Source organism: Nocardia sp. NPDC051911 (genome assembly GCF_040681035.1).
Taxonomy (GTDB): domain Bacteria; phylum Actinomycetota; class Actinomycetes; order Mycobacteriales; family Mycobacteriaceae; genus Nocardia; species Nocardia sichangensis.
The window spans coordinates 1-56,890 of the sequence record NZ_JBFAXY010000039.1 but is presented as its reverse complement, the minus strand read 5'-3'; the positions used below and the strand labels follow the sequence as shown (position 1 = coordinate 56,890).

53 protein-coding genes (1 of these 53 cut by a window edge) are annotated in these 56,890 nt (G+C 68.9%); 18 read left to right on the top strand and 35 right to left on the bottom strand.

Going from position 1 to position 56,890, the window contains the following annotated elements; all coding sequences use genetic code 11:
* The 9 genes from nirD to AB0L97_RS33465 form a co-directional block, all read left to right on the top strand.
* Window positions 1–359, top strand: partial view of a nitrite reductase small subunit NirD gene (gene nirD, locus AB0L97_RS33505; protein ID WP_355079807.1) — the 3' portion only. It extends 43 nt beyond the left edge of the window; 359 of the gene's 402 nt are visible here — the last part of the coding sequence; its start codon lies off the left edge, out of view; its stop codon occupies window positions 357–359.
* Between the two features lie 5 nt (window positions 360–364).
* The gene (locus tag AB0L97_RS33500; protein WP_355079805.1) at window positions 365–1,606 is read left to right on the top strand and encodes a uroporphyrinogen-III synthase; all 1,242 of its coding nucleotides are present in this window, start codon (window positions 365–367) and stop codon (window positions 1,604–1,606) included.
* Entirely contained in the window at window positions 1,603–2,352 is a 750-nt protein-coding gene (locus AB0L97_RS33495) for a sirohydrochlorin chelatase (protein WP_364437637.1), read from the top strand. The genes AB0L97_RS33500 and AB0L97_RS33495 overlap by 4 nt, the downstream gene beginning before the upstream one ends.
* A gap of 589 nt (window positions 2,353–2,941) precedes the next feature.
* Window positions 2,942–3,439: a pyridoxamine 5'-phosphate oxidase family protein gene (locus AB0L97_RS33490; RefSeq protein WP_355079802.1), complete on the top strand. Its 498-nt coding sequence runs from the start codon at window positions 2,942–2,944 to the stop codon at window positions 3,437–3,439.
* 45 nt (window positions 3,440–3,484) lie between these two features.
* The gene (locus tag AB0L97_RS33485; protein ID WP_364437633.1) at window positions 3,485–3,892 is read left to right on the top strand and encodes a YciI family protein; all 408 of its coding nucleotides are present in this window, start codon (window positions 3,485–3,487) and stop codon (window positions 3,890–3,892) included.
* Window positions 3,889–5,034, top strand: a complete 1,146-nt coding sequence (locus AB0L97_RS33480) for a DUF6596 domain-containing protein (RefSeq protein WP_364437630.1) — start codon at window positions 3,889–3,891, stop codon at window positions 5,032–5,034. The genes AB0L97_RS33485 and AB0L97_RS33480 overlap by 4 nt, the downstream gene beginning before the upstream one ends.
* A gap of 267 nt (window positions 5,035–5,301) precedes the next feature.
* Window positions 5,302–7,425: an MMPL family transporter gene (locus AB0L97_RS33475; protein WP_364437708.1), complete on the top strand. Its 2,124-nt coding sequence runs from the start codon at window positions 5,302–5,304 to the stop codon at window positions 7,423–7,425.
* Between the two features lie 16 nt (window positions 7,426–7,441).
* The gene (locus tag AB0L97_RS33470) at window positions 7,442–7,711 is read left to right on the top strand and encodes a metal-sensitive transcriptional regulator (RefSeq protein WP_355079796.1); all 270 of its coding nucleotides are present in this window, start codon (window positions 7,442–7,444) and stop codon (window positions 7,709–7,711) included.
* 42 nt (window positions 7,712–7,753) lie between these two features.
* A complete protein-coding gene (locus AB0L97_RS33465; RefSeq protein ID WP_364437626.1) occupies window positions 7,754–7,990 on the top strand; it encodes a DUF2892 domain-containing protein in 237 nt (78 codons plus the stop codon).
* Window positions 7,991–8,161: 171 nt separating this feature from the next.
* On the opposite strand, the gene AB0L97_RS33460 is transcribed toward AB0L97_RS33465, so the two are convergent.
* A complete protein-coding gene (locus AB0L97_RS33460) occupies window positions 8,162–8,938 on the bottom strand; it encodes an SDR family oxidoreductase (RefSeq protein ID WP_364437623.1) in 777 nt (258 codons plus the stop codon).
* Window positions 8,939–9,235: 297 nt separating this feature from the next.
* Between AB0L97_RS33460 and AB0L97_RS33455 the strand changes: the two genes are divergently transcribed.
* Window positions 9,236–12,115, top strand: a complete 2,880-nt coding sequence (locus tag AB0L97_RS33455; protein WP_364437620.1) for a hypothetical protein — start codon at window positions 9,236–9,238, stop codon at window positions 12,113–12,115.
* Between the two features lie 50 nt (window positions 12,116–12,165).
* Here AB0L97_RS33455 and AB0L97_RS33450 read toward each other — a convergent pair whose 3' ends face one another.
* Entirely contained in the window at window positions 12,166–13,167 is a 1,002-nt protein-coding gene (locus AB0L97_RS33450; protein WP_364437617.1) for a helix-turn-helix domain-containing protein, read from the bottom strand.
* 141 nt (window positions 13,168–13,308) lie between these two features.
* Between AB0L97_RS33450 and AB0L97_RS33445 the strand changes: the two genes are divergently transcribed.
* Window positions 13,309–14,226: an NAD-dependent epimerase/dehydratase family protein gene (locus AB0L97_RS33445; protein WP_364437614.1), complete on the top strand. Its 918-nt coding sequence runs from the start codon at window positions 13,309–13,311 to the stop codon at window positions 14,224–14,226.
* Between the two features lie 88 nt (window positions 14,227–14,314).
* On the opposite strand, the gene AB0L97_RS33440 is transcribed toward AB0L97_RS33445, so the two are convergent.
* On the bottom strand, window positions 14,315–14,932 hold the full coding sequence (locus AB0L97_RS33440; protein WP_364437611.1) for a chloramphenicol phosphotransferase: 618 nt from the start codon (window positions 14,930–14,932) through the stop codon (window positions 14,315–14,317).
* 37 nt (window positions 14,933–14,969) lie between these two features.
* Window positions 14,970–17,195 carry a hypothetical protein gene (locus AB0L97_RS33435; RefSeq protein ID WP_364437608.1) on the bottom strand — a complete coding sequence of 742 codons (2,226 nt, stop codon included), beginning with the start codon at window positions 17,193–17,195 and terminating at the stop codon, window positions 14,970–14,972.
* Between the two features lie 456 nt (window positions 17,196–17,651).
* Here AB0L97_RS33435 and AB0L97_RS33430 point away from each other — a divergent pair, with 456 nt between their 5' ends.
* The gene (locus AB0L97_RS33430; protein WP_364437605.1) at window positions 17,652–17,984 is read left to right on the top strand and encodes a TfoX/Sxy family protein; all 333 of its coding nucleotides are present in this window, start codon (window positions 17,652–17,654) and stop codon (window positions 17,982–17,984) included.
* 6 nt (window positions 17,985–17,990) lie between these two features.
* Here the strand turns inward: AB0L97_RS33430 and AB0L97_RS33425 are convergent, their stop codons facing one another.
* Together AB0L97_RS33425 and AB0L97_RS33420 are read right to left on the bottom strand one after the other, a co-directional pair.
* Window positions 17,991–19,694, bottom strand: a complete 1,704-nt coding sequence (locus AB0L97_RS33425) for a metallophosphoesterase (RefSeq protein ID WP_355079781.1) — start codon at window positions 19,692–19,694, stop codon at window positions 17,991–17,993.
* A 226-nt stretch (window positions 19,695–19,920) separates the two neighbouring features.
* The gene (locus AB0L97_RS33420) at window positions 19,921–20,616 is read right to left on the bottom strand and encodes a TetR family transcriptional regulator (RefSeq protein WP_355079780.1); all 696 of its coding nucleotides are present in this window, start codon (window positions 20,614–20,616) and stop codon (window positions 19,921–19,923) included.
* A gap of 100 nt (window positions 20,617–20,716) precedes the next feature.
* On the opposite strand from AB0L97_RS33420, the gene AB0L97_RS33415 reads away from it, so the two are divergent.
* Window positions 20,717–21,163: a cupin domain-containing protein gene (locus AB0L97_RS33415; protein ID WP_355079778.1), complete on the top strand. Its 447-nt coding sequence runs from the start codon at window positions 20,717–20,719 to the stop codon at window positions 21,161–21,163.
* A 139-nt stretch (window positions 21,164–21,302) separates the two neighbouring features.
* Here AB0L97_RS33415 and AB0L97_RS33410 read toward each other — a convergent pair whose 3' ends face one another.
* From AB0L97_RS33410 to AB0L97_RS33390, 5 genes are all read right to left on the bottom strand, one after another.
* A complete protein-coding gene (locus AB0L97_RS33410; protein ID WP_364437600.1) occupies window positions 21,303–21,701 on the bottom strand; it encodes a hypothetical protein in 399 nt (132 codons plus the stop codon).
* A gap of 68 nt (window positions 21,702–21,769) precedes the next feature.
* Complete coding sequence (locus tag AB0L97_RS33405) at window positions 21,770–22,387, bottom strand: DUF1109 domain-containing protein (protein WP_364437597.1); 618 nt, start codon at window positions 22,385–22,387, stop codon at window positions 21,770–21,772.
* A 607-nt stretch (window positions 22,388–22,994) separates the two neighbouring features.
* Window positions 22,995–23,717 (bottom strand): TVP38/TMEM64 family protein, encoded by a 723-nt coding sequence (locus tag AB0L97_RS33400; RefSeq protein WP_364437594.1) that lies wholly within the window; start codon window positions 23,715–23,717, stop codon window positions 22,995–22,997.
* A gap of 271 nt (window positions 23,718–23,988) precedes the next feature.
* Window positions 23,989–24,198 carry a hypothetical protein gene (locus tag AB0L97_RS33395; RefSeq protein ID WP_364437591.1) on the bottom strand — a complete coding sequence of 70 codons (210 nt, stop codon included), beginning with the start codon at window positions 24,196–24,198 and terminating at the stop codon, window positions 23,989–23,991.
* A complete protein-coding gene (locus tag AB0L97_RS33390; RefSeq protein ID WP_364437589.1) occupies window positions 24,195–24,437 on the bottom strand; it encodes a hypothetical protein in 243 nt (80 codons plus the stop codon). The genes AB0L97_RS33395 and AB0L97_RS33390 overlap by 4 nt, the downstream gene beginning before the upstream one ends.
* Window positions 24,438–25,037: 600 nt before the next feature.
* Here AB0L97_RS33390 and AB0L97_RS33385 point away from each other — a divergent pair.
* Window positions 25,038–26,048 carry a helix-turn-helix transcriptional regulator gene (locus AB0L97_RS33385; protein WP_364437586.1) on the top strand — a complete coding sequence of 337 codons (1,011 nt, stop codon included), beginning with the start codon at window positions 25,038–25,040 and terminating at the stop codon, window positions 26,046–26,048.
* Window positions 26,038–26,244, top strand: a complete 207-nt coding sequence (locus AB0L97_RS33380) for a DUF397 domain-containing protein (protein WP_364437583.1) — start codon at window positions 26,038–26,040, stop codon at window positions 26,242–26,244. The genes AB0L97_RS33385 and AB0L97_RS33380 overlap by 11 nt, the downstream gene beginning before the upstream one ends.
* A 110-nt stretch (window positions 26,245–26,354) precedes the next feature.
* Here AB0L97_RS33380 and AB0L97_RS33375 read toward each other — a convergent pair whose 3' ends face one another.
* Genes AB0L97_RS33375 through AB0L97_RS33330 form a run of 10 tightly spaced genes read right to left on the bottom strand, consistent with a single transcriptional unit; the run spans window position 26,355 to window position 31,736 of the window.
* Window positions 26,355–26,654 carry a gas vesicle protein K gene (locus AB0L97_RS33375; protein ID WP_364437580.1) on the bottom strand — a complete coding sequence of 100 codons (300 nt, stop codon included), beginning with the start codon at window positions 26,652–26,654 and terminating at the stop codon, window positions 26,355–26,357.
* Window positions 26,647–26,862, bottom strand: coding sequence for a gas vesicle protein (locus AB0L97_RS33370; RefSeq protein ID WP_355079760.1), 216 nt, complete (start codon window positions 26,860–26,862; stop codon window positions 26,647–26,649). Before AB0L97_RS33370 ends, AB0L97_RS33375 begins: the two co-directional genes overlap by 8 nt.
* Window positions 26,859–27,644, bottom strand: coding sequence for a GvpL/GvpF family gas vesicle protein (locus tag AB0L97_RS33365; RefSeq protein WP_355079758.1), 786 nt, complete (start codon window positions 27,642–27,644; stop codon window positions 26,859–26,861). The genes AB0L97_RS33370 and AB0L97_RS33365 overlap by 4 nt, the downstream gene beginning before the upstream one ends.
* Complete coding sequence (locus AB0L97_RS33360; RefSeq protein WP_356960757.1) at window positions 27,641–28,024, bottom strand: gas vesicle protein; 384 nt, start codon at window positions 28,022–28,024, stop codon at window positions 27,641–27,643. The genes AB0L97_RS33365 and AB0L97_RS33360 overlap by 4 nt, the downstream gene beginning before the upstream one ends.
* Window positions 28,021–28,344: a gas vesicle protein GvpO gene (gvpO, locus tag AB0L97_RS33355; RefSeq protein WP_356960759.1), complete on the bottom strand. Its 324-nt coding sequence runs from the start codon at window positions 28,342–28,344 to the stop codon at window positions 28,021–28,023. Before gvpO ends, AB0L97_RS33360 begins: the two co-directional genes overlap by 4 nt.
* A gap of 19 nt (window positions 28,345–28,363) precedes the next feature.
* Window positions 28,364–28,597, bottom strand: a complete 234-nt coding sequence (locus tag AB0L97_RS33350) for a gas vesicle protein GvpG (protein WP_364437573.1) — start codon at window positions 28,595–28,597, stop codon at window positions 28,364–28,366.
* A 3-nt stretch (window positions 28,598–28,600) separates the two neighbouring features.
* Window positions 28,601–29,359 (bottom strand): GvpL/GvpF family gas vesicle protein, encoded by a 759-nt coding sequence (locus tag AB0L97_RS33345; RefSeq protein ID WP_364437570.1) that lies wholly within the window; start codon window positions 29,357–29,359, stop codon window positions 28,601–28,603.
* A complete protein-coding gene (gene gvpJ / locus AB0L97_RS33340) occupies window positions 29,359–29,769 on the bottom strand; it encodes a gas vesicle protein GvpJ (RefSeq protein WP_364437567.1) in 411 nt (136 codons plus the stop codon). The genes AB0L97_RS33345 and gvpJ overlap by 1 nt, the downstream gene beginning before the upstream one ends.
* Entirely contained in the window at window positions 29,766–30,962 is a 1,197-nt protein-coding gene (locus tag AB0L97_RS33335; RefSeq protein ID WP_364437564.1) for an SRPBCC family protein, read from the bottom strand. Before AB0L97_RS33335 ends, gvpJ begins: the two co-directional genes overlap by 4 nt.
* 6 nt (window positions 30,963–30,968) lie before the next feature.
* Window positions 30,969–31,736 carry a hypothetical protein gene (locus AB0L97_RS33330; protein WP_364437561.1) on the bottom strand — a complete coding sequence of 256 codons (768 nt, stop codon included), beginning with the start codon at window positions 31,734–31,736 and terminating at the stop codon, window positions 30,969–30,971.
* A 310-nt stretch (window positions 31,737–32,046) separates the two neighbouring features.
* On the opposite strand from AB0L97_RS33330, the gene AB0L97_RS33325 reads away from it, so the two are divergent.
* Window positions 32,047–32,502, top strand: coding sequence for a VOC family protein (locus AB0L97_RS33325; RefSeq protein WP_364437558.1), 456 nt, complete (start codon window positions 32,047–32,049; stop codon window positions 32,500–32,502).
* 71 nt (window positions 32,503–32,573) lie between these two features.
* Here AB0L97_RS33325 and narI read toward each other — a convergent pair whose 3' ends face one another.
* From narI to AB0L97_RS33260, 13 genes are all read right to left on the bottom strand, one after another.
* Window positions 32,574–33,332: a respiratory nitrate reductase subunit gamma gene (gene narI / locus AB0L97_RS33320; protein ID WP_355079740.1), complete on the bottom strand. Its 759-nt coding sequence runs from the start codon at window positions 33,330–33,332 to the stop codon at window positions 32,574–32,576.
* On the bottom strand, window positions 33,329–34,009 hold the full coding sequence (gene narJ / locus AB0L97_RS33315; RefSeq protein ID WP_355079738.1) for a nitrate reductase molybdenum cofactor assembly chaperone: 681 nt from the start codon (window positions 34,007–34,009) through the stop codon (window positions 33,329–33,331). The genes narI and narJ overlap by 4 nt, the downstream gene beginning before the upstream one ends.
* The gene (narH, locus tag AB0L97_RS33310) at window positions 34,006–35,766 is read right to left on the bottom strand and encodes a nitrate reductase subunit beta (protein WP_356962401.1); all 1,761 of its coding nucleotides are present in this window, start codon (window positions 35,764–35,766) and stop codon (window positions 34,006–34,008) included. The genes narJ and narH overlap by 4 nt, the downstream gene beginning before the upstream one ends.
* A gap of 65 nt (window positions 35,767–35,831) precedes the next feature.
* Entirely contained in the window at window positions 35,832–39,542 is a 3,711-nt protein-coding gene (locus AB0L97_RS33305) for a nitrate reductase subunit alpha (protein WP_355079736.1), read from the bottom strand.
* 690 nt (window positions 39,543–40,232) lie between these two features.
* Entirely contained in the window at window positions 40,233–40,925 is a 693-nt protein-coding gene (gene mtnC / locus AB0L97_RS33300; RefSeq protein WP_364437551.1) for an acireductone synthase, read from the bottom strand.
* A complete protein-coding gene (locus AB0L97_RS33295) occupies window positions 40,922–41,497 on the bottom strand; it encodes a cupin (RefSeq protein WP_364437548.1) in 576 nt (191 codons plus the stop codon). Before AB0L97_RS33295 ends, mtnC begins: the two co-directional genes overlap by 4 nt.
* Entirely contained in the window at window positions 41,494–43,140 is a 1,647-nt protein-coding gene (mtnA, locus tag AB0L97_RS33290; protein ID WP_364437545.1) for an S-methyl-5-thioribose-1-phosphate isomerase, read from the bottom strand. The genes AB0L97_RS33295 and mtnA overlap by 4 nt, the downstream gene beginning before the upstream one ends.
* A 76-nt stretch (window positions 43,141–43,216) precedes the next feature.
* Window positions 43,217–43,558 (bottom strand): DUF1330 domain-containing protein, encoded by a 342-nt coding sequence (locus AB0L97_RS33285; RefSeq protein ID WP_356960774.1) that lies wholly within the window; start codon window positions 43,556–43,558, stop codon window positions 43,217–43,219.
* A gap of 169 nt (window positions 43,559–43,727) precedes the next feature.
* Complete coding sequence (locus tag AB0L97_RS33280; RefSeq protein WP_356960775.1) at window positions 43,728–43,898, bottom strand: hypothetical protein; 171 nt, start codon at window positions 43,896–43,898, stop codon at window positions 43,728–43,730.
* A gap of 472 nt (window positions 43,899–44,370) precedes the next feature.
* Window positions 44,371–46,110: an NTP transferase domain-containing protein gene (locus AB0L97_RS33275; protein WP_364437540.1), complete on the bottom strand. Its 1,740-nt coding sequence runs from the start codon at window positions 46,108–46,110 to the stop codon at window positions 44,371–44,373.
* Between the two features lie 82 nt (window positions 46,111–46,192).
* Complete coding sequence (locus AB0L97_RS33270) at window positions 46,193–46,948, bottom strand: VOC family protein (RefSeq protein WP_356960778.1); 756 nt, start codon at window positions 46,946–46,948, stop codon at window positions 46,193–46,195.
* Window positions 46,949–47,002: 54 nt separating this feature from the next.
* Window positions 47,003–47,314 carry an MGMT family protein gene (locus AB0L97_RS33265; protein WP_364437536.1) on the bottom strand — a complete coding sequence of 104 codons (312 nt, stop codon included), beginning with the start codon at window positions 47,312–47,314 and terminating at the stop codon, window positions 47,003–47,005.
* A 4-nt stretch (window positions 47,315–47,318) separates the two neighbouring features.
* Window positions 47,319–48,095, bottom strand: coding sequence for an alpha/beta fold hydrolase (locus AB0L97_RS33260; protein ID WP_355079718.1), 777 nt, complete (start codon window positions 48,093–48,095; stop codon window positions 47,319–47,321).
* Here AB0L97_RS33260 and AB0L97_RS33255 point away from each other — a divergent pair.
* A complete protein-coding gene (locus AB0L97_RS33255) occupies window positions 47,985–51,599 on the top strand; it encodes an ATP-dependent DNA helicase (RefSeq protein ID WP_364437531.1) in 3,615 nt (1,204 codons plus the stop codon). The two genes, AB0L97_RS33260 and AB0L97_RS33255, sit on opposite strands and share 111 nt — an antisense overlap.
* Window positions 51,600–51,642: 43 nt before the next feature.
* Entirely contained in the window at window positions 51,643–55,923 is a 4,281-nt protein-coding gene (locus tag AB0L97_RS33250; RefSeq protein WP_364437528.1) for an ATP-dependent DNA helicase, read from the top strand.
* On the opposite strand, the gene AB0L97_RS33245 is transcribed toward AB0L97_RS33250, so the two are convergent.
* Window positions 55,880–56,293: a hypothetical protein gene (locus AB0L97_RS33245; protein WP_355079710.1), complete on the bottom strand. Its 414-nt coding sequence runs from the start codon at window positions 56,291–56,293 to the stop codon at window positions 55,880–55,882. The genes AB0L97_RS33250 and AB0L97_RS33245 overlap by 44 nt on opposite strands.
* Window positions 56,294–56,890: the final 597 nt, after the last annotated feature.

Genomic DNA, 56,890 nt, shown 5'->3' with positions numbered 1-56,890 from the left:
CTGGGTGGACGCAGGCCTGCCGACTCGACTACCTGATTCCCGGCCGCGGCGTTGCGGTGTTGCTCAAAGGTGGCCGACAGGCCGCCCTTTTCCTGCTGGAGAACGGCATGCTGTATGCCGTCGGCAATATCGATCCGATCGGCCGGGCGGCGGTCATGTCGCGCGGGATCGTCGGCGACCGCGGCGGGGCGCCCGTCGTGGCCTCGCCGCTGCTGAAGCAGGCCTTCTCCCTGGTCGACGGGCGTTGCCTGGACGACGAATCGGCGATGCTGCCGGTGTACGCGGTGCGCGTGGACGACGGCATCGTCTCGATTTCCAACGAGCCGGTGGCCACCGCGCTCGCGTCCTCGGATGGATGAACCCAATGACAACAGTTGACGCGGGCGCGAGCCTGGCCGGATTCACGGTGGGCATCACGGCGGCCCGTCGGGCGGAGGAATTCGCCACACTGCTGGAACGCCGGGGCGCGAACATCGTTTCCGCACCGGCAATCCGCATCATCCCGCTCGCCGACGACAACGAGCTGGAGCGGGTGACCCGGCAGTTGGTCGCCGATCCACCGCAGATCACCGTGGCCACCACGGGAATCGGCTTCCGTGGGTGGATGGAGGCCGCCGAGGGTTGGGGTCTCGCCGAGGACCTGCGCGCGACGCTGGGGACCACTCGGATGCTCGCCCGCGGCCCGAAGGCCAAGGGCGCTATCCGCGCCGCGGAACTGCGCGAAGAGTGGTCGCCGGCCTCCGAGTCGTCCGCCGAAGTGCTCGATCACCTGCTCGCCGAGGGCGTGGAAGGTGTTCGGATCGCCGTGCAGTTGCACGGGGCCACCACCGAGTGGGAGCCGGTGCCCGACTTCTGCGAGGTATTGCGTTGCGCGGGAGCGGATGTCGTTCCGGTGCCAGTGTACCGCTGGGTGCCGCCGGACGATCAGGGGCCGATGGACCACCTGATCGAGGCCATCGTCACTTCGGGCATGGACTGCGTCACCTTCACCAGCGCCCCCGCCGTGGCGTCGATGTTGATGCGCGCCAAGGAGACCGGGCTGCTGGAAGGGCTGCTGTACGCGCTGCGCGGCCGGGTGCTGCCCGCCTGCGTCGGCCCCATCACGGCCGCGCCGCTGGAGGAACTCGGGGTGCCCACCTCGATGCCGGGCCGAGCCAGGCTGGGGGCGCTGGCCCGCCACGTCGCCGAGGAACTGCCCAGGCGGGCCAACCGGATTCACGCCGCAGGCCACATCATCAGCGTGCGCGGCGCGTGCGTAGTGGTCGACGGTGAGGTGCGTCAGCTGGCGCCCGCGCCGATGGCACTGATGCGCTCGCTGGCCCGCCAGCCCGGCCGGGTCGTCTCGCGCGAGGACCTGTTGGCCGCGCTGCCCGGCGGCGGGGACGACACGCACGCGGTGGAGACCGCTATCGCCCGGCTGCGCGCCGGACTCGGCACGCCGAAAGCGATCCAGACCGTGGTCAAACGTGGGTATCGGCTCGCGCTGGACCCGGCGGAATGTATCGACAACAACCCACGGCCCACCGCGACAGGAGGACCACAGGTGCCCGGTGTCGGAATTCCGACCCGGGCACCTCGGTACATCCAGACTGCGGGGAGCTGGTGACCGCGCCCGCCCTGGTGCTCGTGGCCCACGGGACCCGCAGCACCAAGGGCGTGCAGATGATCGCGGCGCTCGCCGAGGCCGTGACGAAGGAGCTCGGTGCCGGGATTTCGGGGCCCGGCACCGAGACGCCCTGGGTGCGTACGGCATTCGTGGACGTCCTCGGTCCTTCGCCTTCGGAAGTGCTGCGCGATCTGGTGACCCCGGCCGGGGAATCCGTGCCCGCCGTGGTGGTTCCGGCGTTCCTGGCCTCGGGTTATCACGTCTACCAGGACGTGCCGCGCGAGGTCGCCGAGAGCGACCATCCCGCGGTGACGGTCACGCCCGCCATGGGACCGGATCCGGCGCTCGCGCGGATCATGGCGATGCGTCTGCGTGCCGCGGGTTGGCGTGAGGGTGACGCGGTGGTCTTCGCCGCCGCGGGCTCCTCGGACGCCCGGGCCCGCCAGGATGTCCGGCGCGCGGCCGCGCTGCTGGCCGAACACCTCGGCGTTCCGGTCCGTATCGGCTACGTCGCGACCGGTGCGCCGCGGGTGCCGGAGGTCGTCGCGGAACTGCGCGCGGCGGGGACGGACCGGGTGTTCGTCGCCTCCTATCTGCTCGCGCACGGCCTGTTCCAGCAGCGTCTGCACGAGGCGGGCGCGGACGGCGTCGCGGAACCCATCGGCGTGCACCCGGCGGTGGTCCGCTTGATCGCCGAGCGCTATCGGGTCGCAGCCGGCGAGTTGGTGCGGGCGCGGGTTCGCTGAGCATCGGCCGTCCACCGCGGAATCGGTGGCGCGAGGACGCGAGCTGGCGCGATCGATGCCGTTCGATCGATTCGCGTACCGGTAGTTGCCGCGCCGAAAAAGCAATGTTCGGCCTATCTCCTGGTAGCGGGCGATTCGTTGGGTCGGGCCAGCTGGAGTTCGCGGAACTGGACGTTTCCTGCTGGCGCGGGCGGTTCGCCGACGTTTCTGTTCCGGCTGGCGTGTGAGTATCCGAGCGTGGCGCGGGCGATCCGGCCGAGACCGGAGACGGTGGTGCGCCAGGTCGCACACCCATGCCCAGCAGGAACCCGTGACCGTCGGCGCACAAGGTCACGCCGAAGCAATGCGGCGAGCTGAACGCGCTGCCAACCGCTCTTCGCCACGATGGGCCGCCGCGTGAACCGGCAGTTGCCGCTACTCTCCTCCACCGATCCGCAGATCCGGGGCGAGTGGATCGGCAGCCTGTTCCGCGGCGAGCGCATAGGGTGGGCGCGGCTCCGGATGTCGAGAACGTCCGGTCGGCTCCGTCCCAGGGATACGAGCGGCTACGGACATGTCGCTCGACCACCCCGACGTAGGAGCGATCACCATGCGAGCGACCGAGATCACCGAGATCCTGAACCGTCCGATCAGCCAGGAGCTGCTGGCCCGCGACCTGACCCGGCTGGCCTATGTCGCCACGGATGGCACACCGCGCAGCATCCCGATCGGCTTCACCTGGAACGGCTCGGAGATCGTGCTGTGCACCACGAAGAACGCCCCCAAGTTGTTCGCACTGCGCAAGAACCCGATGGTTGCCCTGACCATCGACACCGAGGTCCACCCGCCCAAGCTGCTGCTCATCCGCGGGCGCGCTGAGCTTGACGTCGTCGACGGCATCCCGGACGAGTATCTCCAGATGAACGGCAGCTACGAGATGACACCCGAGCAGCGCGTCGAGTGGGAGGCCGAGGTCCGCTCGCTCTACGACGGCATGGTCCGGATCGTCGTCACCCCGACTTGGGCGAAACTCATCGACTTCGAGACAACACTGCCCAGCCCGGTAGAGGAGTTGATTCGGCAACGGGCCGAACGTCAGCATGCCTGAGAGCGACGCGGCAAGAATGGGCCCTACCGATCCAAGGAGAAGATGATGGCCAGGTATCTGCTGCTCAAGCACTACCGAGGCGCACCGGCATCGGTCAACGACGTGCGGATGGACCAGTGGACCCCGGAAGAACTCGCGGCCCACGTCCAGTACATGCAGGACTTCGCCGCGCGGCTCGAGGCCACCGGCGAGTTCGTCGACAGTCAAGCGCTCTCCCCGCAGGGCACGTTCGTCCGCTCGGACGGCGAGGGCCGCCCGCCGGTCACCGATGGACCGTTCGCCGAGACGAAGGACCTGATCGCCGGCTGGATGGTGATCGACGTCGAGACCTACGAGCGCGCCATCGAGCTGGCCGCGGAGCTGTCCGCCGCACCCGGTGCGGGCGGGAAGCCGGTCCAGGAGTGGCTCGAGGTGCGGCCGTTCCTCACCGCGCTGCCCACGGTCACCGAGTGAACGAGTCGCAGCTGCGGGAACTCGTGCCCGCGGTGATCGGTGTCCTCGTCCGGCGCGGAGCCGACTTCGCGTCGGCCGAGGACGCCGTGCAGGAGGCGCTGATCCGCGCGCTGCGAAGCTGGCCCGACGATCCACCGCGCGATGCGAAAGCCTGGCTCGTCGCGGCCGCCTGGCACAAGTTCCTCGATGTCGCCCGGACCGAAACGTCGCGGCGCGGGCGGGAACTCGCCGTGGAGGTCGAGCCGCCGACCGGCCCGGTGCCGGGCACGGACGACTCACTGTGGCTCTACTTCCTGTGCGCGCACCCGTCGCTGTCGCCCGGCTCGGCCGTCGCGTTGACGCTGCGCGCGGTCGGCGGCCTGACGACGCGGCAGATCGCGACGGCCTACCTGGTGCCCGAAGCGACCATGGCACAACGGATCAGCCGGGCCAAGCGGCGTCTCGCTGGGCTGCCGCTCGATCGACCCGGCGACCTGGCGACGGTGCTGCGCGTCCTCTACCTCGTCTTCAACGAGGGTTACGGCGGGGACGTCGATCTGGCAGCCGAAGCGATCCGCCTCACCCGTCAGCTGGCGGGCTCCACCGACGAGCCCGAGGTCGCGGGCCTGTTGGCGCTCATGCTGCTGCACCATGCCCGCCGCGCGTCTCGCCTCGGCCCTGGCGGTCGCCTGGTGCCGCTCGGTGCACAGGACCGATCACGTTGGGACACCGGCCTGATCGCCGAAGGAGTGACGATTCTGCAAGCCGCGCTGGCTCGCGACCGCTTGGGCGAATACCAAGCGCAGGCCGCGATCGCCGCCCTGCACGCGGATGCGCCGAGCGCCGCCGAGACGGACTGGGTGCAGATCGTGGAGTGGTACGACGAACTACTGCACCTCACGGGTAGCCCGGTGGTGCGACTCAACCGCGCGGTCGCCGTCGGCGAGGCCGACGGACCGCAAGCCGGCTTGGCAGAGCTGAGCGAGGTGGATTCCGATCTGCCCCGGTACACCGCCGTTCGCGCCTATCTCCTCGAACGCGCCGGCGACCTCGAGCAGGCCGCCGAGCTGTACGCCGAGGCATCCCGAGCAGCCACCAGCGCGCCGGAACGCGACCACCTCACCCGTGAGGCGGCGCGGGTGAGGCAGTCACTGCGTTCGTGAGCACGGGTTGCTCACCCACACGGAGTCTGCTCCCCTCGCTGCTGTCATCGGGAGTCTCCGAACCTGTGGGGTATGCCACTACAACTCATATACCCCCATGGGTATAGTCGGTTATGCCCCCAGGGGTATGCCAGAGCAGGTTGAGTGCTGCGATTCGTACAGCAGGGAAAGGGAGCGCCGATGCGGCCGACGACATTCATGGGGCAGGACCGGCTCGACGCCGGCAAGTCGGTGCGGCCCGGCGGCCTGCTGGCGCGATGGGGCGCGATGATGGCAGGGCGGGCCCGGATCGTGTTCGCGGTGTGGCTGTTGTCGCTGGTGGCGCTCGGGGCGGCGGCGCCCGGCGTGTTCACCTCGTTGGCCGGAGCCGGATGGCAGGCCGATGGTTCGGAGTCGGTGCGGGTCCGTGAGCTGGCCCAGCAACACTTCGGCGGGAATTCGTCGGCGGCGGTGCAGGTAGTGGTGCATTCCGACACCGAGACCGTCGCCGATCCGACGATGCGGCAGACATTGGGCCGGATCTCGGCGATCTTCGCGGACGATTCCCGCTTCGGCGCCGTCGTCCCGCCGCAGCCGGGCATGACGATCAGCCCGGACGGCCACACCGGCATCCTGATCGCGGGTGCGAACGCCTCCACCGACGACATGGTCAAGGCCGTCGACGAGCACAAGGCGGCGCTGACCGCGCTGTCCGGGGACGGAGTCGAGGTCTATCCCACCGGTGCGTCGGCGTTGTGGAGCGATTTCAACAAGGCCAACCACGAGGCGATGCTCGAGGCCGAGCTGTTCTCCTGGCCGGTCACGCTGGCGATCATGGTGCTGGCCTTCGGCTCGCTGGTCGCTGCCGGGCTTCCGCTGCTGCTGACGGTGGCCGGGCTGGTCGCCTCGGCCGGTGGTCTGGTGCTGCTCAACCACCTCACGCCGATCTCGGTGTGGGCGATGAACTTCGCCATGATGTTCGCTCTCGCGTTGGGCATCGACTACGCGCTGTTCTTGGTCGCCCGCTTCCGTGACGCGCTCACCAAGTCCGCCGATTCCCGTTCGGCGGTGGCCGAGACCATGGCCACCGCGGGCAAGGCTGTCGTGCTCTCCGGGTTGACCGTGCTGGTCAGCCTGTCGGCGGTGCTGCTGGTTCCGGCGCCCGCGGTGCGCACCATGGCCGTGGGAATCATGCTCGCGGTGGTGTTCGTGCTCGCCGCCACGCTGACGTTGCTGCCGGCGGCGCTGGGCGCGCTGGGTGGCCGGATCAACGCCGCGGCACTGCCGTACGCGACCCGTCAGCAGCATCGCTCGCCGCGGTTCGCCCGCTGGGGGCAGCTACTGCACGATCATCCGTGGCCGTTCGCGCTCGCAGGGCTCGGTGTGCTGGCGGCGCTGGCGTTGCCTGCCACTGGATTGCAGGTCGCGATGCCCTCGATCCAGGTCGTGCCCGCCGACGCGCCCGTGCGCCAGGGCTACGAACTGGTCCAGCGTCAACTCGGCGAGGGCGCGCCAGGCGCATTGCAGATCGTCGTCCCCGAGGCCGAAGCCGCCCGCACCGCCGAGTCGGCAGCCACGACCGACGGCATCGCTACAGTCACGCCGCCCGCGCCCGCCGCGGATGATTCCGGCCTGGTCATGATGCAGGCGCTGCCCGCCGTCGATCCTTCCGACGACCGGCTGGGCGGCATCCTCGACAACCTGCGTGAGCGACTGCCTGCCGATGCCCTCGTCGGCGGCGCACCGGCGGAAAACCTCGACTTGCAACAGGCGCTCGACGACTATCTGCCGATCGTCGTCGGGGTGATCCTCGTCCTGGGCTTCGTCCTGCTGTTGGTGGCGTTGCAAGCGCCGCTCATCGCCGCGCTGGGCACCTTGGTCAGCCTTTTGTCGACCGCGGCCGCGTTCGGTGTGGCGAAGCTGATCTTCCAGGACGGTCACGGCGCGGGCCTGCTCGGCTTCGGTCCGCAGGGATTCCTCGACGGTTGGGGACCGGTGTTCTTCTTCGCGATGATCTTCGCCATCGCCATGGACTACACCGTGTTCCTGTTGGCCACGGCCAAGGAGCACTACGAGCGCTCGCGAGATCCCCGGACGGCGGGCATCGACGGGCTGGCCCACTCCGGCCGGGTCATCTTCGCCGCAGCGGCGGTCATGGTCGCGGTGTTCTTCACCTTCGCGCTGGCCGATCCGCTTCCGCCGAAAGAGATGGGCATCATCCTCGGCGTCGCGGTGCTGCTGGACGCGGTGGTGGTGCGCTTGGTGTTGCTGCCGGTCGCGCTGCGCTTGACCGGTAGGGCCGCGTGGTGGTCCCCGGCTTGGCTGCGCCGGATTCTGCCCACCGTCAGTTTCGCCCACGAGCGGACAGAGTCGGCGGATGATACCCCAAGGGGTATTGTGAAGACTAAGTGAGAGAAGGAGAAACATCATGGTCGGCGACGAAGACGCCATCGCCTCGGTACTCAATCGGCTGCGCCGCGCGCACGGCCAGCTCGCCGGAGTGATCGCGATGATCGAGCAGGGCCGGGACTGCAAAGACGTGGTCACCCAGCTCGCCGCGGTCTCCAAGGCACTGGACCGAGCGGGTTTCAAGATCGTCGCCACCGGGCTGCGGGAATGCCTCGCGAACCCCGACGCCGAGACCGCCGATCCGATGACGGTGGATCAACTGGAGAAACTGTTCCTTGCCCTCGCGTGACGCACGCGTTCCGCGAGGGCGTGATCTGGAGAAGGATGACCGATGATCGAATCCAGCTGGCCAGGTGAATGGACCATCGCACGCCTGGTTCCGCTGCTGGCCGGAACGTTCGTGCTGCTCGGCACCGTACTCGCCGCGACGATCTCGGCGTGGTGGCTGCTGCTTCCCGCCCTGATCGGGGCCAATCTGCTGCTCTACAGCGCCGTGGGCTGGTGCCCGGCCACCCTGCTCATGCGCCGCGCCGGCATTCCCGCGGGCGCCAGCCCGAATTCGCGCTGACCGACATCGACGCGCTCGGCGGCCGTCGAATCGGCGGCGGCCGACAGAGCCTGAGCGGCGCTGAACCGGCCGCGGTTCGCGGGCGGGCCGGGCGTCGGATCGCGTGCGCCCGGACGATTGGGCCCGCCCCGTTCGCGTCGGCAATGAGTCGGTGCGGTCGAAGTCTCGCGGTCAGGAAGGCTTCTTCCGACCGGTGTAGGGATTCGCCGGATTCGACGCGACGAACTGTGACCAGGTCTGCGTGCCGTCGGGATGATCCGGGCATGTGTTCAGCCCGGCCCGGAACGTGCTCCCGACTCGTCCCGGAACGGGGAGCGGGACGATACGCCGGGGCCGATGCCGGACACCCTGCCAAACCCGCGCCAACTGTGCCATCGTCAGCACCTCCGGACCGCCGAAGTCGGGTGCCCGGCCGAGCGGCTCGCCCATGGCCAACTCGGCCACCCGCCGCGCCACGTCGGCGGCGGCGACAGGCTGGAAACGAAAGGTCGTGGGCAACGGCGCCACCGGCCATTTCTCGACGGTCCGCAACAGCGCAGCGATCAGCTCGTGAAACTGCGTCGCCCGCAGGATCGTGTGCGGGACGCCGCTGTCGACGACGGCTTGCTCGCAGGCCAGCTTGTTGCGGTAGTACCGGAACGGGATCCGGTCGATTCCGACGATCGACACGTAGAGCAGGTGCCGAACCTCCCGTGCATGCCGCAGCAGGTTCTCGGTTTGCTCGAGGTCCGCGCCACCCGCGCGACGAAAATCCGAAGCCGCGTGCACGATCACTTCGGTTCCCGCCACCGCCTCCGCTACGCCGACACCGGTTCGCAGGTCGCCGACGTGCGTGCCCGCGCCAGGGCGACGGGACAGTACCCGTACGTCATGGCCCGCTTCACGCAACCGATCGACCACTTGTCTGCCCAGCGCGCCGGTTCCGCCCGTGACGAGAATCTTGGTCATGGACCACTTCTACCGCCGAAGTCCGCGGGAACGTGCGAGGCCGTCGTCACACGGTGCGTCGCCCAGGACATTCGCGGCATGACGTGGTGACCGAACGCCGAATCGCCTGTCCTCGTCTCATATCGGCGAAAATGATTGCAGGACTGATCTTCTGGTATCGAGCTCCGAACGCTGACGCGGTGGTTGAATCGATGTCGAGGCGAGTGCAGGAGCCTCTACGATCGGGAGAGGGGACCTGATGCCGGTGGGAGGCGTGGCTCGTGGTGGCGCGAACGCGGTAGGACGCGAGGAGCGGTTGTGCGTGCGGGGCTGAGGCGCCGCACCACCCGTGCGGACACCGGATACGGCGCGTTCCTGTCCTACAGCGGCGAGCGGGACCGTGCGGTGCTTCCGCTGGTCCAGAACGCGATCGAGAAGCTGCCACGACCCTGGTACCGCTTCCCGCGAACGCGCATCTTCCTCGACTACAGCGGTGTCCCGATCGGTGCCGAACTGTGGGGCAAGATCGTCGCGGGCCTGTCGCGTTCCGAGTGGCTCGTCGTGGTGGCTTCACCCGAGGCCGCAGGCTCCAAATGGGTGGACCGCGAAATCGAGTGGTGGCTGGCGAATCGGTCTCCCGAGACGATATTGCTGGTCCTCAGTGCCGGGTCCCTGTTCTGGGACGAAGAAGCCGGGGATTGGGACCGGGCGCGCTCGACCGCCCTACCGCCACGCCTGTTCGGTGTTTTCGCGTCCGAACCCGTATACAAAACGCTCAAATGGCGTGCGGACGCGAACGGAGTCCCGCGTCCGGACATCGACGCCATCGCGGTCGGGATCGCCGCGGTGATTCGCGGCGTCTCCGAGGCCGACGTCAAATCCGAGGGTTACCAGCAGACCAAGCGGAACTTGCGCTGGGCGAGAACCGCCATCGGCGCGTTGGTCATCTTGCTCGTCGTGGCACTGATCGCGGCGGTCGTGGCTCGGGTGCAGAGCAATCGCGCCGAGGAGCAGGCCAAGATCGCCACGGCGCGGCTCATGGCCTCCGTCGCCGACACCAAGATGGCCACGGATGTCCGCGCGGCCCTGCTGCTGGCCGTGGCGGCGTACCGTCTCGACCCGAGTCCACGTCACCAAGCCGCCCTGCTGCGCGCGAATCTGGCCAGTCCGAAAGTCGCTCGTTACGTGGCGGCACCTGCGGAGGTCACGGCCTTGCAGAGCAGTGCCGACGGTCGAACCGTCGTTGCCGGGCTCGCCGATGGACAAGTCGTGACATGGGCGCCGGGAGGCTCGGTGACGACCTCGGTCGCGCGTTTGCCCGGCGAGATCCGCTCGCTGGCCGTCGCCGCGGACGGCCGGACGGTTCTCGCCACGGATGGCGCCTCGATCACACTGTGGGGCAGCAACTCCGGTCGGCCGGACTTCGGCGTGCCCGGCGCGAGCGAAGTCGATGTCGTCGCCGTATCCGCGTCCGGGAAGTTCGGTGCGGTCCATCGCAGGCAGACCAAGGCGGTGGAAGGCACCCCGGGGACGGTCGACATCATCGACAATGCCGCTGGACGGGTTCTCTCGTCACATCCGATCGACCGAGCGGTGACGAGCATGGTGTTCACCGACGACACGGCGTTGCGTCTGCTCGAAACCGGCGGCAAGGTGCGGCAGATCTCGCTTCGCGGCGGCGCCGACCGAGATCTTTCACCTTTCGACACCGACAACGCCTGCGGCGACGGCCAAGACGGCGGGGAATTGTCGCCCGACGGGTCCTCGTTCGCCTGCGCCGTCTTGCCCGGTATTCCGGCGCCGGTTTTCCGGCTGCGTCCGACTCCGAGCGCTGTGCGCCCAGAGCCCGGATATGTGGGCGTCGCGATGCCGAGGCGATCGGCTCCCGCCGTGCTCAGCCGCTCGGCGCGGATAGCGGCGGTGCCCAGTGCCGACGCCGGGTTCTATGTCGGGCCCGTCACCGGCGAGCCGAGGCCTCCGGAACCGCCACCGCTGATCACCGGTACCGCCGTCGATTTCGACCGGAAGCTACTGCGTTTCCTCGGGACCTCCGAAACGCAGCTGGTTTCGGCGTCCGGGCGACTGATCACCCTGTGGGATCTCGCGCAGCGCGACCGGCTGGCGAAATCTTTAGCGGTGCCGATCGTCAAAGGATGCAATTCTTGTGAACCAAGCTTGTCGCTGTCCCCGGACGGGCGCACCGCGGTGATCACCGGTCAGGACAAAGATCCGGGAGAATCGGCGCTCAACAGTGACGTGGTGATCATCCAACAGCTCGGGCCGAACCCCTCCCGGCAGCTCTCCATACCGGGACTATCCGGGAAACTCGCCTGGCGCGCGGATGGCACGATGCTGGCAATCGCCGCGAATCCGGCATCCGGCTACGAGCGACGTGTATTCCCGCCCAAACCCCACCTGGAGACTCCGTTCGAGGTGACGGTCCTGTCCTCGCCACCACCGCAGATCAGCGTCGAGGCGGCCGGTGTGTCGTCCGTATCACCCACCGCTGTTTCTCTCGACAGCAGGGGGCGGGCGTATCTGCATGATCTGGCCACCGGCGGCATCAACTCGGAATTCATCCCGCTGGGCGGCGCGGTCGACACAGACCATGTCGTCGAAGCGGGAATCGACGCGGCCGGAGAGTTCCTGGTCATGCGCGATGCCGAGCACATATCGGTCTATGACTTGGCGCGAGAGCAAAACGCGCACGACATCGACGGCAAGGACGCGCAGTCGGTGTTGTTCGCCGGACGGCATCTGCTGATCCGCCGGAAAGACAGCATAGAGATCTGGGATCGGACCGGCTCGCATCGAGAGCGGACGATCCCCTTCCGCAGTACTCGGAACTCGGCCGCGCAGCTCGCCGCCGCTGCGGACGCGAACGTGGTCGTCGCGAAAGACGAGGCAGGCTATCTGACTGTCTTCGCCGCCGACGGCACGAATCTGGGCGAACTCGAGCCTGATTCCGTTTGGCACGTCCCATCCGCCGTCGCCTTGTCCGCTGATGGACGGTATCTCGTGACGGTGAATCCCGGTCCCGCGTTCTCCGGCGGCGTCGATGGGACGCTGATCGAACGGGACATCTCACCGGACGGCCTGATCCGGGCCGCTTGTGCGCATGCTGGTCCGGATCTCACCGGCGCCGAATGGAACGCCTTGATGGGAGTCGCGCGTCCCGCTCAAGCCCGCTGCCCGTAGGGCGCGTTCGACTGCCGCCGGCGTTTCGCTCAGTCGGCGTGACGGCTCCTTCATGGGCTGGTCGGTCTTCCGGCGCCGACCGCCCTGTCCGCGAAATCCGGATGTGCCGGCGACCGGGTGAACGACGCCCGATAGCTGCTCGGTGGCACTCCGACGTGCCGGATCATGTGCTGGCGCAGCGACTCCGCCGAGCCGATGCCGCTGTGCCTGGCCACCTGGTCCATGGGCAGCGTCGTGGATTCCAGTAGCTCCCTGGCGCGTTGCAGGCGCTGGTGCAGCAGCCATTTCTGCGGGCTGAGGCCGGTCTCCTCGTGGAAGCGGCGGGTGAGCGTGCGCACGCTGGTGCGGGCGTGGGCGGCCAGATCGTCCAGCGACAACGGTAGGTCCAGCCGTCGCAGCGCCCAGGCGCGGGTGTCGGCGAGCGTCACGCCGTTCTCGGCGGGCAAGGGCGCGTCCACGAACTGGGCTTGGCCGCCGGGCCGCACCGGGGTGACGACGGCCGTGCGAGCGGCCGCGTTCGCGACGGTCGCGCCGTAGTCGGCGCGAATCAGATGCAGGCACAGGTCGATTCCGGCCGCCGCGCCCGCGGCCGTGGTGATCGGGCCGTCTTCGATGAACAGCGCGTCACTGCGGACCGACACGTCCGGGTGGTTCGCCGCCAGTTCGTCGGCGAGAGCCCAGTGGGTGGTGGCGGTGCGGCCGGACAGCAGGCCGGCCTGCGCCAGCACAAAGGCGCCGCTGCAAATCGAGGTGACGCGCTTGCCCGCGGCCACCGCGCGACGCAGGGCGGTCAGCGTGGCGGCGTCCGCGTCGGCGCGGCTTCCGGTGCTCGGCACGATGACGATGTCCGCCTCCTCGATCGCCGCCAAGCCCCGGAAGACGACCACGTCGAATCCACCCAGCCCTGCGGGCAGCACGCCGGGCACGGCGGTGCACACCACGATGCGGTAGCCGGGCTCGCCGTCGACCATCGCCGCGCCCAGCACCGTTTCCGGCATGGCCAGGTCGAAAGCTTTCACCGGAGGAACCGCGACGACGGCGACAGTCTGCATGGCCTGATCCTTGGGATAGTTGGCAATCCAGCCAGTAGCTTACCCGTCGCCGCACCGGCAGGCTGAGTAGCGCACGACCGGCGAACGGCACCCCGAATGCCGCAGGTCGTGTGAAAACACTTGTCGCAGAGAGGAATACGCATGCATTCGCATGTCATCGTCGGACGTGGCGCCACCGCTTCGGCCACCGCGGCGCTACTGGCCGGGTCCGGCGACCGGGTACGCATGGTCAGCCGCAGCGGCGCGGGGCCCGAGCACCCGAACATCGAACGAATCGCCCTCGACGCCTCGGACGCGGACGCGCTGACCGCTGTTGCCGAAGGCGCCGAAACCCTGTTCAACATGGCCATGCCCGCGTATCACACCTGGCCGGAGACCATCCCGCCGCTGTTCGGGTCCATTCGCTCCGCCGCCGAGCGGTCCGGTGCGAATTACGTGATGCTCGGCAACCTGTACGGCTATGGTCCCGCCGACGGGCCGGTCACCGAGCAGGCACCGCTGGCGGCCACCGGGCCGAAAGGGCGGGTTCGCGCCCGCATGTGGCGGGAAGCGGAAGAGGCGCACCGGGCGGGCCGAGTGCGCGTCACCGAGGTCAGGGCGTCCCAATTCATCGGTCCCGGCGCGATCTCGGTGTTCTCGCTCCTCGCCCAGCCGAAGATCTCGGCGGGGCAGTTGGCGCTGCTGCCGCAGGAACTCGACCTTCCGCACGCATACACCGCGGTCGGCGACGCGGCGGCGGCAGCGGTCGCCGTCGCCCGCGACGAGCGCGCGTGGGGCAGGCCGTGGCATGCGCCGAGCATCACCGCGACCGCGCGGGAGCTGGCCGGACGATTCGCCGCGGCGGCCGGGGCGCCCGAGCCGCGGCTGGCGGTCATGAGCGATCGCGAACTGACGCTGCTCGGCCTCACCGACCCGTTCTGGCCGGAGTTGTTCGAGACCTACCACATGTCGCACGCGGCCTTCACGGTCGACGACTCGGCCATTCGCGACACCTTCGGCCTGAAGGCATCCGACCCGGACGAGGTGTTCGCGCAGGTCGTGCACGCGGCTCGAGCGTGATCCGGACCGCACAGCGTGGCGGCGCGGTGAGGTCGAGATCTTCGCCGAAAGGTGAGCACCCGCTGGCGGACGCTCGCGCGGACATCGGTCAGGAAGACGTCGCCTTCCCCGCGAACTGCTGTCGTCGCAGGACAGTTCTGGCCAGTTCGGCGGGGGCGCCCGTGCTGGTGTCAACGGTCGTGTCGTAAGTGGCGCCGTGTTCGTGCACCAGGTGGAAATGGCCGCGCGCCAAGCCTTTTTTGACGTCGCGTCCGCGCGCCTGTTCACGCCGCTCCGCCACGGCCAGCGGGCAGGTGACGCGCACCAGCTGCACGTCCAGCCCGGCCAGCGCGGCCATCCAGATCGGCAGTAGATCCGCGCTCAGCAACATCTCGTCGATCACCAGGTGGTCCCCGCCGTGGGCGAAGGCGGCGGCCGCGGCGCAGGCGGAACGCAGCATCCGCCGCCCGACCTCGCCGTAGCGGATGACCACCATCGGGCTGCCGTCCGCGTCCCGGCCGCGGTCGTACCAGAATCCCTCTCGGCTGAGCGGACTGTCACGTCCTCCGCCCCAGTTCGGCGGAATGAGCTGGAACAACGTGTCGATGCCCCAGTAGACGAAGGGGATGTCGCTCTCGTCCTGGATGGCTCGCGCCAAGGTCGTCTTACCCGAGCTCGACGTTCCGTTGAGGAAGATGACGCGGCTGGGCGGTTCGACGCTGCGCATCCCGCCACGCTACCGGGCCATCGTCCAGCCCGGCTCGCTACGGATTCCAGGGGTCGAGGCCACCGTCGGGATCCAGGTGGTCGAGGTTGGCGACGCGCCTGGCCGATCGCATGAGGGCTTCGCGGTTGATGTCGTTCGGGTTCGCGTAGTACTCCCTGGCCGCTTCCTGGTGCATGGTCGCGACTCGGTGGCCGATCGCCCAACGGGTGTCACGGCCCGCGCCGTCCCACTCGTCCGGGGTGATCGCCGCGCGCAGCGCCCGGTCCGAATGCCAATTCTGCTCGACCCGCTGCACGAACGCCTGATCGATGTTCGCGTTGGGGGCGGGCGCGTTGCTGTGCCGGACGAAGCTGTCCGCGGCGATCACCGCCTGGGCGGCGAAGGCATCGTGCGCTTCGTGGTCGACGTGGTTGTCCACCGCCCACGCCGCCGCGATCGCCTTCTGCAACGGCGCGAAGCTGTACGGGTTCTGCGATGCCGTCGACTCCTGGACGGAGTATGCCGTCAGCGCATTGGTGACCCGCTCGTGGCTCGCGCCGGAGGAGAGCAGGACAGCATGGATGCGCGAATCGGGAACCTTGTTGTCGCGCAATACTTTCAAGGCCCGCGACACGCCTATTTGGGTGTGTATGCCGCCGACCTGCTCGGCCGCGTCGACCGCCACACCACGCCAGTTGGTGCGGGACAGCTGATGCTCGACGTACCCCGCTTCGCGGCTGGCCAGGATCCTTCTGGTGGAGCGTTCGATCGTCCGTCGGGTGCTGGAGAGCGGATTGAACGGATTGACCCGCCCGCCCGCCAGCCAGGCCGTCACCGGCGAGGAGTTGATGGTGTTGAGCGTGGAGAGTGGGGTCACCCATCCCATACCGGGCGCGGACTTCCCACCGCCGCCGCCGCCCATGCCGAGGGCGGTGCCGCCGCTGCTCCCGGACTTGCTCCCGCTGCCCTGCATCGCGAGCGCGAATCGGTTGGCGATCCAGTCGTTGCCCCGGCTGAAACCGCTGCTGAGGCGTTTGAGCTGGAGGACTGCGACGATCTCGACGGTGCCCGCGATGATGATCACCGCCATGACCTGTCCGCGCGCCTGCGCGAACAGATTGCCCATGAACAAGACGTAGACCCCGAGGAAGATGGTGTACGCCGTCATTCGTGCCGCCGCGACGAAACTGTCGACGACATTGCGCACCAGGAACGTCTGCGTCGGGCCGTATACGAATCCGCCCGCCGCGAAGCCGAATATCGACATGAACCCGTGATAGATCGTGTCCAGCGCGGCCTTGATGACCTTCATGCCGAGGTACATCGCGAAGGCCAGCAGGATGCCGCCGCAGACCAGCAGCATCAGACCCGTGGCGACCTGCCCCATGGAGGGATTCTCGGCCTTCGCGCGCGCGGCGCTGTCTCCACAGGACTTCAGGCCGCTGATCACCCGGGAGTCGTCACCCGCCGCCACCCCCGACGACCACGCCGATCGGCAGGCGGGTCGCTGGTCCACCGTGTGCCCGAAATTCCACACCTGTAGCGGCTTCCGGGCGAAATTGTCGGCCAGGTCGCTCTGCATCGTCGCCACCAACTGGGTCGGATTCGGGTCGGCGTTCCCGTTCAGACCGGCGGCCACCGAGATCCCGAGATCGCGGCCCTGGGCCAGCAACCCGTGCGAGGACAGCACATCCGCGAGAGGCTCGGCGAGGAACAACGGGCCCAGCAGCGCGACGCCCACCATCGTCACCACCTGCATGGTGGCCTTCGCGTGGTAGCCGCGCGCGATGAACCACGCCACGCAGACCGCGCCGATGGTCGCCGCGGTGACCAGCATGATCGGGGTCGCGATCTGACCGGTGAGCGTGTCGGCCACGCCGTGCAACGCCGCACTGAACATGTCCAGCCACCGGAAGCTCAACGCGTAACCGATCAACCAGATCGCCGTCGTCACGATGGCGATGTAGCCGATGAACTCCAAGCCCAGCACGGCCCACAGAATGGTGGCGCGCGGCTTGAACAGGCTCTCGTCGCCGGTCGCGAATCGGTAGTCCGACAGCGGGATGCCCGACGAGTCGTGGATGTTCATCCAGCTGAGCCCGTCGATGCCGGAGGTTCCGGAAGTGCTGCCCGCCGCGTCTTGGGCGACGGCCAGCGCACCGAGGAAGCCCGGGAACACGAAGAGCGCGAAGAGAGTGAGGGTGGTCCAGATCGCCCGCCGCCGCCAAACGCCCGGCCGAGAACCCGGCCACCAGTTCGGCGCACCGGCGAGCAACGCGGTCACGGCTGTGGGAAACTCGCGGGGGACTCCGATCGAATGCCGCTCGGTCGAACTGAGGCGGACAGTGCGTGATCGCACCGCCTGGGGGCAGATGTGCACGAAAGAGTCCTTCGTCCCGTCTCTGGGGGCGCAGTCGACTGCGAATTCCGAAACGGGTTGCACGCGAACGTCAATGGCGTCTCGCCCCCGTCTCACGTCCTGTATTACAGACAGGGACGGAAACATCCGCCTGAACGTCCAATGACATCCAGGCGGCTCGGGAGTGTACGTACGCACCTCGGCCGTCTACTTGCGAAGTGCGTCAAATCAACTGGTGTACAGAGCGTTTCAGCGCAACCAGCCGCCTTCGACGCAGGCCACGTCATCGGTGTACGCGATATTCGGCCCGGACGGCGACCAGGGGAGGACACGCGGTCGTCGATCGCCCGACTTGTCGTACACCAGGTGAACAATGCCGTCATGGCATACGACGAGGAGCTGGCCGAGCGAATCCGGGAACTGATCGCACCCGGCCCCGAACTCACCGAGCGGAAGATGTTCGGCGGCCTGGCCTTCTTGATCGGCGGCAATATGGCGGTGGCCGCCAGCAGGCAGGGCGGTCTGCTGGTGCGGGTCGATCCCGACGAGGGCGAGCGGCTCCTCGGTGACACGGTGGAGCCAATGGTCATGGGCGGGCGCGAAATGGTCGGCTGGCTGCGGGTCGCCGCCGTCGACGACGACGAAGTACTGCGGGAATGGGTCGAGCGCGGCGTCGCCTACGCCCGGACCCTCCCACCCAAAACGAAGAAGTAGCTCCGCTCAGGCCCTGACCTGCCGCCGGAACAGCACACGGTCGAATTCGCGTCCGTACTCGTCGACCGCGACCACGTCCATCTCGCTGGCGAACACGCCCGGCCGGACGTCGACGCGCAGGAACGAGTAATTCCGGAAGCGGACCCGCGACCACGGCGCGGCCTCGTCCTGCTTACCGCCGCCCGGGGTCCACACGTAACTGTTCGGCACCGAGGTGTCGGCCAGCTCGCTGCCGCGGAAGGTTTCCCGCGACCCGGGCTGGAATTCGTAGCGCGGGCGTCCGCCGCCGCCCACGGTGTAGTAGACGGTGCCGTCGGTCTCCGGGTAGACGATCGAGTTGTCGCCCGCGACCTTCGTCGCCTGTCCGCCACGCAGCGGATCGGTGCGCTCGTAGACGTGATTGTGACCCTGCAACACCAGGTCGACTTGGTAGCGGTCGAAAAGGCCGACCCACGCGTCACGCACACCGCCGTCGCTGGCGTGCGATTCGGTGGTCGAATACGCGCAGTGGTGGAAGAAGCAGACGATGAAATCGATGTCGGGGTCGGCGCGGTGGGCGGCCAGGGTGCGTTCCACCCAACTCGTCTGTGCCCCGCCGGAGTAGCCGCTGTTCGCCCGGATCTCGTAGGAGACGTCGTTGGCGTCCAGCGAGAGCACCGCGACATTGCCGTAGGTGAACGTATACGCCGACGGGCAGCCCGCCGGACCGTTGCCGGGGAAGTCCAGGCGCGCCAGATGCCCGCCGTAGCCGTGGTCGCCGTAGGTCGCCTCCATGTCGTGGTTGCCGGTGGCGAACATCCACGGTGTCTGGGCGGCGCTGGGCTCGATGGCGTTGAAGTAGACGTCCCAGACGTAGGGGTTGTACTTGTCGAAACCGCTCGCCTGCTGCGCTCCGTGCGCCGCGAACTGCCCCGGCTTGCCCGCGCCGGACGGGTCGGCGTAGGCGATGTCGCCTGCGAGGATGTGGAAGTCCGGCCGGGCGGCGGCGATCTGGCGCAGCACGTTGCTCGCGTGCGGCGCGGCCGGATCGTTGTCGGCCTTGTAGTACTTGTCGTCGTAGTCGCCGGGAGCGACGCCCTCCGGCAGCGCGGGCGTTTCGTCGGTGCCCTGATCGCCCATCATGGTGAACCGGAACGGAAGGACCGCGGGGCGTGCGCTGGGCATCGCGGGTGCGGCGGCGCGGATGTCGCCGACGAATCCGTCGGAGGTCCGCCAGCGATAGAAGTGCGGCACCCGTCCGGGCAGGCCGTCCACCGGTGCGTGGACGTAGAACTGCTCGGCCGCGAGCACGCCGCCGTCGGCGGTGGGCAGCTGGGTGAGCAGGTTGCGCACCTCGGCTTGGACCGTCGCGCCCAACGCCGGTGTCGGTCCGTGGTCGAGATACACCGTGGCGCCCGCCGGACGCCGCGAGAGTTGCGCCGCGAAACGCAACTGGCTGGCCGCGTCCGGCCCGAAGGCGACGCGCCGTCCACCCACCGCGAGCTGGGCCTCGTCGGCGTAGGCGCGCCTGCCGAACGGCGTCGTGCCGACGGCGGCCACCGCTGCCGCCGCGGCGGCGCCGCGCAGCACGTTGCGCCGCGACACAGGGCGACGGCGCAGGTAGGCGCGGTGCCATTCGTGCTGCTCGGGCATGGTCATGTGGGCAGCGAGATGGCCGGGAATTCCGGTGTCCGGAATGTCGCCTGCTGGATTCAGCGGTGTGGACGGCATACCGCAGATGCTGTACCGGCACGGCGCACGGAGCAACTCGACATCGCACCGCACGCGGGAATACCTCGTGAACAGACGGTTTCGCCGTTCGGGTTTGTTCCATTTGTCGGGAATGTGTGAAATATGTAATGCCCGAACGTATTTCACCGGCGACCCGCCTGGGTTTCGAGTCGGATGGTCGACGGCCAACGGGCCGTGCTTCTCGGCAGGGTTGCGGCCGACGCGTCTACGCCGACGGCCGATCCGTCGCGTCCGACGACTGTTCTGTATCCGTGGAAGTGCCGGGGGAGAACGGGAAGACCAGCGAAGCGCTCCACGGGAACCCCGGCGCACCCGGCCGCGTGGACCCGGCGGCGGCCGCCAGCGGTTCGTTGTTGCCGGTCAGCCTGCGGACTGTGCGCTCCATCGCGGGCAGGATCTCGGCGATATCGAGATCGGCGTTCGCGAAACGGCCGATCAGCGCGTAGATCATGTTGGTCAGCACGAGCGCGATGTCGGCGGTGTAGTCGGGATCGACATCGGCCAGCAGGGCGCTCGCGGCGGGCAGCACGGCGTCGAAGCCTTGCGCGTCGAGTCGTCGGCCGCCGGGGCCGGACCGCGCGCGATAGTAGGCCTCGAGCATCCGGGGATTCCGTTCCCACGGCTCGAACACGTAACGCATCAACCGCACCAGGCCGTCGGCCAGCGTCTCGTCCTCGACGGACGGGGCAGGGGCGGCGTAGGTGTTGGTCGCCATCCATTGCTCGACGGCGGCGAGCATCAGATCGTCGCGGGTGGGGTACCGCTTGTAGACCGTGGCCAGCGAGACGTGCGCGTTGCGGGCGACCGCACGCAGTTGGACCGCGTCGTAGCCGTGCGATTCGAGCATCGACACGACGGCGTCGAGGATCTTCGCCGTCGAATCTTCGTCTGTCCGGGCCACGTACGTACGGTAATCCAGGATCCGAGCGCGGGTGCTCGTCACCGCGGCGGCATTGAGCGAACGCGTGTTCCGATACCGCCGCCGTGGCTAAGCTGCCAGGATGACGCTCTTTCTCCGCGTCGCCGCAGTGCCGGTTGCGCTCGCCGGCGCGCTGGTGAGTGCGGCGCCCGCCGAGGCAACGCCCGGTAGCGACATCACCGCCGTCACCCTCGGCCAGGCGCAGATTCCCGCCGGGCTGGTGCCGTTCGTCGCGGGCACCGATCTGGTCGTTCGCGAGATCACCATCGGCCCCGGCGGCTCCACCGGTTGGCACTACCATCTCGGTCCGGTCTTCGGTTTCGTCCGCTCGGGCACGCTCACCCACCCCGGACCCGACTGCGACGCTCCGGTCTTCCGGACCGGCGAGTTCATCTACGAGCCCGCGGGTGAATGGAACGTGCACATCGGCCGGAACCTCGGCGCGGAGCCGCTCGTCCTCGACGTCGTCTACGCCCCGCCCACGGGCGAACCGCTGTTCGTCGACGCACCCGCCCCGGCCTGCGCGTAGGACCGTTCGGTCGCATGGGCGGTGGTTGCCGAGCCCGATGGCGTCCGGATGTCGGCGGTCGCGGTCGGGCGATCCGGCGGCGCGGGCACCGTAACGGTATCGGCATCATGCAGGAATTCGACCGGTGTCGGTCCTAGGGTCACCGACCGGCGGCACGGGCCGGTGCCCCGAGTAGCCAGCGCCAACGTGGCAGTTCGGTGATTGCCGTGACGGCCGTCAACGTGGTGACGACGACGGCCGCCCAGGCCGGCCATATGGCCCAGGACGCGAGTACGGCGGCGGCGAGTTGGAGGACGACGAGACCGATGGTGACTATGCCGGGGACCGGGATGAGGACCTGTCTTTTGTCGCCAGGGGTGGCGAAGAGGGTCGGCAGCCCGATGAGCAGGACCAATGTCGCGACCGCGAGCGCGACCGAGTGATCGGCCAGTGCCCATGGGGTGGCGATCCAGGCAATCAGTTCGGTGGTGAACCGCAGAATCGAGGCAATACGTCCCTGGCCGGTGAGGTTCGGCGAGTTGATGGGCCGAGTGGACATGACGGACAGCGTGTCATACCAGCTGGTCTGGAACGCTCGATGCTCCCAGTGGTGAGCAGGCGGCGGCGTCAGCTACGCCACACAGCAGTGAACTCATACCACGGGCCAGCGAGATGAGTTGCGGTGAAGTCGTCGAATCCAACCGGTGTGCCATGAGGTGAGTATGCCCACCCACTGCTCACCGTGAGCCCGAGCCCGCCACCCTCGATGAAGTAGACGGTTCCGTCCGGGTCCTTCCTTACATAGCTGATGTCGAACCGGCCGATTTCGAAATGGGAGCGTGAAGATTCCGAACTCGCCTGTAGGTCAAGGGCCACCTGCTCGAACTGCGGACGGGTGTCTTCGAACGACGGGCGGGGCAGGAGCGCAACTGTGCCTGCAACAGTGAGAATCATCGCGGGGTTAGCCGCGATCCACCATGACCATGTCCGGTCCCTACCTACGACATGCAGCGTTCGGACCGCCCATACCGCACCGCAGATGAGGAGCACCAGTACGGCCGCAGCGCCGGACAACAGCGGATCAACCCAGGCGAAGGAGCCGTAGCGCGACGGCCACCAGTCGTAGTAGACGCACACCAACACAACGACTGGAAGGAAGGTGAATGCCAGGTGAATCGGCCCCGGAGCCCTGTTCGGCTTATCCTGGTCGATCAATGCCCGGACAAGTGGCTCCCGGTTGCTCACCGGACCAAAAGTACCGCGCCGCGGAGGTCTCGAACACCAGCACAGGGACGATCGGAGACTCTCGAACGTGCCCTAGTTGTGGCTCGAGATCGGGATCGGCGGCTGTGTGCCGACGGTATTCCGGGCTCGGCGCGACCGGAGCCAACAGGCGAGGACAGCGATCACCACCGCGAGATAGACCGCCGGCGGAACACCGCAGACGACAGCCCGGCACCACTGCGGCATTCGTTCCACTGCGGCGTTCATGGCCGGGACGTAACTCGGTGCGCCGGTGAGGTCGAGTCGTTCGATCTCGGCGAAAACGACGGTGGTGAACCAGTCCTGTCACGACCAACCCGAGCAGTTCCTGGCGCAGTCGGTGGGCCGCCCACGCGGCGGCGAAACCGATTGCCGCCGTGATCGATACGCACAGCAGCCATATCCAGGTCGACCGCTTCGCAGTAGCACGCGCTTCGAGTCGTCGGGATCGCGTATCCGGAAGCGGCGCTTGCCGTCTCGCGTCAGCGATTGGGGCAGGCGGTGATGGACGTAACGCGGTGTCCGAGCCGGGTTCGACCGGTACGGCCACATCTAGATCGCACAGTCGGCGCAGGTAGATCTACTTGTCCTAGTCCCCGCAGCGATCCGGCGCAGCTTCTGGCTCGCGGTTCGCGCCGCTACGCCAGCTGCGGTATCCGCGGTGCGCGGCGAAAGTTCCGATGATCGCGGTGGCGCACCAGACCGCGATGGCGGTGTAGGCGAGCGGGGCCGACAGGTCGCCGATCGATGCGCCGAGAGCGGTGTAGACGAATGCCCGTGGAGCCGAGCCGATGAACGCGCCCACGGCCATCTGCCACAGCGGGACTCCGAACGCGCCGAATATATACGACGCCAGTGCATCCGAGATGCCAGGGACGAAGCGCTGGCCGACGACGGCCCACAAGCCGCGCCGCTCGATCTGGGCGTCGATGCGCTCGGCACGCTGCGCGCCGAGCAACCCGCGCGCGCTTTCGCGGCCTGCCCGCCGCCCGAGGAAACTGGTGATGGTCGCCGTGCCCACCGCCGAACCCAGCGTCACGAACGTCCCGACCAGCGGCCCGAACAGCAGGCCGCTCCCGGCGGCCAGCATCGGGCCGGGCACGAAGATCGCGCCGAGCACCGCCGACGCCACCAGGTAGGCGAACGGGGCCGCGGGTCCGGTCGCGGCGATCGCGTCGCGCACGCGTTCGACGTCGATCACTCCCGCGACGGCGACCAGATAGAACATCCCGAACAGGAACACGACGAACAGCGCCAGCCGCGCGATGTGCCGCCGCCGTCCGGTGCGAAAGAAGCCGTCGTTGTCCGTCATGCTGACCGCAATCCTGCCTCGAGCTGGCCGGACGTTCATGTCGAGGGTGCACAGTGCCCGCCGCCGGAGCACGGGACACAATCACGAAGCGGGGCTCTACGGTTTGAGCTATCGGCGGTGGCCGACCGGTGTGTGAATCCCGAATCTCCGCGCTTCTGTGGAAACCCGGTCGCGAACCGGCGGGGTCTGTACCCGGCTCCCTGTGCCTTGTCAGGTGCGCACCGTTCAGCTGTTGGGCGTGCGACTGGTGATCGAAGGAGCCGCCGTCGATTCAGGGTTCTAGGTACAGGCGCTCGTTCGGTAGGCGGCGTAGGCCGCTGGTGTCGGTCATGGCCACGGTCACGGCATCGGTGTAGCGGCGGGTCTGGTGTTCCTGGACGAACAGCAGGGCGGCGGTGAGGCAGGCGACGAAGTCGAAACGCATGCCGTGCAGGAATATCGACAGGCGGACGTCGGGTTCATCGGGCCGTGGGGATGTCACGGCCGCTCCGGTTCGCGGTCGCGGAAGTAGCGGAAGTCGTCACGACTCACGATCACGGCGGTGACGAAGGTCGAGCAGGTGAGGTAGTCGCAGTCGCGATGCAGGTCTAGGGCTCGAAGTGCGTTCTTGCGGCTGGATACCGGCCAGTGTGGGTTGTCGTGGGCGAATCGGGTCCGCAGTGAATGCGGTCGGCCGTTGGCGTCGTTAGGGAAGAGCCACACGAGACCGTCATCGGGCACGGGACACCACCCGGAATCCCCGTTGGCGGTTCGGCATCTGATCCGCCCACGCTCGAATGGCCTCCAGCACAACGCGCCCCGACGGCCGATATGGTCCGCGCGGCGGCACTATCCACTGGCGGATCGCGCCGGAAGAGGCGGTGGGCGAGGGGAGTGCGATCGTCGCTCCGGACCGGGCCACGCTCACGTCCAGCCGGAACAACTCCGCAAACAGCCGGTCGTCGTCCGGGAGGTCCGCCCCGACGAGGAACGTCCAGCGGTCCGAACATGGATGTGCGACAACGGGTCCGAGGAATTCACCCCGGCTCTGCATATGGGCTTTCGTTGCTTGTCCCAAACGCGTGGGCATCGTCACCCCGCACACGTACCCGGCACGCAGGATGATCCGCCCCAACTCGGGCGGGTCGATCACAGCGGGTAGATCGCACTCGCGCCGGTAGTAGTAGCACCTGGATCGCGGTGTGTCCCCGAACGATTGCATCGCTATCTGCGCTCCCCTCAGATCTGTTGCTGGTCATGCGCCCAGGTCGGGAGAGCCCCTCCTCGGCGGGGAGGAAGAACTCTCTGCAAGACGCGCGGCAAGCAGACAAGATGCGCCCAGTGCTGGGCAAAGGAGTGTGGGAAGTCAAGAAAGACAGTTCATTTCCCAGCAAGTTGCCCGTCGATGGTGTCACCATTTCCCGGACAGGGAACTCGGACGACCTCGGGAGGGAAGGCTTGTCAGAGGACGAGACCGGCAGCACGCTGCCGCGTCGCCAACTCGGCCGCCATCTGCGTGACGCGCGAGAAGCGCTCGGCATGACGTTGATCGAATCCGCGAAGCTCATGGAGTGGGGCAAGAGCACGCTGCAACGGCTGGAGAAGGGGCAGACGGAGAAGATCAGGACGCACGACATCCGACTGCTGTGCGAGCAGTACCAGCTGGGCGACGAGCGAACTGCGGACCTGCTGTCGCTGGCCGAACAGATACCGGTTAAGTCGTGGTGGCACGACTATGGATCGTTGATCACACCAGCGTTCGATGTGTACATGGGACTGGAGTCCTCGGCAGTTGAACTCACCCAGTTTCAACCGTCGGTCGTTCCTGGCCTGCTGGAAACTGCGGACTACGCTCGTGCTCTTGATATCTTGTATTTCCCGAATGATTCCCCGGAGGAGATCGACCGCCGCGTCGAGCTTCGTCTACGGCGCCAGGGCCTGGTTGCTCGGAGGCGTCGTCCGGCAACGTTCAACGCAGTCTTGCACGAGTCCGTGCTGCGAACGGTGATCGGCTCACCGAAGGTGATGTCTGCCCAATCGCGCCACCTTGCGGATCTCAGCACACTTCCGAATGTGGATATCCGGGTGTTGCCATTCCGGGCTGGGTTGCCGGTGGGAATGTCTACCGGCCCGTTCCTGATCTTGGACTTCGATGTGGACAAGAAGGGTCAGCCTGAGGAACCTAGCGTCGTCTACGTGGAAAGCTTCACGGGAGGACTCTTTCTGGAGCGGGTCAGTGATATAGACCGGTACCGTGACGCATATGGGGTGATCCAACGAGCCGCGCTCGATGTTCAACCCAGCCGGGATCTGTTGCGTGAGTTGGCAAAGGAGTATGGACGTGGGCATTGACCTATCCGGAGAGAAGTGGTTCAAAAGCAGCCACAGCAGCGGCGGCCAGGATTGCGTGGAGGTCGCCCATCTGGCAGGCGGAATGGTCGGCGTCCGAGACTCCAAGAACCCGACCGGCCCGGCGTTGGTCTTCACGCCCGGCGAATGGGACGCCTTCACCGCTGGCGTCATGGGCGGCACCTTCACCCACCCATAGGCCCGAGAAGTCGCGCGGCATCATTCCGGTGTCATCGGACAAGATCAACGGCACATGGCTGTGGCGTTTGCCGAGAAGAACTCTCGCTCATGTGCCGTTGATCTTGATGTTCAGGGTGGGTCGCGGGGGAGGAGGGTGCCGAGGGGGCCCAGGTCGATGTTGAGGTCTTCGGGGGTGAGGCCGAAGTGGTCGCGGAGTTCTTCCATGCGTTGCTCGAGGAGCATGAGGGTGGTGCCGATGCGTTCTATCTGGGTGTCGGTGAGGTCACCCGCGTCTACGCGGCGGAGTGCTTGGCGTTCCATGAGCTGGCGGAGGAGCTCGACCAAAGTGAGGACGAGGCTGACCAGGCCGCGCTCGACGGATTCCGGGTCGGTGTCGATACGCGATGGGATGCCGCCGAATTCAGTCATCGCCGGGTGCCTCCAGCGCGTGCAGCGGTCCGGAGAGGGTGCTGATCGAGGAGATCAGCGCCCGCAGCGAGATCTGGACCAGGTCGACGTCCGCGATGGCGAGCTTGATGTCGCCGGAGATCACCACGCCGCCGGCCAGCACCCGATCCAGCAGATCGACCAACGAGACCCGGCGCTCGTCGTCGACCTCACGTGTGGCGCGGCTCATGCCGGTTCTCGTTCCACGCCCGCGAACGAATACGGCGGCCACGGGCCGGTGAGTTCGAGGCGGATGCCAGGGAATTCGTCGCCGAGCGCCGTGACGATGGTGGCGAAGTCGTCGGTGCGGTCGTCGTCCACGAGGTAGGTCCCGTTGAGCACCAACCAATCACGACGGCCACTCAGTGCCGGGTCGGTCAGCGCCTGACGTCGCCCCGCCGCCGCGTGCTGGAGCAGGCGGCTGTGGATCTCCTCGGCGCGCTGGGCCGCGTCGCGTTCGATGGTTTCCTGCGCGGACAGTTGCGCCCGGCGCCGGGCCAGATACGCGGCTCCCGCGCCCTTGCCTTCGCTCGCGGTGCGGGACTCGGCCACGGCGGCGGTCAGGGCGGCGCGGTCGCCGTAGGCCTTCACGCCCCACTCGGTGCGGCCGCTCACCAGCTCCAGCGCAGCGGCGAAATCCGCTCGCCGCTCGGTCAGCAGGTCGCGCACCCGGTCGTCGTCGAGGAAGACGGTGGCCAGCCGCAGCGGGACGGTCGGGCCTCGTCGCACCAGGGTCGATACGACGGCGTCGTGCGCACGGGCCGTCCCTTCCAGCCAATCGAGGTCCTCCAGATGCGCCCGCAGCGGCTGCTCCCCGAACACCTCGAGCGGCACCGAGCCGACGATCGCCGTCAACCCGTCCACGACCACCGTTCGCACCGGCTCGCCCGCGACTCCGGTCAGCTCGCCCAGCTCCTCGCCGCCGCAGCCGGGCGTCACCGCGTACAGCCAGACCCCGAGGCCCTCCGTCACGACCGCTCTTCCCTCGGTTGGCGGCGACGCTCGATGCGTTGCGGTTGTTCCTTCGCGCTCTCCAGTTCCGCGATCCGGTCGCGGAGCTTCTGATTCTCGAGTTCGAGATCGTGATCCTGCCGCTCCAGCGTGCGGGCCTTGCTGTTGAGCCACGGATCGGTCTCCCACCAATCGATGCCCACCGACTTGGCGGTCTCCAAGGACGCGATCACCAGCCGCAGCTTGATCGTGAGCAGCTCGATGTCGAGCAGGTTCACCTGGATGTCGCCAGCGATCACCAGGCCCTTGTCGAGCACTCGCTCGAGTATGTCGGCGAGGTTCGTCGACGAATGTCCGCTGTACGGCTGCGGTGCGGACGATCCGCCGGGCACCACCGTCATGACCGAGCCCTTCCGATGTCGGTGCTGCCGCGCCCGTAGCGCCTTGTTCTGCGGTAGGCCAGGAGGTTCCCGTCGAGATCGATCTCGACCTCGTAGAGCGCGAGGATGTCCGCCGACGACGGGATCCGGCGGTCCTCGAGCACCTCGATCTCCACCTGCCAGCCGTCCTCCGTCGGTTCCATCGAGGTGACGCCCTGCACCTCTTTCGACGTCAGTTCGACGAGGTTTTCCACCGCCATGGCGGCGGCCTGCGCCGGGGTGCTGGGAGGTGGTTCGTCGGCGGCCGGGTCGACGTCCTCGGAAGTTGTCTTGCGGGCCACGCGCATCACTCCTTCCGGATCACGCGCGGCGACCGGTCATGCGATCCAGGACCGCCTGCTGCGCTTGTCTACGCTCCTCTTCGGACAGCTGACCGGCTGCCGCGGCCGCATCGATCTCCTCGAGTTCCCGCCGCATGAGAGCGGGATCTCGCATCTTCTGGTCCACCTGGTCCTGAATCAATTCGCCCAACCAGATCACCCCGCGGACCGGGGCGACGGGCAGCGTCAGGATCGATGTGAGCACACCGAACATGCCTTACCCCTCGGGTGCGCGCTTCATGACGAAGTCGTAGGCCGCCATCGGACCGAGCAGGTTCAACTCCACTCGGCCGTCCCAGTCCTCGCCGAGCCGGCGCAGCGTCTCCTCCAGGTCTTTCTGCCGGTCCAGTTCGACCAGAACCGCGATGTGGACGGCCTCCTCCTCATGGGTGGGGTCGCGCTGGTTGACGAGTGGTTCGAACTGCTCCAGCTCGGCGACCACTTTGCGCGTGTCCTCGGCCCGCTTGGACTCGATGGCCTGATTGATCATCTCGCCGAGCGCGATTCGCTCGTTACGGGTGGCGTCCTCCGGTTTGTCACGGATCTCCCCGGCCAGCCGGGCGGCCTCGGCGTTCTCGTCGAGCAGCTCCCGGAGGATGGTGTTCTCGACGTAACGGCCTCGGACCACGAACTGCGCCCGGCCCTCGAGCTGCTCCAGAGCGGAGCGGAATTCGTCTTCGTTCGCTCCGAGTAGTTCGTTCTCCACCGCCTCGGTGTCGGTCATGACCGCGCCGAAGCGCAGCGGCAGCACCGGAGCGACGGCGGCCGATCCGTCCAGCAGTTCGGCGTGCGCGGTGAGGTCGTCGGGCGTGCCCAGCGGCCGATCCGACTCGAGCATGCTGACCAGCGCGGCGATCTCGCCGTGCCGTATCACCGATACCTCACCCGGTGGGTCGCCCACGCCGCTGGCGTGCGGCTCGGGTTCCACGTCGGCGGGCACGATGCCGTAGACGTAGACAGATGTCGCGGTAGTCATCAGCCCTCCTTACGTTTGGGCCTGTTCGCCGTCTGGCGCTTGTCCTGCACGTCGCCGAGGAAGTCCATGACCTTCTCGCCCGCAGCTTCCAGCGCCCCCTGCGTCTTGTGCTTCGCCGCGCCTTGGGTGACGTCGCCGACGATGTCGGTGAGCCCCTTCGGTTCGCTGGTGGAAATCTCCAGCCGGTTGACGGCTTCGGCGAAACGTAGATAGGTGTCCACACTGGCCACCACGACGCGGGCGTCGATGGTCACCAGTTCGATGCCGACCAGCGACACGCGTGCGAATGCGTCGATGACCAGGCCTTTATCCAGAATCGTGTCGATCACGTCAGCCAGGCTGGATGAGTTCGGGCGTGCCATCGTGCCCGCTCCGCCACCGCCTCCGCCTCCCGCGGGTTCGATCGTCATGCGTTTGCTCCTCGCTTCTCGCGCGACGGGCGGGTCGCCGTGCTACGGCGGCGGGCGGCCGGTCGACGGCGAGGACGCCGATCTTCGTCTTGCTCGTCCTCGTCTCGCTCGTCCGTCTCTTGCTCGTCGGCCTTGTCTTCTTCTTCCTCGTCCGGCTCCTCGTCCGGTTCTTGTTCCGCTTCCTGGCCTTCTTCGGACTTCTCCTCTTCTTCCTCGCGGCGAGCGGTCTCGTCGTCTTTGACGACCTCGCTGTCACGGATCTCGCCGTGCCAGCCGACGACGTCGTCGGGATGCAACACGGCCTCGGTCATCACGTGCCGCTCGAAGTGCTTGAGCTCCAGGCGGCAGCGGCGACCCGCTGCCCGCCACATGTTGGCGGTCTTCTCGAAGAATCCCTTGGGGTGGTACTCCAGCACCACGAGGATGCGGGTGTAACCCGGTACGAGTTCGTGGAAGGTGACCGCGCCGTCGATGTATCCCTTGTGGCCTTTGGAGCGCCAGATGATCCGCTCGAACGGCACCTGCTCGAGAATCGTCGATTCCCAGGTGCGCCGAGACCAGAACACCTTGCCGGTCCAGCTGAGTTTTTCGTCGGCCACCTGCTCGACTTGCTCGAGCTTCTTGGTGTACTTCGGGAAATCCGCGAACTGGGTCCACTGGTCGTAGGCCAGGTGGATCGGGACGCCGACGTCGATGTGCTCGACGATGTTCGTCAGCTTGATCTTCTTGCTGCCGCCCTTGCCCTTGCCACCGGTGAGCGATTCCTTCACGTTCTCGAACTGCTCGCGCAGTGAGTGACCGAGCTTGGTTTTGCCCATGCTCATGGCCGTGCTCAACGGCGAAGAGCCACCGGCGAGCTTCTGCACGCCGGTCAGCGCCGCCAGCAGGTTCCCCCCGCCGCCGCCCTCGGCGTACTCGTTCAATCGGCCCGCGGTCTTCGACACCTGGTTCGTGAGTCCGGTCACCGCGCGTTCGGTCAGCGCTCCGGTGAGGTTCTGCAACGACTGCTGCAAAATGCCGGTCGGCGTGGGCGGCGGCGCGTTCTTCTTGGCGGAAGATCCGGCCTTCTTGGCGGAGGCTCCCGCCTTCTTCGCGGATGATCCCGCCCCGGTCGCGGCTTTGGCAGCCCGGCCCGCCGTATCGGCGGCTACCTTGCCGACTCCTTCCGTCGCGTCACGCAAAATCTTCGCCATCGCCGGTCACCTCCTCGTGCGGCGCACGGGGGCCTGGCCGGCCTCGGCGCGAGTACGGCGGCGGCCGGAAGTCCCGGACGGCTTACGATCCGCGGAGTCGGACGAACGGTCGGCGGTCCGCGAGCTCGCTCCGCGCTTGGCGGTGGTGCTCGACCGGCGAGTGCGCGTCCGCGCGGCAGGCCGCTCGGTGTCGTCCTCTTCCTCGCCCCGCTCGGAATCGTCCTCGTCCTCGGGCTCTTGTTCTTCCTCTTCGTGCTCGTCCTCGGGCGTTCGATCTTCGTCCTCGTCCTCGTCCTGGTCCTCGTACTCGTCCTCGGGCTCTTGCTCCTGGTCCTCGTACTCGTCCTCGGGCTCTTGCTCCTGGTCCTCGTACTCGCCCTCTTGCTCTTCGTCCTCGTACTCGTCCTCAGGCTGTTGCTCTTGCTCTTCGTCCTCCTCATCCGCCTCCTGTGAGCCGCGTTGTTCTTCGCCCGCCAGGAGCGTCGTCCCCTGCTGTAACCGGTTGCTGAGCGCGTCCATGCGGTTGCTCGCCGCGGTGACCGCGGCCGAACGCACCGCGCCGAGCAACTCGTCGCGCACGGTGTCGGTGATCTTGGTCAGCTCCGGCGTCGATTTGAGCAGCTCCGTGCCGCGCTCGAGCAGTTCGGCGGGTGTTCCCGCGGATCGTCTCGCCATCGCGGCTCCCGCCAGCGTCATCGCGAAGCGCATTTTCTTCGTGCGGCCGAGCAGGTACCCGAGGCCCACCCCTAACGCGATTCTTGCTCCACCTTTCATTGCTCACTCCTTGCTCGTCTCCGCCGCCACGGCTTTGCTGAGCCGGGGCGGCGAGACTTTGACGTCCCCAGAAGTGGGATAGACCACATGGCAGCGGCCAAACTTCAGCGTATGCCTGGTTACCCGATGGGTCGATGGGTTCTGCCTGCGGAAAGCTGGGAACTCGCAGGCTGGCGAACCTGTTTCAGCGATCACTCGGCGGTAGAGGTCGAAAAAAAATTTCGAGAAGCTTCGCGAACTGTGTCGAAGGCGAGCGAGCGGCTCCGACCAGTGGGTGACAGCAAGTCACGCCACAACACAGGAGCACATCATGTCCGTCAACACGTTCCTCTGGTTCTACAACGCCGCCGAGGAAGCCGCCGCCCTGTACGCCGCGGTGATCCCGAACTCGCGCGTGGCCGAGGTCTCCCGCAACTCCGACGGCTCGGCGTTCATCGTCTCGCTGGACCTGGACGGTCAGGCGGTCACGCTGATGAACGGCGGACCGGACCACCCGCACACCGATGCCGCATCGCTGCAAGTGGTCGTGGACACCCAGGACGAGGTCAACCGCCTGTGGGACGCGCTCACCACGGACGGCGGCGAGCCCGGCCCGTGCGGCTGGCTGAAGGACCGCTACGGCCTGTCCTGGCAGGTGGTGCCCTCGGCGCTGCCGAAATTGATGAGCGGTGACGATCCCGCGAAGACCATCGCCGTCGGCACCGCCTTGCGGTCGATGTCCAAGCTCGATGTCGAGGCTCTCCAGAACGCCTACGACAACGCCTGATCAGGCGCCGGGAACGCCGAAGACCCCGCCGGGACGCCGTTGTCCGGGCGGGGTCTCGCGCGACGGCGTCGTCAGCGCCAGCGTTCGGGGGTCACGGGCGCGTCCCACGCGCGGGCGTAGCGGCGCTTGTCGGGGGCGTCGTATTCCTTGCTGCGGTAGACCACGTACGGCCGCACCAGGTAGCCGACCGGCGCACTGAACATGTGCACGAGCCGGGTGTAGGGCCACAGCCCGATCAGGGCGAGCACGACCAGCCCGTGCAATTGGAAGGTCCACGGGGTGTCCACCATGAGCTCGGGTTGCGGGGTGAGCGTGAACAGGCTGCGGAACCAGGGCGAGACAGTCTCGCGATAGTTGTAGGTGCCCCACAGCAGGTTGCTGCCCCAGGTGTTGAGCAGGCCGGTGACCAGCGCGGCGGTCAGCAGCCCGTACATCAGCTTGTCGTTGCCCGTGGTCGCCTTGCGGACGGCGGGAACGGTGAATCGCCGGTAGAGCAGGATGCCGACACCGGCCAGCACGGCCAGCCCGGCCAGCGACCCCGCCGCGACGGCGACCACGTGATACACGTGCTCGGAGATCCCGACCGCCGAGGTCCACGACTCCGGGATGAGCACGCCGAGCACGTGCCCGCCGAACACCCCGAGCATGCCGAAGTGGAACAGCGGACTGCCCAGCCGCAGCAGGCGGCTCTCGTAGATCTGCGAGGAACGGGTGGTCCAGCCGAACTGGTCGTTGCGGTAGCGCCACAGGTGCCCGAGCACGAAGGAGGTGAACGCGACGTACGGCAGGATCAGCCACAGCGCGACCGGCAGATGCGGGGATGCGTTCATCGTCGGCCTTCCGATCCGTCGAACAGGGAGGGGTCCATCGCGAAGGGCTCCAGCCCGACTTCCTCCTCGGGCGGGCCCTGGGCGGCGAGTTCGGCGATGCGCCTGCGGTCGGCGGTGGTGGGCGGCGGCAGCGTCGCCCCGATCGCCGCGAGCACTCCCGCGTAGGGGGAGTTGTTGTCCGACAGCGAAAGTCGCAGCAGCTCCAGCACCGGAACGTGCTCGCCGAGCAGCCGTTCGCCGCCGATCGGGTCGACGGTGGCGGCGAACTCCAGCAGCACCGGCAGATGGTCGGGCAGTTCCTCGTCCCCGAGTTCGACACCCGCGTGCCGGTAGGCGTGCTTGAAACGCAGCAACGCCATTCCGCGCTTGCGCGTGTCGCCGTAGGCGTAGAAGGTCAGGTGCAGGCTGGCGCGGCGGCGCATGTCGAAGGTCGCGACGTAGGCGGCCGCGAGTTCCAGCGGCGGGGTGGTCCGCAGGTAGTCGAGGCATCCGCTCAGGTGTGTGCGCACCTCGTCGGGTAGATCGGCTGCGGCGCTGGTCAATTGGTCGATCATGGCCAGTGTTTGCTCGGTGGGGTAGTCCAGCAGCAATGCGGCGATTCGCCACACCAGCTGGCGGTCGCGCTGGGCGAGTTCGACCACCGCTTCCGGGCGGCGGCGCAACTTCAGCAGGCTCATCGCCCCGCTCCGCTCGGCGCGGAGGCCGGATCACCCGCGACGCTGCCCGAGCCGTCGCCGTTGCCCGCGCCGTGCCCGTTGCCTGCGAGCCCGTCGCCTGCGCCGTTCGCGTGGCCGTTACCCGAGTGCCCGTTGCTCGTGCCGTCGGCGTGCCCGTTGCCGTTCGCGGCGCCATTGCTCGGCACCAGGCCCTCGGTGCTCTTGCCATCCCAGTTCAGCAGGTTGATCCGGGACGACTTCTGCTCCGGCGCGGCGTCGTTGGCGTCGGTGAGATGGAACTTCTCCACCATCTGATCGAACGCCGTCATGCCCGGACCGCCGTCGGTGTCCAGGCTGCACCCGGTGGCGAGCGAATCCAGTTCGTGCGCACGGGCTCCCGCGCCGCTCGGGATGACATAGCGGTGCTCGTACTTGGCGATGGCCAGCAGCCGGTACATCGCCTCGATCTCCTCGGGCTCCAGCCGCACCGACGGCGCGATCGAGGGATCGGGCTCCTCACCGAGGTTCACCGACCGCATGAACGAGCGCATCGCCGCGAGGCGCTGCAACGAAGCGCGCACCGGCCCGACCTCGCCCGCGGTGAACAGCTCGGCCAGGTACTCCACCGGAATGCGCAGCGCGTCGATCGCGCCGAACAGGTTGGACACGTTCTCGCCGTCGTGGCCGGTCTCGCTGAGCACGTCGACCACGGGCGACAGCGGCGGCACGTACCAGACCATCGGCATGGTGCGGTACTCCGGATGCAGCGGCAGCGCGATCTGATAGTCCACGATCAGCTTGTAGACCGGCGAATCCTGGGCGGCCTGAATCCATTCCGGCGAGATCCCGGCCCGCTCCGCCTCCGCGATCACCCGCGGGTCATGGGGATTGAGGAACACCCCGAGCTGCGACGGGTAGAGATCCTTGTCGTCGGTGACCGACGCGGCTTCGAGCACCGCGTCGGCGTCGTAGAGCATGACGCCGATGTAGCGCAGCCGCCCGACGCAGGTCTCCGAGCACACCGTCGGAATACCGACCTCCACGCGCGGGTAGCAGAAGGTGCACTTCTCCGCCTTGCCCGTCTTGTGGTTGAAGTAGATCTTCTTGTACGGGCAGCCCGACACGCACTGCCGCCAGCCGCGGCACTTGTCCTGATCCACCAGCACGATGCCGTCCTCCGCGCGCTTGTAGATCGCGCCGGAGGGGCAGGAGGCCGCGCAGGAGGGGTTCAGGCAGTGCTCGCAGATGCGCGGCAGGTAGAACATGAAGGTCTCTTCGAACTCCAGTTTCACCTGCTCCGACAGCTTCGCCAGCAGCGGGTCCTTGCCGACCTGCTCGGGGCCGGAGCCGAGGTCGTCGTCCCAGTTGGCGCCCCAGGTGACCTGCGTGTCCTGGCCGGTGATCAGTGATTTGGGCCGCGCGACCGGCGTCGTGTCGACCGGCGGGGAGGACAGCAGGTTGTCGTAGTCGTAGCTCCACGGCTCGTAGTAGTCCTCGACCGTGGGCAGATCCGGGTTGGCGAAGATGTTCAGCAGCCGCTTCAGCCGGGAGCCGGACTTCAGGGTGAGCTTGCCGCGCTTGTTCAGCGTCCAGCCGCCCTTCCACTTCTCCTGATCCTGGTACTGCCTCGGATAGCCTTGCCCGGGGCGGGTTTCCACGTTGTTGAACCAGACGTACTCGGTGCCGCCGCGGTTGGTCCACGCCTGCTTGCAGGTGACCGAGCAGGTGTGGCAGCCGATGCATTTGTCCAGGTTCATCACCATGGCCAGCTGTGCCATGACGCGCATGTCAGTACCGCTTTCTCGCGTCGGTGGATGGTGCCCGCGTGCCGCGCTCGCCCATGTCAGTACTCCACTTCCTGCGAGCGCCTGCGAATCGTGGTCACCTCGTCGCGTTGATTTCCGGTGGGGCCGTGGTAGTTCAGCGCGAAGGACTGCTGCGCGTAGCCGCCGATGAGATGCGAGGGCTTGATCATGATGCGGGTGAGCGCGTTGTGGATGCCGCCGCGCTTGCCCCGGCCCTTGGTGTCCTCGCCGATGCCCTCGATACGCGGCACGTCCACCGCGCGGTCCTGGGCGTGGTACATGAACACCGTGCCCTCCGGCATCCGGTGGCTGACGATGGCGCGAGCCACCACGATGCCGTTGCGGTTGATCGCCTCGATCCAGTCGTTGTCGGCCACGCCGATCTTCGCCGCGTCGCGATCGGACATCCAAATCGTCTGACCGCCGCGCGAGAGCGTGAGCATGTGCAGGTTGTCCTGGTAGGCGGAGTGGATCGACCATTTCGAGTGCGGCGTCAGGTAACGCACCGTGACGCCCCGCTCGCCGACCTCGCCGATCGAGGGCTCGCGGAACAGCGCGGTCATGTCCAGCGGCGGACGGAAGATCGGCAGCTGCTCGCCGAGCTCGATCATCCAGTCGTGATCGAGGTAGAAGTGCTGCCGCCCGGTGAGCGTGTGCCAGGGCTTGAGCCGCTCGGTGTTGATGGTGAACGGCGAGTACCGGCGTCCGCCGGTCTCGCTGCCCGACCACTCCGGCGAGGTGATCACCGGCACCGGGCGCGCCTGGGTGTCGGCGAAGGTGATCCGCTTGCCCTCGTGCTCGGCGGCCAGGTCGGCCAGTTTCGTTCCGGTGCGGCGTTCCAGCGCGTGGAAGCCCTCCACCGCGAGCCTGCCGTTGGTGGTGCCCGACAGCGCGAGGATCGCCTCGGCCGCGTGCGTGTCCTTGGCCAGCGACGGGCGGCCCTGCGCGACACCGGACACGACCGTGCCGTTCACCCCGGCCAGGTACTCCACCTCCTGGTCGGGATAGGTGGTGACGCCCTTGGTGGTGACGCCGAGCGTGTCGACCAGCGGCCCGAGCGCGGCCATCTTCTCCGCGATCTTCGGGTAATCGCGTTCGACCACGACCAGCTTCGGCATGGTCTTGCCCGGAATCGGCTCGCACTCACCGGCTTTCCAGTCCAGCACGCGGCCGCCCGCCTGCGCCGTCGCGTCCGGCGAGTCGTGCTGCAACGGAACGGCGACGATGTCCTTGCGCTTGCCCAAGTGCTTCTCGGCCATCCAGGAGAAGCCGCGCGCGATCCGGTGGAAGGCGTCGAAGTCGGTCTTGGCCTCCCAGGGCGGCGAGATGGCCGGGGAGAACGCGTGCACGAACGGGTGCATGTCGGTGGAGGACAGGTCGTGCTTCTCGTACCAGGTGGCGGCGGGCAGCACGATGTCGGAGAACAGCGTGGTGCTGGTCATCCGGAAGTCCAGCGACAGCAGCAGGTCCAGCTTGCCGGTGGCGGCGGTCTCCCGCCAGTTCAGCTCCTGCGGCCGCACGCCGGTGGCTTCGGCGCCCTGCAGGTTGGAGTCGGCGCCGAGCAGGTGGCGCTGGAAGTACTCGTTGCCCTTGCCGGAGGAACCGAGCAGGTTCGCCCGCCACACGGTCAGGCAGCGTGGGAAGTTCTCCGGCGCGTCCGGGTCCTCGCAGGCGAATTTCAGGTCGCCGGACTTCAACCCGTCCACCACGTGCTCCGGCGCGGTCTTGCCCGCGGCCTCGGCCTCGTCGACCAGGTCGAGCGGGTTGCGGTCGAAGGTGGGGTAGCTCGGCATCCAGCCCAGCCGGCTGGCCAGCGCGATGTTGTCGGCGGCCGTGCGCCCGGCGAACTTGCCCGTGCCGAGCGGAGAGGCGAACGACTCGGCGGTGAACGGGTCGTAGCGCCACTGGTCGTTGGTCAGGTACCAGAACACGGTGCCCTGCATCTGCCGCGGCGGGCGCTGCCAGTCCAGGCCGAAGGCCAGGGTGGACCAGCCGGTGACCGGGCGGCACTTCTCCTGCCCGACGTAATGCGCCCAGCCGCCGCCGTTCACGCCTTGGCAGCCGGTCAGCAGGGTAAGGGTGAAGAACGCGCGGTAGATCTGATCGGAGTGGAACCAATGGTTGGTGCCCGCGCCCATCAGGATCATCGAGCGGCCGCCGGACCGGTCGGCGTTGTCGGCGAACTCCCGCGCGATGCGCTGGGCCTGCACGGCGGGCACGCCGGTGATGGCTTCCTGCCAGGCCGGGGTGTAGGGCTCGGTCGCGTCGTCGTAGCCGCTCGGCCACGTGCCGGGCAGTCCGTCGCGGCCGACGCCGTACTGGGCGAGCAGCAGATCGAAGACCGTGGTGACACGTTTGCCCGCGACGGTCGTGGTCGGCACGCCGCGCACGAGCACGCCGGGAACGTCGCTGTCGAAGCGGGGAATCTGTACAGCCGCAGCATCGTCGGTGCGGCCGTACAGACTCAGAAGGGGATCGACGTCCCCGAGATCGAGGTTCCAGCGGCCGGTTCCCGCTTCGCCGAACCGATGACCGAGCGACCCGTTCGGCACCACCGGCTGCGCCTGCGCGTCCAGCAGCACCGTCTGGAACTCGACGCCCTCGCCGGTGCGGCCCAGGTCGGCGGCGGTGAGGAACTTGCCGGGCAGGTAGGCCCCGTCGCGCTCGTCCAGCGTGATCAGGTACGGCAGATCGGTGTAGCGCTTGATGTAGTCGAGGAATCGCGGCGTCGACTTCTCGACGAAGAACTCCTTCAGCACCACGTGGCCCATCGCCATGGCCAGCGCGGCATCGGTGCCGGGACGCGCGGGCACCCACTCGTCGGCGAACTTGGTGTTGTCGGCGTAGTCGGGGGAGACCACGACCACCTTCTGGCCCCGGTAGCGGGCCTCGGTCATGTAGTGCGCGTCCGGCGTCCGGGTGACCGGCACGTTCGAGCCCCACATGATGAGATAGCCCGCGTCGAACCAGTCCGCGGACTCCGGCACGTCGGTCTGGTCGCCGAACACCTGCGGCGATGCCACCGGCAAGTCGGCGTACCAGTCGTAGAACGACAGCATGGAGCCGCCGAGCAGCGAGATGAAGCGGGCGCCGACGGCGTGGCTGACCATCGACATGGCGGGGATCGGCGAGAACCCAGCCACCCGGTCCGGGCCGTACTGCTTGATCGTGTAAACGTGTGCGGCAGCGGCGATTTCGGCCGCCTCCCACCACTCGGCGCGGACGAATCCGCCCTTGCCCCTCGCGGCCTTGTAGCTGCGCGCCTTCTCGGGGTCTTCGACGATCTCGCCCCAGGCCAGCACCGGATCCTTGAGCCGGGACTTGGCTTCCCGGTACAGCTCCAGCAACGTGCCGCGCACGTACGGGTAGCGCACCCGGGCGGGCGAATAGGTGTACCAGGAGAACGACGCGCCGCGCGGGCAGCCGCGCGGCTCGTACTCCGGCTTGTCCGAGCCCACGGAGGGGTAGTCGGTCTGCTGTGACTCCCAGGTGATCACACCGTCTTTGACGTAGATCTTCCACGAACAGGACCCGGTGCAGTTCACGCCGTGCGTGGAGCGCACCACCTTGTCGTGCGACCAGCGATCCCGGTAGAACTCGTCGGCGCTGCGACCGCCGACCTTGTGCAGCGTCCGCTGATCGGACGATATCTCGCCCCGGTGGAAATATTTCCCCAGCCGCAGGAGCGCGTCCCCGGCGTCGGTGGCCGGGGCGGAGGGTGTATGACCCTGGGTACGCGAATTAACCACGACGTCCCCTTCGAGCTGTGCGATCGGGTTGATGTTCCGACTGTAAAGAGGCGCGCACGGCTGACCAAACGTCTTTCTCACAGCCCATTCGGAAGGGTGGTGAGTTGTGAGACCGGCGCAACCTCACGGTCACGGTAGCGCGGTGCTATCGGGCGGCATCCGCTGGGCCGACCAGGGGCAAACGGCTCTGAACTGGACAAAATCGGATCCGAGGAGTCCGCCCGCACGCATGTCGGTGATGCTTTGGAAACGGCGGGTTCTCCAGTGCTTTACATTTGTTAACACATTGGATCGATCTTCAGTGGGGCATTTTTCCAGTGTTCCGGCGAGTTTCGCTCGCGGCTCGGTGGCAACGTATTGTAAGCGTAATCACAATTCGCTGTGAATTCGCTCGACGTCGATCAATTGCACTGTGCTCCAGGCTCCGCCCGATCCGCCGTCGCCTCGATCGGGTCCGGGTGGCGTCGCCAGTCTGGCTACCACCCGCCGGGTGACACTGTCGCTCATGACAACCGGCGGTGGACGACGGATCGGCCGTGCGGTGGTGGAACGGCTGCCGACTCGCGGTAACGCCGTCCTCTCGCAACACGGCCCCACGGTGGACGGAAACGACATCGGCATATGGACCGACGCGCGGCTCGGTCGATCCGGCCGAAAGTGGTCGCGGTTCCGAGGAGGTTATCTGCGCGATCAGACCTGGTCGGCGGGGTTGATGTCGGCGAACGTGTCGGCCCAGTGGTGTGGCGGCCGAGGTGGATTGGGTTCGCCGGGTCGGGCCAGCCCGACCACTCGCCACCCAGCGGCGACGGCGGCGTCGAGTTCGTCCGGGTGATCGGACAGGAACAGGATGCGCTCGGCGGGTGCGCCGATGGCGCCCGCGATCTTGTCGTAGGAGGACGCCTCGCGTTTTCCGCCCGCCGTCGACAGATCGAAGTAGCCGCTGATCAGGCCGGACAGACTGCCTCCATGCGCGAAGGCGAACCAATCCTGCTGATTGCGAATCGATCCCGAGGAGTAGACGTACAGCGCGAGACCCGCGGCGTGCCACGCGGCCAGGGCCGGTGGCACGTCGGGGAAGAACTCGCCGTGCAGTGCGCCGCTGCGGAAACCCTCCGCGCAGATCAGACCCTGCGCGGTCTTCAAAGGCTCGGCCTTCACGTCGGTGTCGAGCCACCCGCGCAGGATCGCGGCGACTTCGGCCGGGTCCGCGTCCGGCCGCCCGGCCAGCTGCCTGGTCGCGGCCAGCACGGGCGCCGCGGCCGCGGAGCTGTTCTCGGCCAGCCACTCCGGAAGCCGTTCGCGGGTGTAGCCGTACAGGTCTTCGCGAACCGCGGCGGTGGGACTGGTGGTGCCCTCGATGTCGACGACGACGGCGTCGATCACGGCGCGGTGAGCAGCTCGTCGAGGGTGGGGAAGCCCGCGCTGATCTTGTCGCCGGTGAAGTCGCCGACCCAGCCGTCCTCCTCCTCGAAGAAGCGGATGGCGATGAAGTCGGGGCGTTCGCCCATGTCGAACCAGTGCAGCGTGCCCGCCGGAACCGAGAGCAGATCGCCGCCCTCGCAGACCACCGCGAGAACTTCCTCGCCCAGGTGCAGGTAGAAGCAACCGCGCCCGGCGGCGAAGAAGCGCACCTCGTCTTCGGCGTGGCGGTGCTCGTCGAGGAACTTCCCTCGGGCGCCCTTGGCGATCTCCGGCCACTGCGGGTCGGCGTCGTCGGGGTGGATGCGGGCGATGTCGATGTGCTTGTAGCGCCCGGTCTCGTTCAGTTCGGCGACGTTCGTCTCGTAGTGCGCGAGCAACTCCTCCGACGGCACCGACGCGGCGTTCTCCACCACCGGCCAGCGGCCGAACGTGATGCCGTGCCTGGCGAGTTCGGTGCCGATCATCTCGTCGTCGCTGGTGCGTACGCGCACGTCGGCCGCGTTGTCGGCGGCCATCACCTGCAGCAGGGTCATGTCAGTCCAATCTCGAGAAAATCGTCGCGCGGGCCGAACGCCGCCGGACTACCGGTGCGGCACACCAGCTCACACAATGCTTCCAGGCATTCGGCGCGATCGCGCGCCTGGGCGAGATCATCGCCCCACGCTGTGATCCCGTGCCCGGCGATGATCAGGACCGGAAGCGCGTCGGGGTGGTCGAGGAGATAGCGCTCGATGTCGGCCCCGATGCGCGGCACCTCGGGCCAGTTCGGGAAGACCGGGATGTCCGCGACGGCCGGATCGCCGCCACCGAGTCCCTTGATCAACTCGTAGTCGGTGATCCGCAGCGTGCCGAGCATTCCCGGCGTCGCCGAGCGGGTGGCCAGTGCCGTGGCGAACGGCGGATGGATGTGCACGACCGCTTGCGCCGGACGGGCCCGGTAGACGGCGGTGTGGATCGTCGTCTCCGCGGAGGGTTTGCGCCCCTGATCGGTCACGGGCGCGGAGTCCGCGACGCGCACGGTGACCATGTCGCGCTCGGTGAGCTCCCCTTTGGACAGCCCGCTCCCGGTGACCACGGCGGTCGCGCCGGTGCGCACGGAGATATTGCCCGCCGTACCCGGCATCCAGCCGCGCCGGTACAGCTCGCGGGCGAGGTCCGCGATTTCCGCGCCGGGCGACCGATCGGACCGGTGCACCACACCCTCTTCGGTGACCACCGCGGTCACCAAATCGGCGGGCGTGACGTCGAAGGCCGGGTTGAAGACCTCGGTGTGCGCGGGAGCCGTTGCCACACCGCCGAATCCGGTCACCTCGGCCGCCGCGCGTTCCTCCACGACGATCTCCCGGCCGGTGGCCATCGAGAGGTCGCGGGTCGACTCCGGGGCCACCACGACGAACGGGATGCCGTGGTGGCGGGCGGCGAGCGCGAGACCGTAGGTGCCGATCTTGTTGGCGACGTCGCCGTTGGCGGTGACCCGGTCGGCGCCGACCAGCACGCAGTCGACCTGTCCGGTCGCCATCGCCCAGGCGGCGGCGGAATCGATGGTCAGCCGGTGCGGGATGCCCGCCTCGGCCAGTTCCCACGTGGTCAGGCGGGCGCCTTGCAGCAGCGGGCGGGTCTCGTCCACCAGCACCTGCTCGATCGCGCCGCGCTCGGACAGCACCCGCAGCGTGCCGATGGCGGTGCCGAACGCGCTGGTCGCGAGTCGTCCGGTGTTGCAATGGGTGAGCACGCGCAGCGGCCGGTCCGGACACAGGCGCTGCACCAGGTCGGCGGCGTTGGTGGCGGCGGCCCGGTTGACCCGGCCGTCTTCGGCCAGCATGTCGAGGGTCTCGGCGAGGACCGCGTCGGCGCCCCTGCCCACCTTCGCCCGGACCCGCCGCACCGCCCAGGCCAGATTGACCGCCGTCGGCCGGGCCGCCGCGATCCGGTCCGCTTCGGCCTGCGCCGCGGTCTCGTCCACCACGCCGCCTACGGTGTGCGCGGCGGTGGCGATGACGACGCCGAACGCGCCCGCGATGCCGATGGCGGGCGCGCCGCGAACGGCCAGCGTCTCGATCGCGTCGATGACCTGGTCGACGGTGCTCAGCCGCAGCTCACGCACCTCGTGCGGCAGTCCGCGCTGGTCGATGGTGACGAGCGTGCCGTCGTCCCAGACCAGTGAGCTGTCGTCCATCAGGCGCATCCTTCGCGTCGAACCGGGTCGTGCCTGGTCAACGGTATCGGACGCCGGACGGCGAGCCGAAATCGCGTCAGGCCGCCCCGGCGCGCAGTTTGGCGGCGCGTTCGCGCGGGTCGTAGTCGGGGCCGACGCCCTCGATGAGCAGCAGGTCGCCGTCGATGTGATCGGCGCGCAGCGGCAGGATCTCCTGATAAGCGGGCGAGTGATACCACTCCCGCGCCTCGGTCATCCCGGGGAACTCGATCAGCACCATGCTGCCGGGCCAGTCGCCTTCCACGACCTCGGCAGGGGAGCCGTGGATGACGAAGCGGCCGCCGAACGGGTCCAAGGTGGCCTGGATGCGCTCCAGGTATTCGAGGATGTCGGGATGCGGCCTGCGACTGCGGAGATGGGCGAAGCCATAGGCGGACATGGCGTGTGGTTCCTTCGTTCGACGACGCCGGAGATGGCGTCGAACCGACGGTAGGTCCGCCTCGCGCGGGGTGGCAATTACCTCCGGGGTAAGCACGAGGGCCCCGAAACGACCGCGGCCGCCGGTCCCGGGAGGAGGTGGGGCCGGCGGCGCGGGTGGCGCAGATCAGCTAGCGGCGGCGCTCCTGCTCGCCGCGCCGGTCGGGCATCTCGGACCGGTTGCCCCGACGGCCTTCCATGTCAGCGCCCTCGCGGATGTCCTGCTCTTGGCGCTGTTGCTGCTGCTGCCTCGGCATCTGCTTCGGCATTTTCTTAGGCGTTTTCTTCGACTTTTCAGTCATCTCCACTCGGTCCTTTCCGGGGGATTGATATTCGCCTAACGAACACACGATAGCGAGCGGGAATGGCCTGTGGAAGAGGAAATGAAAAATATGGCTCCGAGCGGCTCGGTTGTTGTGTTCGCGCTGGTAAGAGCGCTTTTGAACCCTGTATTCAGTAATGAATCCAGTTCAGTTCGACTTTTTCTTCCGACCAGGTCGAGGCGGGTTGGGCCGGATGAAAACGGCGGTCAGGCGTTCGTTTTATTTGCCTCGTGGATCGCTTCGCCGACGTATATCGCGTTCGACTCCGCTGCCGCGAAGGAGTGCGCGTGCGGGTTCCCGTGGCAACGAAACCCGCTGCACCGCAGCGACTTCGGATCGACGTCGGCCGAGCATCGGCGCACCCCCGTATTCCGCGCCCACTCGAACTCGCTGAAGCCAAGGCCCGCAACCAGTTTCGTTCGGTCCACGACGCACCCGCGGGCCGAAGGGTTCAGCGCAGCGGCAGGAATTCGACGATCGCGCCGTCCCCGGCATCGAGCGGGACGACCACCAGGCCGTCGCGGTCGATCAGGCCGCCCAGATGTGCCGTCCGGACAACCGGGTCGCCGATCCATCCGCCTTCCTCGGCGGCGCGAGCCGGAACGATGCGCGTCACCTGTCCGGCGATCTCGGCGGCGTTGTGCAGCGGTCCGCGCAGCGGGCGGGCGGGGAGCGCGCCGGTGCGGCCCTCGACGATCGCGGGTGCCAGCGCCATGAGCGTCGCGACGGCGGCGAACGGGTTGCCCGGCAGGCCGAGCACCGTGGTGCCGGAGGTGAGCCGGGCGACGACGGTGGAACCGCCCGGCCGCAGCCGCAGCCGCGGCACCACGATCTGGGCTCCGGCGCGGGTCAGGGCGGCACGGAGCTGATCGGCCGCCCCGCCGCCCGTCGCGCCGACGATCACCAGCAGGTCGCGATCCGGCGCGACGGTCAGGACCTCGTCGAATCCGTGCGGAGTGTCGCGCAGGTGCACCCGATCGGTGGTGCGAATGCCATACCTGGCCAGCAGTTCCGGCAGGACCGGGCCGATCGAATCGCGGGTCTGCCCCGCCTGCAGTGGACCTTCGCTGCGGATCTCGTCACCGGTCATGACGACGTGCGCGCGGACCGGGCCGCGCACCGGCGCGGCGGTGACCTCGACGCTCGCGGCCGCGGAGACCAGCGCCGCGGTGACCGGTGCACCCTCCGGCGCGACCGGATCACCGGCCGCCCGGTCCTCGCCGCGGCGGCGGATGTCGTCGCGCAGCGGGGTGTCCGGCAGGCGGTACAGCGTTTCGTCGGCGACGTGCGCGAACTCGTCGCGCAGCACGCCCGTGGTGCCATCGGGGACGTGCGCGCCCGTGGCGATGCGCACCGCCTCGCCCGGCAGCAGCCCCACCGGACGCCGTCCGCCCGCGAAGCCGACGTCGCGGCGCAGGCGCCACGGCCCGTCGCCCGCCACGGCGTAACCGTCCATCGCCGAGACGTCGAAGCGAGGCAGCGGCCCGGCGGCCGTCAATGGGCCCGCGAGCGCGGCCCCGATCACCGATGACAGGTCGGCTTCGTACGCGGTAAGCCGGGAAAGTTCGGTACGCAGCAGGTTTCGCGCCTCGCCGAGCTCGAGCGGTGGTTGCTGGCGTGGCGCGTCCACCGCCGCTCTGGCCTGTCGCACCTCCTCTTCGGTGTCGCAGTCGCCGACGCCGGAGAGCGGGATGATCCCGGCGGCTGCGGGCACCAGCGCCTTCATCGGCTGATTGATCAGCGCGTCGAGCTCGTCCAGCGCGGCCGCAAGCGCGGAACGCCGCCACACCCCGATCAGGTATTGCGGCCGACCCGACTCGTCGGCCGCGAACACCGCGTCCGCTCCCGATTCGGTGGCGTGCCGGATGAGTTCGGCGATCGCCGACGGGGACAGGAACGGAAGGTCGGCGGCAAGGACCACGACCAGCGGGGCGGCGGAGCCGAGGGCCCGCAGCCCCGTGTCGATCGCCGCCACCGGACCCGATCCGGGCGGCACCTCGCGAACCTGCGTGATCTCCGGCGCCAACTCGGGACGGTGCGGTCCGACCACCACCGTCCGCGCGCACGAGGCGACGGCGGCGAGCGCCACTTCGAGCATGGAACGGCCGCCGATGACGATGGCCGGTTTGTCCACGCCGCCCATCCGGCTGGCCCGGCCGCCCGCGAGCACGATCGCGTCGGCGGCCGTCACACGCCACGACCCGGAGTCAGGTACACCATGGCGGCCATGCTAATTCGTCACCATGGGGAAGCCGGGGAGCGGACGGCGTCGATCAGGCGTTCGACCAGAAGCGGGCCGGTGGCAGCAGCCGGAACTCGTTGAGTTCCGGGTCGGCGAGCACGAGGTCGGTTTCCCGGTCGGGGGCCGGGGCGCCACGGTCGATGGAGGTGGCGCCCGCCGCGTGCAGCCGGGCCACCTCGGCGGCCCGGTCGTCGGCCGGGAACGACGTGAGATCCAGGCGCATTCTGGTCCGGCCCGACCCCGCGTCGGGCGTGCGCACGAACTCCAGCCAGGAGCCGAGTCCGGTCGGTGCGCGTAATCCGGCCAGCCGCTCGCCGCGCCGCATGGACGGCCAGCCGGTGGCGGCCGACCAGAATTCGGCCAGGCGTTGCGGATCGCGCGTGTCGACCACGACCGCCGCGACGGCCCCGGTGTCCACGTACTCCTCCCTCGGTTCGAGCACGCAGAACTCGTTGCCCTCCGGATCGGCGAGCACCGCCCACGGCACCGCGCCCTGCCCGATGTTGATCGAGCGCGCGCCCAAGGCCAGCGCCCGGTCCACCTGGGTGCGCTGGTGGTCCAGCGAGCGGGTGGCCAGATCGAGGTGCAGGCGATTCTTGCCGACCTTGGCCCGCATCGCGGGCAGGAAGGTGAGCGCCAAGTCGCCGCCGTCGGCGTCGGGAGCCGCCACGTTCACCTCGTCGGGGCGGTCGAGGGTGACACTCCAGCCCAGCAGTTCGGCCCAGAAATCCGCGACCGAACGCGGCCGGTCGGCGTCGAACACGACACATGCCAGGCGGGTGGGCATGGATCAACGGTACTGGCCGCCATTCCGGCACGGAGGAATTTCGGAAAGCGGCGCTCAGTCGCCGGGGAGATCGGGCAGCGGGAAGCGTGCGGCGCGCAGGTCGACGCGTCCGTCCCGGATCGGCACGCCCTCTTCGGCCAGCAGGCGCAGCTGGCGATGAGCCAGATGGGCGGCGGGACGGCCGCTCGCGCCGAGCACCCGATGCCAGGGCAGATCGGCCGAGTCGGTGCGCATGATCCAGCCCACTGTGCGCGGCGTCGACAAACCGGCGGCCGCCGCGATGTCGCCGTAGGTGACCACCCGGCCGGCCGGAACCGCCGCCACCAGCGCGCGCACCTGCTCGATCTGGGCGTCGGTGATCGGCATCGGCTCAGAGCACCGAGCGCACAAGTTCGCCGGTCTGGGCCGGATACGCCTGGGCGACCATGTGATCGCAGTTCCATTCGAGCACGGTCAGGCCCGCGCCCATGTGCTCGGTGAGCGCCGCGCGGAATTCCGGCGTGACGAACGGCGGGTGCACCTTCATCGCCTGCACCAGCACGGTCGGCAGGTCGGCGGGCGGAAGCACCCAGTGGCGGGCCAGCTGGCCCCAGTAGGAGTTGATCGCTGGCAGGCTCATCCGCCAGCCGAAGCGCCCGTCGGCGGTGGGCATCAAGTGTTCGTCGAGTTCGGCTTCCAGCAATCGCGGCTCCACATCGCCCCAGCCGGTGTCGAGTTTGTCCTGGCGCGCGTGGTCGACGCTGTCGTAGTCGGCCGAGACCAGGGTGGACAGCGCGATCTCGTTGAGCCATTCCGGCTCCAGCGCGATCGCCGGATCGAGCAGCACCAGTTTGCGCACCAGTTCGGGATGCCGATGGGCCAGGTGCAGCGCGCACGCGCCGCCGAAGGAGTGCGCGACAACCACCACCGGGCCGTCCGCCTCGGCGGTGACCAACTCGACCAGGTCCTCGACGATGGTCTCGAAGTTCCACGGCGGCAGCGAGGTCGAGCGGCCGTGCCCGCGCAGATCCGGTGCGAGCACCCGTACGTCGGGCAGATGCCGGGTCGCCAGATCTTCCCAGCGTTTGCCGTGACCGGTCACACCGTGCAGGGCGAGCACCACCGGTCCCGTCGTCGGACCGAACCGGTGGACATTCAGAACAGACACCGGTCCATTCTGACCTGCGCCGTGATCGGCCGCAGCGCCGGTCGGGCGGAGGCGTGTACCGGCGTGTCGGTCGTGTCTGTTGCAATAGCCCGCGTGGTGCGATCGGATGGCGCGGTGCGACTGGTTCGCCGGAACGTGGTGGCGCCCCGGCCGCGAGACTGGGGCGCCGACGTCCGCGCGCTGCTGGACGCCGCGGCCGAGGCCGGTCCAGCGCGCCCGGGATGGCGGCCCTGGCAGGTGCTCGGCGGCCCGGGCACGGGTAAGACCGCCCTGCTGGTCGACCTCGCCGCCGGGCGCATCGCGGCCGGAGCCGACCCGGAATCGGTGCTGGTACTGACCCATTCGAAACAAGCCGCGGGCGCTGTACGAGACGCCATCACCACGCGGCTGAGCGGCCCGGGCCCCGGCGCGGAGGGCGGTGTGCCCGGCGCCACACGAGAACCCTTGGTGCGCACCCTGCACTCGTACGCCTTCTCTGTGCTGCGCAGGCACGCGATGGCGCACGGCAACCCGCCGCCGCGTCTGCTGACCGGAGCCGAACAGGACGCCGTGGTGCGCGAGATGCTGCGCGGCGATCTGGCGGACATGGCCGAGGGCGCGCACGGATTGTGGCCGGAGCGACTGCGGCCCGCCCTCGCGCTCGGCGGGTTCGCCGAACAGTTGCGCGATCTCATGCTCCGGGCCACCGAACGCGGCATCGGGCCGGAGGACCTGGTGCGCCTCGGCCGCGAGCACGCCAAGCCCGAATGGGTGGCGGCGGGCAGGTTCGCCCTCCGCTACGAGCAGACGATGCTGCTGCGCTGGTCGGTGGGCGTCGATGCGCCGGAGGCGACCGCGCCCGCGCTGGACGCCGCCGAACTCGTCGGCGCGGCGCTGGACGCCCTGGCCGCCGACCCGAATCTGCTTGCCGCCGAACGCGCCAGGATCCGATACCTGCTGGTCGACGACGCGCAGCACCTGGACCCGCAGGCGGCGATCCTGGTGCGAGCGATCGGGCACAGCGCCAGGACCACGGTGGTCGCGGGCGATCCCGACCAAGCCGTGTTCGCCTTCCGCGGCGCCGACGCGCGATTCGTCGCCGAACTCGACGTGCCACCCGAGCGGCGAGTCGTGTTGCGCGACAACCATCGGTTCAGCGGTCAGGTGGAGCTGGCGGTCGCCCGGATCGCGGCACGCCTGCCGGGTAGTGCGCCGCAGCGCATCCCCGTGCCGGAAGACACCGGCCCGCGGGAGGACGGCACCGAGGTGCGCGTGCGCGTGCTGGCCACGCCGGCGAAAGAGGCCGCGCTCATCGCCGACCACTTGCGCCGCGCGCATCTCACCGGCGGGCTGCCATGGTCGCGGATGGCGGTGATCGTCCGTTCGGTACCGCTGTCGCTGGCGCCGCTGCGCCGCGCCCTCCTCGCCGCGGGCGTGCCGGTGCGGCAGCCCGCGCTGGACACGCCGCTGGCGCGCAGGCGCGGCGCGGCTTGGATGCTGCTCTCGCTGCGCGCGGTCCTGGCGGGGGAGCAGGCGCAACGGGGCGCGGAACCGGCGTTCGAGCCGGAGGACGCCCTCGATCTGCTGTCCGGGCCGCTGGGCGGCGCGGACCAGATCGCTTTGCGCCGGTTGCGCCGCGGCATCCGGCGCGCGGTGCTGGAATCGGTGCGCGCCGGGGCGAAAACATCGGACGCGGGCGACGATTCGCCGACCGACCGCGACTCGGACATCGACCGCCCCTCCGCACTGATGTTGCGCGATCTGCTGATCGGGACCGGCGATCCGGCCATCATGGACCGGCTCACCGAGGTCGAGGCCGCGCCGCTGCGCCGGGTGCTGGACGCGCTGCGCCGGGCGCGCAAGGTGCGCGGGCGCGGCGCGGGCCTGGAGGACGTGCTGTGGGCGCTGTGGACCGGTTCTCGGCTGGAACGGCGCTGGGTGGCGCAGTCCGAGCGCGGCGGCGCGGTCGGCATGCAGGCCGATCGCGATCTGGACGCCGCGGTCGCGTTGTTCGACGCGGCCGCCGCCTATGTCGACCGGTTGCCGCGCGCGAGCATCGAAGGGTTCGTCGAATACCTGACGCAGCAGGAGATTCCGCAGGACGCGGCGCCTCGTACACTGCCGGGCGAAGCGGTGGCGCTGCTGAGCGCGCACGCCGCCGCGGGGCGGGAATGGGATGTGGTCGCCGTCGCCGCCGTCCAGGAAGGGATCTGGCCCGATCCGCGCACCCGCGGCACCCTCTTGCACACCGAAGATCTGGTCGATCTCACCGCCGGGGTGTCCGATGCCGGGGAGCGGGTGAGCCGTGCGGCGCCGATCCTCGCCGAGGAGCGCAGGTTGCTGCTCGTCGCGTGCAGCCGGGCCCGGCGGTCGCTGCTGGTCACCGCCGTGGAATCGGTCGCGGGCGAACGCGATCTGGTGCCGTCGCGCTTTCTCGCCGAACTGCTCGGACACGACGACGACGGCGAGCCCGGTGCGCTCCCGGTGGCCGACCCCGGCCGCGCCCTGGTGATGCACTCGCTGGTCGCCGAATTGCGCGGCGTGGTCTGCGATCCGGAGGCCGACCCGGAACGCAGGCGCCGCGCCGCGCACCAGCTCGCGCGGCTGGCCGACGCGGGCGTCCGGGGTACCCACCCCGACGACTGGTACGGCACCACCGAACTCAGCTCGCGGCGACCGCTGTGGACCGAGGACGACGGCGCGGTCGCGCTGTCGCCCTCCACCGTCGAATTGCTACGCACCTGCCCGCTGCGCTGGGCGCTGGAACGCAACGGCGGTACCGACGGCGACAACCCGCACGCCGTCAAGGGCAATCTGGTGCACACGCTCGTGCAGGCGCTGGCGGGCAAAGTGCCCGAGGAACAGGTGCGCGCCGCGTTGGATCGCGCCTGGCGGGCGGTGGATCCGGGGACCGGCTGGCATTCCCGGCAGGAATTGCGCCGCACCGAGGCGATGCTGGAGACCTTCTCGGCCTGGGTGCGCAACACGCGCGGCGAACTCACCCAGGCCGGAGTCGAGGTGCCGGTGGACTGCGTGCTGCCCGCGCGCACGGAAGACGAACGCGCCGTACGGATCCGGGGCCGCGTCGACCGGCTGGAGCGAGACGCGCAAGGCCGTTTCGTCATCGTCGACGTGAAGACCGGCAAGTCGCCGGTCACCAAGCAGGCCGCCGTCGATCACGCGCAGCTGGCGACTTACCAGGTAGCGGCCGCCGCAGGCGCTCTCGACGCACCGGAGGTATCCGGTTCGGCCGAGCCGGAACCCGCGATCGGCTCGGCGGGCGAACCCGGCGGGGCGCGATTGGTGTACGTCGCCAAGCCGAGCAAGGCGGAGGGCGCCACTCAGCGCATGCAGCCTCCGCTGGACGCCGAGGCGCTCGAGCACTGGCGTGACACGATCCACCAGGCCGCGTCGTCCACTCAGGGCCCTAGCTACCTCGCCATGCGCAACGACGGATGCCGCCACTGCGCGGTCGCGGGCAGCTGCCCCGTGCAGGACAGCGGGAGGCAGGTGACCGACGAGTGAGCGCGCTCTCGGTCCCGCCGCGGCCGGTCGCCGGGGCGCCGCCGTGACGGGCGGGGTGACGCCGCACCAGCTGGCGCAGGCGCTCGGCCTGCCGCCGCCGACCGACGAACAGGCCGCCGTGATCGCGGCGCCGCCGGGCCCCACCCTCGTGGTCGCCGGCGCGGGCGCGGGCAAGACCGAGACGATGGCCGCCCGGGTGGTGTGGATGGTCGCCAACGGGCTCGTGCTGCCGGACGAAGTGCTCGGGCTGACCTTCACACGCAAAGCCGCCCAACAGCTGACCGCCAGGATCCGGACCAGGCTGGCCCGGCTCGCCGGTGCGCCGCTGCTGCGCGAACTGGACCCGAGCGGCCGCCTGCGCGCCCAGCTGACCGGCGCGGAACCGGAGATCAGCACCTACCACTCGTACGCGGGCAGGTTGCTCACCGAACACGGCCTGCTGCTGCCGGTGGAACCGTCGGCGACCCTGCTGACCGCGACCCAGCTCTGGCAGCTCGCCCACCAGGTGGTGCACACCTGGGACGGCGATCTGGAGACCGATCGCACCCCGGTGTCGGTCACCGAGGCGGTGCTCGCGCTGTCCGGGCAGCTGGCCGAGCACCTGGTCGAGCCGGAGGAACTGGCCGAGGCGCACACCGAACTGGCGAAGCTGGTGTACACGCTGCCCCCGGGCCCGCGGCAGCGGGGCGGCCCGAGCCAGACCCTGCTGAACATCGTGCAAGTGCAGCGGGAACGGGTAGCGCTGCTACCGCTGGTGCACGAGCTCGCCGAGGCATTGCGCCGACGGGGCGCACTGGACTTCGGCGCGCAGATGTCCCTCGCCGCACGGTTGGCGGCCGAGCACCCCGAGGTCGCCGCCGCCGAACGCGCCCGTTTCCGCTTGGTCCTGCTCGACGAGTACCAGGACACCGGCCACGCCCAGCGGGTCCTGCTCGCCGCCTTGTTCGGCGGCGCGCCGGAGGAGCAGACATCGCAGCCGGCGACTCCGCCCGACATTCCTCCGGGCGATCGTCGCGGCGACGATGCTTCGTCACCGGCGGGCGTTCACACAGTCGCACAGAGGGCGGCGCTGCCCGGTGTGCGGGAGAGCGTCGTGGCAAGTTCGGACACACTGCCGGAAACCGGGTCCGGGTCGTCATCGACCACCGACGCGCTTCCTGCTCACCCCGCGCAGAGCACGCGGTCGCCGGGCGTCGACGCGAACGACGTCGAAGGACAACCGCGGTTCGCCGGCGCACACGACCCGCGCGCCGTGGCGAGGCGTGCGGACCAACGTTCGCGCCGGCACGAAACGCAGCGCCTAGCCGTGACCGCCGTCGGCGACCCGATGCAATCCATCTACGGCTGGCGTGGCGCTTCGGCGGCGAACCTGCCCCGGTTCGCCACCGACTTCCCCAGCGCGCCGGGCTTGCCCGCCCCGACGTTGTCCTTGCTGACCAGCTGGCGCAATCCGCCGGAAGCGCTGGCACTGGCGAATCTGGTCGCGGAACCGTTGCGGCGCAAGGCGTCCGAGAGCGGCGGGGTGACGGTCGATGCCTTGCGCGCCAAGCCCGGCGCCGGGCCGGGTGTGGTGGCGCTGGCGCTGACCGACACCGTCGCCGACGAACGGGAGTGGGTGGCCGGGCGAATCGCCGCGGAGTGGGCTGCCCGGCACGCGGCCCAACAGCAGCCGCCCACGTCCGCCGTACTGGTGCGCCGCAATGCCGATGCCGCGCCGCTCGCGGAAGCGCTTCGCGCACAAGGTCTTCCCGTGGAGATCGTTGGACTCGGCGGCTTGCTCGCCACACCGGAGGTCGCCGACGTCGTCGCCACCCTGCGGCTGATCGCCGAACCGGGTGCGGGCAGCGCCGCCATGCGTGTGCTGACCGGCGCGCGCTGGCGCGTCGGGGTCGCCGACATCGCCGCGCTCGCCCGCCGCGCCAGGGACCTGTCCATCCGGCGTCCCGGATCGGAGGGACATACCGAGATCGCCGACGGCGCCGCGCTGGACGAGGCGCTGCGCGAAGTGGCGCCGGAACCCGCCGAACAGGCCGGGCTGGCCGACGCGATCGCCGATCCCGGTCCGCCCGAGCGGTATTCACCCGCCGGGTTCGCCCGCATCGAGGCGCTGGGACGGGAACTGGCCGCGTTGCGCGAACGCAGCGGTCAGCCGTTGGCGGAACTGGTCGCCGATGTCGAGCGCACCATCGGCGTCGGTGTGGAGACCCAAACCCGGCGAGCTATGGCGGGCACCGGGGCCGGACGCGAGCATCTGGACGCGTTCGCCGATGTGGTGGCCGGGTACGCCGCGGACACCGGCGCCTCGCTCGGCGGACTGCTCGCGTTCCTCGCCGCCGCGGAAGAGGTCGAGAACGGGCTGGAGCCGGGCGAGGTCGAGGTCGCCAAGGACCGGGTGCAGGTGCTGACCGTGCACGCGGCGAAAGGCCTGGAATGGGAGATCGTCGCGGTCCCGCACGTGGTGGAGGGCGTGTTCCCGTCCAAAGTCGGTTCCGGCACGTGGCTGGGCGCGCTCGCCGAGTTGCCCACGTCGCTGCGGGGTGACCGCAGGCAGGACGACGCGGCCGAGGGCGTGCCGGTGCTCGAGCTCACCGACTTGTACGACCGCGCGGACCTCGACCGCGCGATCAAGGCGCACAAGGAGGCGCTGGAGCGCCGCCGGATCGATGAGGAACGGCGCCTGTTCTACGTCGCGCTCACCAGAACCGAACGGGTGCTGCTCGTTTCGGCCCACTACTGGGCGGAGACCGGCAGCACTCCGAAAGGCCCCTCGGATTTCCTGCTGGAGTTGAAGCACGCGCACCAGGACCCCGGCAGCCCGGCGTGCGACGTCTTGGCGATCGACCGCTGGGACGACCCGCCCGCCGCCGACGCCGTCAACCCGTTCACCGACAACCCCGCGGCCGCCGAGTGGCCGCGCGACCCCCTCGGCGCCCGCCGCGAGCCCATCGAACAAGGCGCGGCACTGGTCCGCGCTGCCCTGGCGAATTTGCGCGCCCGTCCCGCCGCCGCCGGGCACCACGGCTCGAAGCCGCACGGCGCTGCTGGTTCGATCCGCAGAACCAGGTCTGCCCGTGCCGAGATGCCGTCCGCGCCGGACGTCGACGAGCCGGGTTTCGCGGACCGACCGGGCGACTACGGGCCGGGTGATGAGCCGAGTCTCACCGGCGATTCGGCTTCTGGCCTGCCCGGCGCTGAGCCGGAGTTCGAGCATGAGCCGGGCGACTACGGGCCGGGTGATGAGCCGAGTCTCACCGGCGAATCGGCTTACTATTCACCCCGCGATGAGTCGGATTCGCGGATGAATCGACCTACTCCCCGGCCCGCTGACAAGCCGGGGTTCGCGGATGAACCGGCCTACTATCCACCCGACGACGAATACCCGCCCGACGATTTCGCGGGGGACTTCGAGGTCGGGTCCATCGAATACGCCGATCCCTACGCGGATATCGAGCCCTATTTCGGTTCGGCGCCGGACCCGGTGGAGGAGTATCTGTCCGCCGACGAACCGGCATTCGCCGCGACCGGCTTCGCTCCGCCCTCGCCGGAGGACCTGTACCGCCCGCACGACGCCCGCCTTGCGCCGGATCCCGCCGATCCGGAAGGCTGGGCCGCCGACGTCGACGCCTTGCTCGCCGAACACCACGCGGCCGCGGCCGCCGACGAAGAGGTGGAACTACCTGGACAGATCGCGGCGACCGCTCTGGTCGAACTCCGGGCCGACCCGGCGAAGCTCGCCGCCCGCTTGCGTCGTCCGTTGCCCTACCCGCCGAATCCACTGGCCCGCCGGGGTACCGCGTTCCACGCCTGGGTGCAGCGGTGGTTCGGCTCCACCCGCCTGCTCGGTCTGGACGAACTGCCGGGCGCGGCCGACGGCGGCGCGGCCGACGCGGGCCTGGACGCCGAGCTGAGCGCGATGCAGGAGGCGTTCCTCAACTCGCGCTGGGCCGATCGCAGTCCGATCGAAGTCGAGATCCCGTTCGAAACCTCGATCGCGGGCACCGTGATCCGCGGCCGGATGGACGCGGTATTCGCCGAACCCGGCGGCGGCTGGATCGTGGTCGACTGGAAGACCGGCGCCGAGCCGAGCGCCGCCGAGGAACCGGCGGTCGCCATGCAGCTGGCCGTCTACCGCCTGGCCTGGGCGCGGTTGATGGCCGCCCGCGAGGGACGGCCCGAGCACGAGATGCTGCCCCGGATCGGCGCCGCATTCCACTACGTGCGCACCGGCCGCACCATCGCGCCCCCGAACCTGGCCGGTCCGGACGAACTGGCCGAGCTGATCAGGAACGCCGCGCCCGCCGGCTCACCGCCAGCGACTGAGTGACGAGCGGAATCTGCAGCGGCAGCCGCAGCGCCGAGCCGATCTTCACCAGCCGCGGCGCCTTCTCGCTGGCGAGCATGTCCGCGGCGAACTGCACGTTGGCCGGGAACACCGCGATGAACAGCAGCGCCGCCAGCCGTCCGCCGAAGCCGCGGGTGCGCGGGACCGCGAGGGCGGCGGCGACACCGATCTCGGCCGCGCCGGAGGCGTAGGTGTAGTCGCGGGCGCGTCCGGGCAGGAAGCGCGGCACGATCGAATCGAAGGGCTTCGGCCGGACGAAATGCAGCACCCCGGAGCCGAACAGCAGGGCGGCCAGGGCCAGCGCGGGCCGCCGCCCACCGTCGGACACGGACGTCAGCGTATTTTCTGCCATGCAGGCACCCTTACATCCGCGCCGCTGCGCGTCGACCCCGGGTCACTTGGATGCGGACCCGGCGGTCCGCACCTCCGAACCGCCGCCCCTGCCTCGGGCACGTCCTTCGCTCCTCACCAAGATCGAGCGAGAGTGATCAGCGCGGACGCCAGCCGAAGCGCCGCGACCCCACCGCGCGACTGCGGAGCCGACACAGCCTGGCTCGCACCGAGCGACCGCCAACGCCGCGCTTGCCTGCGGTGGTCCGCTCGACAGTCTGCCGCTGCGGCCCGTGAACCGAGCCGGGCTCGAATGAGCAGGTACCCGGGTCGGGTGAAACGACACCGATCGTGTTGGCGTCCGCGGCCGAGCTGGCGTCGGATGCGCCGCGACGAAGGAGACGGGGCGCTGTGTCCGCGAGGAAGGAGCAAGGGCAGCGATCCTGTAGCCGACCACTACGAACCGCGTACACCTGATAGCGAGCTTCGATGCCGACGTGCCCAGCGCACCCCCACCACGTCTTCCGAGCGAAGCGAGACCGAGCATCCGCCGTTCGCGGCCCGGCTCGCGTCCCGTTGGGGCGGCCCCCCCCGCGGCCGGCCGGGGGCGGCGGCGGGC

Excerpts from the sequence above, each read along its gene's own strand:
- AB0L97_RS33500 (WP_355079805.1), top strand. The coding sequence starts at position 365 with ATGACAACAGTTGACGCGGGCGCGAGCCTGGCCGGATTCACGGTGGGC.
- AB0L97_RS33490 (WP_355079802.1), top strand. The coding sequence starts at position 2,942 with ATGCGAGCGACCGAGATCACCGAGATCCTGAACCGTCCGATCAGCCAG.
- AB0L97_RS33485 (WP_364437633.1), top strand. The coding sequence starts at position 3,485 with ATGGCCAGGTATCTGCTGCTCAAGCACTACCGAGGCGCACCGGCATCG.
- AB0L97_RS33475 (WP_364437708.1), top strand. The coding sequence starts at position 5,302 with ATGATGGCAGGGCGGGCCCGGATCGTGTTCGCGGTGTGGCTGTTGTCG.
- AB0L97_RS33470 (WP_355079796.1), top strand. The coding sequence starts at position 7,442 with ATGGTCGGCGACGAAGACGCCATCGCCTCGGTACTCAATCGGCTGCGC.
- AB0L97_RS33465 (WP_364437626.1), top strand. The coding sequence starts at position 7,754 with ATGATCGAATCCAGCTGGCCAGGTGAATGGACCATCGCACGCCTGGTT.
- AB0L97_RS33460 (WP_364437623.1), bottom strand. The coding sequence starts at position 8,938 with ATGACCAAGATTCTCGTCACGGGCGGAACCGGCGCGCTGGGCAGACAA.
- AB0L97_RS33450 (WP_364437617.1), bottom strand. The coding sequence starts at position 13,167 with ATGCAGACTGTCGCCGTCGTCGCGGTTCCTCCGGTGAAAGCTTTCGAC.
- AB0L97_RS33445 (WP_364437614.1), top strand. The coding sequence starts at position 13,309 with ATGCATTCGCATGTCATCGTCGGACGTGGCGCCACCGCTTCGGCCACC.
- AB0L97_RS33440 (WP_364437611.1), bottom strand. The coding sequence starts at position 14,932 with ATGCGCAGCGTCGAACCGCCCAGCCGCGTCATCTTCCTCAACGGAACG.
- AB0L97_RS33430 (WP_364437605.1), top strand. The coding sequence starts at position 17,652 with ATGGCATACGACGAGGAGCTGGCCGAGCGAATCCGGGAACTGATCGCA.
- AB0L97_RS33425 (WP_355079781.1), bottom strand. The coding sequence starts at position 19,694 with ATGCCGTCCACACCGCTGAATCCAGCAGGCGACATTCCGGACACCGGA.
- AB0L97_RS33415 (WP_355079778.1), top strand. The coding sequence starts at position 20,717 with ATGACGCTCTTTCTCCGCGTCGCCGCAGTGCCGGTTGCGCTCGCCGGC.
- AB0L97_RS33410 (WP_364437600.1), bottom strand. The coding sequence starts at position 21,701 with ATGTCCACTCGGCCCATCAACTCGCCGAACCTCACCGGCCAGGGACGT.
- AB0L97_RS33400 (WP_364437594.1), bottom strand. The coding sequence starts at position 23,717 with ATGACGGACAACGACGGCTTCTTTCGCACCGGACGGCGGCGGCACATC.
- AB0L97_RS33375 (WP_364437580.1), bottom strand. The coding sequence starts at position 26,654 with ATGACTGAATTCGGCGGCATCCCATCGCGTATCGACACCGACCCGGAA.
- AB0L97_RS33370 (WP_355079760.1), bottom strand. The coding sequence starts at position 26,862 with ATGAGCCGCGCCACACGTGAGGTCGACGACGAGCGCCGGGTCTCGTTG.
- AB0L97_RS33360 (WP_356960757.1), bottom strand. The coding sequence starts at position 28,024 with ATGACGGTGGTGCCCGGCGGATCGTCCGCACCGCAGCCGTACAGCGGA.
- AB0L97_RS33350 (WP_364437573.1), bottom strand. The coding sequence starts at position 28,597 with ATGTTCGGTGTGCTCACATCGATCCTGACGCTGCCCGTCGCCCCGGTC.
- AB0L97_RS33345 (WP_364437570.1), bottom strand. The coding sequence starts at position 29,359 with ATGACTACCGCGACATCTGTCTACGTCTACGGCATCGTGCCCGCCGAC.
- gvpJ (WP_364437567.1), bottom strand. The coding sequence starts at position 29,769 with ATGACGATCGAACCCGCGGGAGGCGGAGGCGGTGGCGGAGCGGGCACG.
- AB0L97_RS33335 (WP_364437564.1), bottom strand. The coding sequence starts at position 30,962 with ATGGCGAAGATTTTGCGTGACGCGACGGAAGGAGTCGGCAAGGTAGCC.
- AB0L97_RS33330 (WP_364437561.1), bottom strand. The coding sequence starts at position 31,736 with ATGAAAGGTGGAGCAAGAATCGCGTTAGGGGTGGGCCTCGGGTACCTG.
- AB0L97_RS33325 (WP_364437558.1), top strand. The coding sequence starts at position 32,047 with ATGTCCGTCAACACGTTCCTCTGGTTCTACAACGCCGCCGAGGAAGCC.
- narI (WP_355079740.1), bottom strand. The coding sequence starts at position 33,332 with ATGAACGCATCCCCGCATCTGCCGGTCGCGCTGTGGCTGATCCTGCCG.
- narJ (WP_355079738.1), bottom strand. The coding sequence starts at position 34,009 with ATGAGCCTGCTGAAGTTGCGCCGCCGCCCGGAAGCGGTGGTCGAACTC.
- narH (WP_356962401.1), bottom strand. The coding sequence starts at position 35,766 with ATGGCACAGCTGGCCATGGTGATGAACCTGGACAAATGCATCGGCTGC.
- AB0L97_RS33295 (WP_364437548.1), bottom strand. The coding sequence starts at position 41,497 with ATGACCCTGCTGCAGGTGATGGCCGCCGACAACGCGGCCGACGTGCGC.
- mtnA (WP_364437545.1), bottom strand. The coding sequence starts at position 43,140 with ATGGACGACAGCTCACTGGTCTGGGACGACGGCACGCTCGTCACCATC.
- AB0L97_RS33285 (WP_356960774.1), bottom strand. The coding sequence starts at position 43,558 with ATGTCCGCCTATGGCTTCGCCCATCTCCGCAGTCGCAGGCCGCATCCC.
- AB0L97_RS33280 (WP_356960775.1), bottom strand. The coding sequence starts at position 43,898 with ATGACTGAAAAGTCGAAGAAAACGCCTAAGAAAATGCCGAAGCAGATG.
- AB0L97_RS33270 (WP_356960778.1), bottom strand. The coding sequence starts at position 46,948 with ATGCCCACCCGCCTGGCATGTGTCGTGTTCGACGCCGACCGGCCGCGT.
- AB0L97_RS33265 (WP_364437536.1), bottom strand. The coding sequence starts at position 47,314 with ATGCCGATCACCGACGCCCAGATCGAGCAGGTGCGCGCGCTGGTGGCG.
- AB0L97_RS33255 (WP_364437531.1), top strand. The coding sequence starts at position 47,985 with ATGCCGGGTCGCCAGATCTTCCCAGCGTTTGCCGTGACCGGTCACACC.
- AB0L97_RS33245 (WP_355079710.1), bottom strand. The coding sequence starts at position 56,293 with ATGGCAGAAAATACGCTGACGTCCGTGTCCGACGGTGGGCGGCGGCCC.